Source organism: Arthrobacter bussei (genome assembly GCF_009377195.2).
Lineage (GTDB): Bacteria > Actinomycetota > Actinomycetes > Actinomycetales > Micrococcaceae > Arthrobacter_D > Arthrobacter_D bussei.
The window spans coordinates 1-57422 of the sequence record NZ_VJXX01000004.1 but is presented as its reverse complement, the minus strand read 5'-3'; the positions used below and the strand labels follow the sequence as shown (position 1 = coordinate 57422).

51 protein-coding genes and 2 pseudogenes (1 of these 53 running past the window's edge) are annotated in these 57422 nt (G+C 67.9%); 29 read left to right on the top strand and 24 right to left on the bottom strand.

The window, feature by feature from the left end:
• The 3 genes and pseudogenes from FNH21_RS12270 to FNH21_RS12260 form a co-directional block, all read right to left on the bottom strand.
• A protein-coding gene (locus FNH21_RS12270) for a sensor domain-containing protein (RefSeq protein ID WP_152816101.1) crosses the window boundary here: on the bottom strand, positions 1-1303 show its 5' portion. The gene continues 1166 nt to the left of window position 1, outside the view; 1303 of the gene's 2469 nt are visible here — the first part of the coding sequence; its start codon is at positions 1301-1303; its stop codon lies beyond the left edge, outside the window.
• A gap of 273 nt (positions 1304-1576) precedes the next feature.
• Positions 1577-2326 (bottom strand): ThuA domain-containing protein, encoded by a 750-nt coding sequence (locus FNH21_RS12265; RefSeq protein WP_152816098.1) that lies wholly within the window; start codon positions 2324-2326, stop codon positions 1577-1579.
• A pseudogene (locus tag FNH21_RS12260) lies at positions 2326-3432 on the bottom strand (Gfo/Idh/MocA family protein). Before FNH21_RS12260 ends, FNH21_RS12265 begins: the two are co-directional and overlap by 1 nt.
• Positions 3433-3602: 170 nt before the next feature.
• Between FNH21_RS12260 and FNH21_RS12255 the strand changes: the two are divergent.
• The 5 genes from FNH21_RS12255 (at position 3603) to FNH21_RS12235 (ending at position 6823) form a co-directional block, all read left to right on the top strand.
• Positions 3603-4457, top strand: a complete 855-nt coding sequence (locus tag FNH21_RS12255) for an SDR family oxidoreductase (RefSeq protein WP_152816095.1) — start codon at positions 3603-3605, stop codon at positions 4455-4457.
• A 79-nt stretch (positions 4458-4536) separates the two neighbouring features.
• Positions 4537-4977 (top strand): redox-sensitive transcriptional activator SoxR, encoded by a 441-nt coding sequence (gene soxR / locus FNH21_RS12250; RefSeq protein WP_152816092.1) that lies wholly within the window; start codon positions 4537-4539, stop codon positions 4975-4977.
• Positions 4978-5024: 47 nt separating this feature from the next.
• Positions 5025-5549, top strand: a complete 525-nt coding sequence (locus FNH21_RS12245) for a flavin reductase family protein (protein WP_152816089.1) — start codon at positions 5025-5027, stop codon at positions 5547-5549.
• 40 nt (positions 5550-5589) lie between these two features.
• A complete protein-coding gene (locus tag FNH21_RS12240; protein ID WP_191931928.1) occupies positions 5590-6219 on the top strand; it encodes a superoxide dismutase in 630 nt (209 codons plus the stop codon).
• Positions 6220-6379: 160 nt separating this feature from the next.
• The gene (locus FNH21_RS12235; RefSeq protein ID WP_191931927.1) at positions 6380-6823 is read left to right on the top strand and encodes a GtrA family protein; all 444 of its coding nucleotides are present in this window, start codon (positions 6380-6382) and stop codon (positions 6821-6823) included.
• Positions 6824-7114: 291 nt separating this feature from the next.
• On the opposite strand, the gene FNH21_RS12230 is transcribed toward FNH21_RS12235, so the two are convergent.
• Positions 7115-7498 carry a hypothetical protein gene (locus FNH21_RS12230; protein WP_152816086.1) on the bottom strand — a complete coding sequence of 128 codons (384 nt, stop codon included), beginning with the start codon at positions 7496-7498 and terminating at the stop codon, positions 7115-7117.
• 7 nt (positions 7499-7505) lie between these two features.
• Between FNH21_RS12230 and FNH21_RS12225 the strand changes: the two genes are divergently transcribed.
• Both FNH21_RS12225 and FNH21_RS12220 read left to right on the top strand, forming a co-directional pair.
• On the top strand, positions 7506-7772 hold the full coding sequence (locus tag FNH21_RS12225) for a hypothetical protein (RefSeq protein WP_152816083.1): 267 nt from the start codon (positions 7506-7508) through the stop codon (positions 7770-7772).
• Positions 7773-8143: 371 nt separating this feature from the next.
• The gene (locus tag FNH21_RS12220; protein WP_152816080.1) at positions 8144-10942 is read left to right on the top strand and encodes a glycoside hydrolase family 3 protein; all 2799 of its coding nucleotides are present in this window, start codon (positions 8144-8146) and stop codon (positions 10940-10942) included.
• Between the two features lie 84 nt (positions 10943-11026).
• On the opposite strand, the gene FNH21_RS12215 is transcribed toward FNH21_RS12220, so the two are convergent.
• The 3 genes from FNH21_RS12215 to FNH21_RS12205 form a co-directional block, all read right to left on the bottom strand.
• Positions 11027-12859: an immune inhibitor A domain-containing protein gene (locus tag FNH21_RS12215; RefSeq protein ID WP_241743242.1), complete on the bottom strand. Its 1833-nt coding sequence runs from the start codon at positions 12857-12859 to the stop codon at positions 11027-11029.
• Positions 12860-13088: 229 nt separating this feature from the next.
• Positions 13089-14222, bottom strand: a complete 1134-nt coding sequence (locus FNH21_RS12210) for an aminotransferase class V-fold PLP-dependent enzyme (protein ID WP_152816077.1) — start codon at positions 14220-14222, stop codon at positions 13089-13091.
• Between the two features lie 39 nt (positions 14223-14261).
• On the bottom strand, positions 14262-15503 hold the full coding sequence (locus FNH21_RS12205) for a DUF2382 domain-containing protein (protein ID WP_152816074.1): 1242 nt from the start codon (positions 15501-15503) through the stop codon (positions 14262-14264).
• A 325-nt stretch (positions 15504-15828) separates the two neighbouring features.
• Between FNH21_RS12205 and FNH21_RS12200 the strand changes: the two genes are divergently transcribed.
• Entirely contained in the window at positions 15829-16080 is a 252-nt protein-coding gene (locus FNH21_RS12200; RefSeq protein WP_152816071.1) for a hypothetical protein, read from the top strand.
• A 14-nt stretch (positions 16081-16094) separates the two neighbouring features.
• Here FNH21_RS12200 and FNH21_RS12195 read toward each other — a convergent pair whose 3' ends face one another.
• The gene (locus tag FNH21_RS12195; protein WP_338403270.1) at positions 16095-17084 is read right to left on the bottom strand and encodes an MsnO8 family LLM class oxidoreductase; all 990 of its coding nucleotides are present in this window, start codon (positions 17082-17084) and stop codon (positions 16095-16097) included.
• 186 nt (positions 17085-17270) lie between these two features.
• Between FNH21_RS12195 and FNH21_RS12190 the strand changes: the two genes are divergently transcribed.
• Together FNH21_RS12190 and FNH21_RS12185 are read left to right on the top strand one after the other, a co-directional pair.
• Positions 17271-18113 (top strand): metal-dependent hydrolase, encoded by an 843-nt coding sequence (locus tag FNH21_RS12190; protein WP_152816068.1) that lies wholly within the window; start codon positions 17271-17273, stop codon positions 18111-18113.
• Positions 18114-18191: 78 nt separating this feature from the next.
• Positions 18192-18476 (top strand): hypothetical protein, encoded by a 285-nt coding sequence (locus FNH21_RS12185; RefSeq protein ID WP_152816065.1) that lies wholly within the window; start codon positions 18192-18194, stop codon positions 18474-18476.
• Positions 18477-18498: 22 nt separating this feature from the next.
• Here FNH21_RS12185 and FNH21_RS12180 read toward each other — a convergent pair whose 3' ends face one another.
• From FNH21_RS12180 to hisD, 10 genes are all read right to left on the bottom strand, one after another.
• A complete protein-coding gene (locus tag FNH21_RS12180; RefSeq protein WP_152816062.1) occupies positions 18499-19194 on the bottom strand; it encodes a DsbA family oxidoreductase in 696 nt (231 codons plus the stop codon).
• A 63-nt stretch (positions 19195-19257) separates the two neighbouring features.
• The gene (locus FNH21_RS12175; protein WP_191931926.1) at positions 19258-19428 is read right to left on the bottom strand and encodes a hypothetical protein; all 171 of its coding nucleotides are present in this window, start codon (positions 19426-19428) and stop codon (positions 19258-19260) included.
• Between the two features lie 160 nt (positions 19429-19588).
• Entirely contained in the window at positions 19589-20470 is an 882-nt protein-coding gene (locus FNH21_RS12170; protein ID WP_152816059.1) for a carbohydrate ABC transporter permease, read from the bottom strand.
• Positions 20467-21339, bottom strand: a complete 873-nt coding sequence (locus tag FNH21_RS12165) for a carbohydrate ABC transporter permease (protein WP_055765629.1) — start codon at positions 21337-21339, stop codon at positions 20467-20469. Before FNH21_RS12165 ends, FNH21_RS12170 begins: the two co-directional genes overlap by 4 nt.
• 73 nt (positions 21340-21412) lie before the next feature.
• Complete coding sequence (locus tag FNH21_RS12160; RefSeq protein ID WP_191931925.1) at positions 21413-22726, bottom strand: ABC transporter substrate-binding protein; 1314 nt, start codon at positions 22724-22726, stop codon at positions 21413-21415.
• A gap of 377 nt (positions 22727-23103) precedes the next feature.
• Positions 23104-24699, bottom strand: a complete 1596-nt coding sequence (locus tag FNH21_RS12155; RefSeq protein WP_152816051.1) for an alpha-amylase family glycosyl hydrolase — start codon at positions 24697-24699, stop codon at positions 23104-23106.
• A gap of 164 nt (positions 24700-24863) precedes the next feature.
• Positions 24864-25712, bottom strand: a complete 849-nt coding sequence (locus FNH21_RS12150) for an amino acid ABC transporter ATP-binding protein (protein ID WP_277819757.1) — start codon at positions 25710-25712, stop codon at positions 24864-24866.
• The gene (locus tag FNH21_RS12145; RefSeq protein WP_152816047.1) at positions 25705-26319 is read right to left on the bottom strand and encodes an amino acid ABC transporter permease; all 615 of its coding nucleotides are present in this window, start codon (positions 26317-26319) and stop codon (positions 25705-25707) included. Before FNH21_RS12145 ends, FNH21_RS12150 begins: the two co-directional genes overlap by 8 nt.
• An 82-nt stretch (positions 26320-26401) precedes the next feature.
• On the bottom strand, positions 26402-27211 hold the full coding sequence (locus FNH21_RS12140; protein ID WP_152816044.1) for an ABC transporter substrate-binding protein: 810 nt from the start codon (positions 27209-27211) through the stop codon (positions 26402-26404).
• A complete protein-coding gene (gene hisD, locus FNH21_RS12135) occupies positions 27208-28551 on the bottom strand; it encodes a histidinol dehydrogenase (protein WP_152816041.1) in 1344 nt (447 codons plus the stop codon). Before hisD ends, FNH21_RS12140 begins: the two co-directional genes overlap by 4 nt.
• A 72-nt stretch (positions 28552-28623) precedes the next feature.
• Between hisD and FNH21_RS12130 the strand changes: the two genes are divergently transcribed.
• From FNH21_RS12130 to FNH21_RS12090, 9 genes are all read left to right on the top strand, one after another.
• Positions 28624-29538, top strand: a complete 915-nt coding sequence (locus tag FNH21_RS12130; protein ID WP_152816038.1) for a LysR family transcriptional regulator — start codon at positions 28624-28626, stop codon at positions 29536-29538.
• A 77-nt stretch (positions 29539-29615) separates the two neighbouring features.
• A complete protein-coding gene (locus FNH21_RS12125) occupies positions 29616-31079 on the top strand; it encodes a protein adenylyltransferase SelO (RefSeq protein ID WP_152816036.1) in 1464 nt (487 codons plus the stop codon).
• 43 nt (positions 31080-31122) lie between these two features.
• Entirely contained in the window at positions 31123-32103 is a 981-nt protein-coding gene (locus tag FNH21_RS12120) for an ATP-binding protein (RefSeq protein WP_152816033.1), read from the top strand.
• Positions 32103-32792, top strand: coding sequence for a response regulator transcription factor (locus tag FNH21_RS12115; protein ID WP_152816031.1), 690 nt, complete (start codon positions 32103-32105; stop codon positions 32790-32792). Before FNH21_RS12120 ends, FNH21_RS12115 begins: the two co-directional genes overlap by 1 nt.
• A 159-nt stretch (positions 32793-32951) precedes the next feature.
• Positions 32952-34010, top strand: coding sequence for an ABC transporter substrate-binding protein (locus tag FNH21_RS12110; RefSeq protein WP_152816028.1), 1059 nt, complete (start codon positions 32952-32954; stop codon positions 34008-34010).
• A gap of 50 nt (positions 34011-34060) precedes the next feature.
• Positions 34061-35800 carry an ABC transporter permease gene (locus FNH21_RS12105; protein ID WP_338403269.1) on the top strand — a complete coding sequence of 580 codons (1740 nt, stop codon included), beginning with the start codon at positions 34061-34063 and terminating at the stop codon, positions 35798-35800.
• A 35-nt stretch (positions 35801-35835) separates the two neighbouring features.
• Complete coding sequence (locus FNH21_RS12100) at positions 35836-36993, top strand: ABC transporter ATP-binding protein (protein ID WP_152816025.1); 1158 nt, start codon at positions 35836-35838, stop codon at positions 36991-36993.
• A 60-nt stretch (positions 36994-37053) separates the two neighbouring features.
• On the top strand, positions 37054-38454 hold the full coding sequence (locus FNH21_RS12095; protein ID WP_152816022.1) for an MFS transporter: 1401 nt from the start codon (positions 37054-37056) through the stop codon (positions 38452-38454).
• Positions 38455-38624: 170 nt separating this feature from the next.
• Positions 38625-39548, top strand: coding sequence for an alpha/beta hydrolase (locus tag FNH21_RS12090; protein ID WP_152816018.1), 924 nt, complete (start codon positions 38625-38627; stop codon positions 39546-39548).
• Positions 39549-39561: 13 nt separating this feature from the next.
• Here FNH21_RS12090 and FNH21_RS12085 read toward each other — a convergent pair whose 3' ends face one another.
• A complete protein-coding gene (locus FNH21_RS12085; RefSeq protein ID WP_055765682.1) occupies positions 39562-40377 on the bottom strand; it encodes a DeoR/GlpR family DNA-binding transcription regulator in 816 nt (271 codons plus the stop codon).
• Between the two features lie 215 nt (positions 40378-40592).
• Here FNH21_RS12085 and FNH21_RS12080 point away from each other — a divergent pair, with 215 nt between their 5' ends.
• The 6 genes from FNH21_RS12080 (at position 40593) to FNH21_RS12055 (ending at position 46915) form a co-directional block, all read left to right on the top strand.
• Positions 40593-41888: an ABC transporter substrate-binding protein gene (locus FNH21_RS12080; protein ID WP_152816015.1), complete on the top strand. Its 1296-nt coding sequence runs from the start codon at positions 40593-40595 to the stop codon at positions 41886-41888.
• Between the two features lie 70 nt (positions 41889-41958).
• Entirely contained in the window at positions 41959-42885 is a 927-nt protein-coding gene (locus FNH21_RS12075) for a carbohydrate ABC transporter permease (RefSeq protein ID WP_152816012.1), read from the top strand.
• A 1-nt stretch (position 42886) separates the two neighbouring features.
• A complete protein-coding gene (locus FNH21_RS12070; protein ID WP_152816009.1) occupies positions 42887-43732 on the top strand; it encodes a carbohydrate ABC transporter permease in 846 nt (281 codons plus the stop codon).
• A gap of 44 nt (positions 43733-43776) precedes the next feature.
• Positions 43777-44640 (top strand): ketose-bisphosphate aldolase, encoded by an 864-nt coding sequence (locus FNH21_RS12065; RefSeq protein ID WP_191931923.1) that lies wholly within the window; start codon positions 43777-43779, stop codon positions 44638-44640.
• A gap of 104 nt (positions 44641-44744) precedes the next feature.
• A complete protein-coding gene (locus FNH21_RS12060) occupies positions 44745-45944 on the top strand; it encodes an ADP-dependent glucokinase/phosphofructokinase (RefSeq protein WP_152816006.1) in 1200 nt (399 codons plus the stop codon).
• Positions 45941-46915: a class I mannose-6-phosphate isomerase gene (locus tag FNH21_RS12055; RefSeq protein ID WP_152816003.1), complete on the top strand. Its 975-nt coding sequence runs from the start codon at positions 45941-45943 to the stop codon at positions 46913-46915. The genes FNH21_RS12060 and FNH21_RS12055 overlap by 4 nt, the downstream gene beginning before the upstream one ends.
• A gap of 74 nt (positions 46916-46989) precedes the next feature.
• Here the strand turns inward: FNH21_RS12055 and FNH21_RS12050 are convergent, their stop codons facing one another.
• Both FNH21_RS12050 and FNH21_RS12045 read right to left on the bottom strand, forming a co-directional pair.
• On the bottom strand, positions 46990-47196 hold the full coding sequence (locus tag FNH21_RS12050) for a hypothetical protein (protein WP_152816000.1): 207 nt from the start codon (positions 47194-47196) through the stop codon (positions 46990-46992).
• A 176-nt stretch (positions 47197-47372) separates the two neighbouring features.
• Positions 47373-48284 carry a DUF4352 domain-containing protein gene (locus tag FNH21_RS12045; protein ID WP_241743241.1) on the bottom strand — a complete coding sequence of 304 codons (912 nt, stop codon included), beginning with the start codon at positions 48282-48284 and terminating at the stop codon, positions 47373-47375.
• A 444-nt stretch (positions 48285-48728) separates the two neighbouring features.
• Here FNH21_RS12045 and FNH21_RS12040 point away from each other — a divergent pair, with 444 nt between their 5' ends.
• On the top strand, positions 48729-49946 hold the full coding sequence (locus tag FNH21_RS12040; protein ID WP_152815997.1) for a thermonuclease family protein: 1218 nt from the start codon (positions 48729-48731) through the stop codon (positions 49944-49946).
• A 207-nt stretch (positions 49947-50153) separates the two neighbouring features.
• Positions 50154-51467, top strand: a complete 1314-nt coding sequence (locus FNH21_RS12035; RefSeq protein WP_152815994.1) for a S1C family serine protease — start codon at positions 50154-50156, stop codon at positions 51465-51467.
• Between the two features lie 148 nt (positions 51468-51615).
• Here the strand turns inward: FNH21_RS12035 and FNH21_RS12030 are convergent, their stop codons facing one another.
• Positions 51616-52689, bottom strand: coding sequence for a TerC/Alx family metal homeostasis membrane protein (locus FNH21_RS12030; protein ID WP_191931922.1), 1074 nt, complete (start codon positions 52687-52689; stop codon positions 51616-51618).
• Between the two features lie 205 nt (positions 52690-52894).
• Between FNH21_RS12030 and FNH21_RS12025 the strand changes: the two are divergent.
• Positions 52895-53374: pseudogene (locus FNH21_RS12025) on the top strand (DUF3090 family protein); the annotation flags it as partial.
• Positions 53374-54141, top strand: coding sequence for an SCO1664 family protein (locus FNH21_RS12020; RefSeq protein ID WP_152815988.1), 768 nt, complete (start codon positions 53374-53376; stop codon positions 54139-54141). The pseudogene FNH21_RS12025 and the gene FNH21_RS12020, both read left to right, overlap by 1 nt.
• A gap of 262 nt (positions 54142-54403) precedes the next feature.
• On the opposite strand, the gene FNH21_RS12015 is transcribed toward FNH21_RS12020, so the two are convergent.
• Together FNH21_RS12015 and FNH21_RS12010 are read right to left on the bottom strand one after the other, a co-directional pair.
• Positions 54404-55663, bottom strand: coding sequence for an AAA family ATPase (locus FNH21_RS12015; protein ID WP_241743240.1), 1260 nt, complete (start codon positions 55661-55663; stop codon positions 54404-54406).
• A 429-nt stretch (positions 55664-56092) separates the two neighbouring features.
• Positions 56093-57199 carry a DUF262 domain-containing protein gene (locus tag FNH21_RS12010; protein ID WP_152815981.1) on the bottom strand — a complete coding sequence of 369 codons (1107 nt, stop codon included), beginning with the start codon at positions 57197-57199 and terminating at the stop codon, positions 56093-56095.
• Positions 57200-57422 lie beyond the last annotated feature (223 nt).

Sequence of the window (57422 nt, the reverse complement as noted above, 5' to 3'; positions counted from 1 at the left end):
CCCGGCCGGCCCCGCTGTCGGGCTGCAGCGCGCGCTCGAGGCGGTCGGTGAACAGGGCACGGTTCGGCAGCCCGGTCAGGGGATCGTGCAGCGCCTGGTGCCGGAGCCGTTCCTCGAAGGCCTTCCGGTCGGTGATGTTCTCGATGTGGTCGATCAGGAGGGTGGGCCTGCCCTCCTGGTCCCGCACCACCGACGAGGAGTGCAGGATGCCGACCACGGACCCGTCACGGTGGAGGAAGCGTGTCTCGTGGCGATGCCGGTCGAGGGAGCCCCTGGTCAGCGCGAGCCGCTGGCGTTCGGTGTGCTGGACGTCCTCGTGGTGCGTGATGTCCCTGACGGTCGAGGCGAGCAGCGCGTCCGCGGACAACCCGAGCAGCTCGGTGAGGGCGGTGTTCACCTGGAGGAAGCGACCGGAGAGTGCGGTGATGGCCATGCCGATCGGGGCGTCGTCGAACGCGCTGCGGAATCTCCCGTTGACCTCGTCGAGCGCCGCCTGGGTCCGCCGCTGCTCGGTGACGTCCGCACAGGCGAGGACCAGTCGCCGTGCGTCACCGGCCACCTCGCTGACGGTCAGGTCGAGCCAGCGCCAGTCGCCCGTGACGTGGCGGACCCGCACGGTCACCGTCACCCGAGCGGTGGGACGCGCGCCCCGGGCCCTGGCCACCAGCTCGCGGACCGCGCGCCGGTCCGCCGGGTGGATCAGCTCCTCCGACGCCGTCCCCTGCAGGGTCTCGGGCGGGTGGCCGAGGATCCGCAGGGACGCGGCACTGACCGCGGTCACCCGCCAGTCCTCGAGGACGAGGAGCAGGTCCGTGGTGCTGTCGAGGATGGACTGCAGCGCCAGCTCGCGCCGCTTGCGTCCCGTGATCTCGCGCTGGATCGCGATCCAGTGGGTGAAGCAGCCGGTCGGGTCGGCGACCGGCGTGATGTTGAGCTGCACCCAGAACTCGCTGCCGTCCTTGCGGCGGTTCAGCAGTTCCACCTCGATCGGCTGCCAGGCGGCGAGCGCTGTGCGCAGGCGGTCCAGCTCCCTGCGGTCCGTGTCGGGTGACTGCAGGATCCTCGGTGTCCGGCCCACGATCTCGTGCGCCTCGTACCCGGTCATGCGCGTGAAGGCGGGGTTGGCGTAGATGACGCGGGGGCCGCCCGAGCCCGCGTCGATCGGCTCGGCCTCGGTCACCAGCACGACGTCGTTGGCGTGCACGACGACCGACTCGAACAGCGCTGCGGCGTCGGGAACGCCCTGCCCGCGGGCGATGCCCGACGGCTCGCCGTCGGGTGCGTCCAGACCGATACTGACCATGCTGCGACTCCGGGGACTCAGGGAACGGAACGGGGCCGCACCCTGGCGGATGGTCCCACGACGCCCTCGCCCGTCAGCAGCGGCCCGTCCGGCTCCCTGCCGTCCGCCCCGCCTGCCGCCTGCGCGATCCCCGCCCCATGTTCCGTCCCCGCCGGACTTCCGTCCCCACTGCGGAACGTTAATGGCAATCGAAGCCCCGTGGTGAGAAATTTCCACCACGGGGCTGCTGGAGGGGTCAGCGGTCCCCGGCCCGGGGGCCTCCGACGTCTCCGGCTAGCCGGAGAACCAGTCCCGCGCCGGATTCTCCACCCGGGGCATCGAGCGGTCGCGGGCGGGCTGCGCCACCCAGTCCACGCCGTTGGCGAGGACGCGCTGGATCTGCGGGTGGTGATAGACGGGGTACTCCTGGTCCCCGGGGCTGAAGTAGAAGATGCGGCCCCTCCCCCGGGAGAACGTCACGCCCGAGCGGAAGACCTCACCGCCCTCGAACGAGCTGATGAAGATCAGGTCGTCGGGCTCCGGGATGTCAAACAGCTCCCCGTACATCTCCTGCTCCGGGATGATGATGGGGCTCTCGACGCCCGCGGCGATCGGATGGGACGGCTTGACGGTCCAGACGAGCTCGCGTTCGCCGTCGTTCCGCCACTTCAGGGAGCACGTGGTGCCGAGCAGCCGCGTGAGGATCTTCGAGAAATGACCCGAGTGCAGCACCACGAGCCCCATGCCGCCGAGGACATGGTGGTGGACGCGGTCCACCACCTCGTCCGCCACCTCGGCGTGGGCGATGTGCCCCCACCACAGCAGCACGTCGGTGCGGGCGAGCCGCTCCTCGGTGAGCCCGTGCCCGGGATCCGCGAGGGTCGCCGTCGAGACCTCCGAGCCGGGGAAGTAGCCGGCGAGGGACGCCGCGATGGCGCCGTGGATGCCCTGCGGATACATCTCCCCGATGGTGGCGGGCTCGTTGCGGGCCTCGTGGACGCCCTCGTTCCAGACGACGATGCTCGGTGCGCTCGTGAATTCCATCAGAGCAGGACCTCCCGGTGCTCGGTCGCGGACAGGTAGCAGGCGTCGATGACGCGGGCGCGGGTGAGTGCCACCGAGCCGTCGTGCCGGTGCCATTCGGCCTCCCCGGCACGGACCGCGGCCAGGAAATCGTCGATCACGCCCTGGTGACCCGCCGATGGTCCGATCCCGGGTGCGTACTCCCCGTCCTCGGTGAACACGCGGAGGTCCGGTGCCGCCTCGCTCGGTACGCCGACCCGCCTCAGCTCCGCACCGCCGTCGGTCCCGTACATCCGGAGCTCGATGAGGTCCTCGGCTCGCGGTAGGCGGCCCAGCCGGCTTCGAGGAGCAGGGTCACGCCACCCTCGAGCCGGAGGAACGCGGAGGCGAAGTCCTCCACCTCGAAGGCGGAATCCGCTGCCTGCTTCCCGTAGTCACCGCCACCGCGGCCCCGGGGCCCGAGCTCCGCGTAGGTGGACGCCGAGACCGAGAGGACCCGCGGCTCCCCCAGCAGATGGAGTGCCAGGTCCAGGACGTGGACGCCGATGTCCACGAGGGGTCCACCACCTGCCAGGTCACGGCTGGTGAACCAGCTGCCGAGGGACGGGATGCCGGATCGCCTCAGCCAGGCAGCCTTCACGTAGTAGGGGCGCCCGAGTCGGCCGTCGCCGATGACGCGCTCGAGGGCCGCGACGTCCCCGCGGCGCCGGTGGTTGAACGCGACGTCGAGCACGCGCCCCGCGCGCCGTGCGGCGTGCGGCGTCGACCATCGCCTGTCCCTCGTCACCGTTCCGGGCGATCGGCTTCTCGCTCAGCACGTGGAGACCCTGCTCCAGGGCGGCGACGGCGATGGGCGCGTGGAGGAACGTGGGAACGGCGACGCTGACGGCGTCGAGCCCGTCCAGCGCCAGCAGGTCCTCCCAGCGGGCGACGGCGTGCGGGATGCCGTACTCGGCCTGCAGCTCCGCGAGGAGCGCCGGTTCCATTCCGGCCAGGCCGAGGATCTCGACGTCCTCGCTGTTCGCGTACGCCTCGAGGTGCTGGCGGCCGGCCCAGCCGATCCCCACCACCGCCACCCGCAGGCGGCGCCCGTGGGTCGTTCCGTGCTCGTGCTGCGGGTCGGTCACTGATGCTGCCCTTCGCTCGTCGGCCCGGGCGGCTCCGGCGCGCACCCCTCCAGCAGTCCTACCGGCTCGCCGTGCCGGTGTCCATCCGAGCCGCCCGGGAAGCCTTTCGGCCTGATCCCGGTTACCGCCAGTAGACGCGCCAGCCGGGCGCCCGATCGGGAGGACTTGCCATGACCATCGTCATCACCGGAGCCACGGGGCACCTGGGCCGCCAGGTCGTCGAGCAGCTGCTGGCCCGCGGGGTGGACCCGTCCACCGTCGTCGCCGGGGGCCGCAACGAGGAAGCCCTCGCCGCACTGGCCTCGCACGGCGTCCGCACCGCGCGCATCGACTACTCGGACCCCTCCACCCTGGACGACGCCTTCGCCGGCGCCGAGAAGGTGCTGCTGATCTCCGGCAGCGAGGTGGGCAAGCGGTCGGTGCAGCACAAGGCCGTGATCGACGCCGCCCGCAGGGTGGACGCATCCCTCGTCTACACGAGCGCGCCGAAGGCCTCGACGTCGGCCCTCGTCCTCGCACCCGAGCACAAGGCCACCGAGGGTCTGCTCGAGGGATCCGGCCTCACCTACACCGTGCTGCGCAACAACTGGTACACGGAGAACTACGACGACACGATCCGCCAGGCCGCTTCCACCGGCAGCATCCTGACGAGCGCGGGGCGCGGCAGGGTGGCCAGCGCGACGCGCCGCGACTACGCGGAGGCCGCCGCCGTCGTCCTGCTGTCCGACGACTACGCGGGCGAGATCCTCGAGCTCGGCGGCGACGAGCCGTGGTCCGTCGACGAGCTCGCATCGGTGGTCGCCGACGTGCAGGGGAACGACGTCACGGTGGAGCAGGTCTCCACCGACCAGCACGTCGCCGCGCTCCAGGGCTTCGGGCTGGACGAGGGGACGGCTGGCTTCGTGGCCGCGATCGACGCGAACATCGCCGACGGCCTCCTGGCCGAGAGCGACGGGACGCTGTCCCGCATCATCGGCCGCCCCACCACGCCCCTCAGGCAGTACGTCGCGGAGTTGCTCGGGTAGCCGGCAGGCCGACGCGGGGCCGGCCGCCGCTACGCTGGCACGACGCATCCACGCACGACGGCGACCGGACGGGAGACCCATGCCGAACGATCAGGACCTCTCGGTGGGGCAGCTCGCGTCCCGCAGCGGCATGACGGTCTCCGCCCTGCACTTCTACGAACGCCAGGGCCTGATCCGGAGCCGCCGCACGTCGGGCAACCAGCGTCGTTACGACCGGTCCGTCCTGCGCCGCGTCGCCGTCATCCGGGCGGCGCAGCGCGCGGGCATCCCCCTCGCAACCGTCGCCACGGCCTTCGGCGAACTGCCGACGGACGGCGTCCCGGACCAGGAGGACTGGCAGCGGTTGTCGGCGGCCTGGCGGCAGGAGATCGAGCAGCGCATCGCCCAGCTGGAGCACCTGCGTGACCGTCTGGGTGGATGCATCGGCTGCGGTTGCCTCTCGCTCGCGACGTGCGGTTTCGTCAACCCGGACGACGACGCCGGGCGCCGCGGTGTGCCGTCGACCCTCCTCGATCCGTGATCCCCCGATTTGACCTCAACCTTTGTCGAGGTTCTAGCGTGGAGGATATGACAGCCTCGACGGACCACGCGGTCCCCACCGCCGATCTCTTCAAGGATGCGTTCCGCGCCCACCCGGCGGGTATCGCGGTCATCACGGCGCAGGGCCCGGAGGGGCCGGTGGGACTGACGGCGTCGTCCGTCTCGTCCGTCTCGGCCGAGCCGCCGGTCCTCGCGTTCTCCGTCTCGACGGCGTCGCAGTCCGCCGCCGTCCTGGTGCAGGCCGGGACGCTGGTGGTGCACCTGCTCGGAGCCGATCAGCTCGGTCTCGCCCAGCTCTTCTCCACGCGTGGCGCGGACCGCTTCGGCCCGGCCACGGACTGGCGCACCCTGCCGACGGGAGAACCGCTCCTGGCCGACGCGCCCTGGGCGCTGCGCTGCAGGATCCTGCACCGCCTGCCCGTGGGCGGTTCGATGATCCTCGCCGCGGACGTGCTGGGGATCGAACAGGCAGCGGACGACGGCGGGAGCGCACCGCTCGTCTACCACAACCGTTCCTACCACCGGCTGGGCGACCAGTCGCTGCTGGACTGAACGACCGAAGGACGACCACCCCATCACCGAGGAGGACTACGTGAGCGTTTACGTACTGCCGGATCTTGACTACGACTACGCGGCCCTGGAGCCGCACATCTCGGGCCGGATCATGGAGCTGCATCATTCCAAGCACCAGGCCACCTATGTCAAGGGCGCCAATGATGCCCTGGCGCAGCTGGCCGAGGCGCGTGAGAAGGGCGAGTTCGGGACCATCCCGAAGCTCTCCAAGGATCTGGCGTTCCATGTGGGTGGTGTGATCAACCACAGCATCTTCTGGAAGAACATGTCGCCCGAGGGCGGGGACAAGCCCGAGGGTGAGCTGGCTGCGGCGCTGGATGACGCGTTCGGGTCCTTCGGCGCGTTCCGGGCGCACTTCACGGCGGCGGCGACGTCGCTGCAGGGGTCGGGGTGGGCGGTCCTGGCGTACGAGCCGCTGGGGAAGAACATCGTGATCGAGCAGCTCTACGACCAGCAGGGCAACGTGCCGGTGGGCACGGTTCCGCTGCTGATGCTGGACATGTGGGAGCACGCGTTCTACCTGGACTACGTGAACGTGAAGCCCGAGTACGTGAAGGCGTGGTGGAACCTGGTGAACTGGGCCGATGTCCAGACCCGTTTCCAGGCCGCGAGGACCGGGGCCTCGACCCTGATCACCCCCGGCCACTAGCCACCCGACAGCGCACCGCACTGCGCGCTCCGGCCACCGGAAGGGCCACCCCTCAGGGGTGGCCCTTCCGTCGCGTCGAGGACTCGGCCGGCATCAGCCCCCTTTAGTTGCTTAGGCATCCTAAGTGTAGGATAGAGCGTCGGCACCGGAGGGAGGACATGTGCGCGCAGCACTGCGTCGGCTCGGCTCCTTCACCCTCGTGGGCACGGTGGCCTTCGTCGTCGACATCTCGGTGTTCAACATCCTCGCGTCCGGGCTCGGCATCGGGCCCATCTCGTCGAAGATCGTCTCCGTGGTCCTGGCCACCGGCGTCTCCTGGGTCGGCAGCCACTACCTGACCTTCCGGATGTTCGCCGGTCGGCCGAAGCGCGAGGAAGCGCTGCTGTTCGGACTCACCAACCTCATCGGGCTCGGCATCGCAGCCGCCTGCCTCGTCGTGTCCCACTACGTCCTGGGTCTCACGAGTCCGCTCGCCGACAACATCTCCGCGAACGTGATCGGGGTCCTGCTCGGCAACGTGTTCCGCTACGGGGCCTACCGTTTCTTCGTCTTCCGCCCGGCGTCCGTCCCGGCCTCGCCGCAACCCTGCGTGACCGATCCGTAGGCAGGTCCGGCGCCGAATCACCATCGGCGATGAGCGGCACACTCCCCTGGGAAGCTCCGGCCGTCCCGCGTACGATTGACCCAGATCATCAGCATGCTTCTGAAGCTGCTGTCCGCCCGCGTCCCGAAGAGTTCCCATGCGCGTCCGTCACGCCATCACCTCCCTGACCCTCAGTTGTGGCCTCCTGATCGCCCTCCCGGGCGTTGCCGTCGCACAGACCGTATCGACCACCCCTGACTCCCCCAACCAGACCGACCCGTCGACGCGGCAGCAGGGACCGGTGCTGCCACCTCACGCCAACGCGACGCTGCCGCCGATTCCGTTGCCGGCCCTCGAACCCGGGCCTCCGACGGGCCCTGGCGGAGCGCCGATCGAGACTCCGGGCCCTGTCCAGCCGCCGCCGCCGGGAACCGGCCCCACCGACCCGGCAGCGCCCGCTCCCCCGACCACCGATCCGTCGGTGGTCCCGACTCCAGTCCCCTCGATGCCGACCGCGGATCCCGCTCCGACCGTCGATCCTTCGAGCAGTCCGAGCACACCGGCCGGGACCACGCCCGATGAGAGCGCGAGTCCGTCCGCCACTGCCTCGGAGGATGCGGCGACGGCGCCCGCGACGGATTCCGCCGAGGCAGCCGCCGGGGCCGGGGCGCCTGCGAGGAACGTCGGCAATGACACCCGAGGCTTGGGCGCTCCTGCTCCCGGAGCTCGAACCGCACGCACCACGGCGGCCGCCCCGGCCACCTCGTCCGCATCGGCTGCATCGGCTGCATCGGCAGAGACGGCGGCCGAGGAGCAGCCGGCCGATGATGTCGTCGCCGAGGCCGCCACCCCGCTCGGCGCGGACCCCGTCCGGTACATCGCTGCGGGCGTCCTCAGCATCGTCGCCGTCGCCCTGGCCCTGGCGATCGCCGTCGTCTCCCAGCCTCGCCGCCCGCGCCGCACGCACTAGACCACGCACACGGAAGGAGCCGGGACACGCGTCCCGGCTCCTTCTGCGTTCGGGCGACGGACCGCGGCGGGCCGGCGGACCCGGCGCGCACACACCGGAAGAGCGCCGCACGAGGTGACCTCGACGGAGCGCTGCACTCTGAACCGGTTCACCGCGTAGCGCTGCTCGCGGACTAGAGTGCCGGCGGCACATTTCAGGTAGATGAGCGTCATTTCCGAGAAGTCCCTGTGAACCAGACTCGAAGGAGACTTGGTCTTCTTTCTGCCCGCCGTGGTGCAGGGACACCCGTGGTGCATGGCGGCTCAGGAGCCTCCGCCCGTGGTGCGTTTCTCCGCCAGGTCCTCCCATCCGCACCATGCAAGAGGAACACCTTGATCACGAAGACACTCACGCGCCGCAACCGGACGGCCCTCGCCGTCACGTCCGGCGCCCTGGCCCTCGCCGTCACCGCAGGCGTCGGGCTCCCCGCCGTAGCCGCACCACCCGCAGACTCCCCCTCGCGGTCCGAGAACAACAACGGCGCCGGCCGCGGCGCCCAGCAGGACGCCCGCGAGAAGGCCCTGGGCAACGGGTCGGGCCGCAAGACCACCGTCGCACCGGTCAACGGGGCCTGGATGAACACCCGGCTCTCCTCGGACAGGCGCGCAGACCTCCTCCTCGCCCAGATGACCCTCGAGGAGAAGGTGTCGCGCCTGCACGGCGAGTTCAGTGGCGAGACCGCGTTCTACATCGCGCCGCTCGAGCGGCTCGGCATCCCCGCCCTGCTCCTGACCGACGCCGGAGCGGGTGTCCGCGTCACGAACCAGGACACCAATGACGGCAGGGCCACGGCCCTCCCTGCACCGCTCGCCCTCGGTGCGACCTGGGACACCTCACTGGCTGCCAAGTACGGGGACATCCTCGGCGCGGAGACGCGTGCATCCGGCCAGAACGGACTGCTCGGTCCTACCGGAGACCTCGTGCGCGATGCCCGCTGGGGGCGCGCCTTCGAGAGCCTGGGCGAGGATCCCCGCCTGACCTCGCGTCTCCTCGAGGCCCAGGTCCAGGCCGTACAGAAACACGACGTCGTCGCAACCGTCAAGCACCCTGCCGCCTACTCGCAGGAGGAGTCACGTCTGGCCGGTGGCAACGTCGCCATCAGTGAGCGGGCCCTCCGCGAGGTGTACCTGGCGCCCATCGAGGCAGCCATCAAGGCCGGCGTCGGCTCCGCCATGTGCTCCTTCAACAAGGTCAACGACGTCTACGCCTGCGAAAGCTCCGAGGTCTTCGACATCCTCAAGGAGGACTACGGCTTCGCGGGCTTCATCCAGACGGACTACGGAGCAACCCACAGCACGGTCGACGCCGCCAACACCGGGCTCGACGTCGAATTCCCGGCCGCCGTGTACTTCGGGCAACCGCTGATCGACGCCGTGAACCGGGGTGAGGTGAGCACCGCCACGATCGACGACAAGGTGCACCGCATCCTCCGCACCATGTTCGAGTTCGGCAGCTTCGACACCCCGGTCGCGGTCACGCCGATCGACGTCGCGGCCGGCAATGCCGTGGCACGCGAGGTGGCCGAGAGCTCCGCCGTCCTGCTGAAGAACGACGCCCCGGCCGGTTCGCCGTCGGCCGCCCTCCCGATCGACGCCGCCTCGATCTCCTCCCTGGCAGTCATCGGCGCGGACGCGGACGCCCTCGCCACCGGGGGCGGCAGCTCCGTGGTGAAGCCGACCAGCACCTCCACCCCCCTCGATGCGCTCACGGCCCGTGCCGGTGCCGGCGTCGAGGTCACCTACGCCGAGGGCACCGACCCGGTCGGACCGGCGCACTCGCTCAGCGGTGCGGCGGTCCCGTCCTCCGTCCTCGCCCCTGCAGGTCAGCCGACGGCGACCGGCATCACCGCGGAGTACTGGTTCAACGGCGCCGACACGGCGGGCACTCCGACGGTGACACGCGTCGAGGACCAGGTCGCCATGAGCGCCGGTTTCCTCGCCCTCGACGGACTGTACGGCTCGTCGGTCCCGAAGATCCCGGGCTACCCGTTCGGCGGTCCGCTGACCGCACGCTGGTCCGGCACCATCACGGCTCCCGCCACCGGCGAGTACACCCTCTCGCTGACCGGCTTCGGCAGCGCGCGGCTGTTCCTGGACGGCGAAGAGGTCATCGATGCCTCCGATCCCCACGCCGTCCGCACTGACTCCAGCCTCGCGCTGCAGCTCGAGGCGGGCGAAACCCGCGACCTGCGCGTCGAGTACTCCAACAACGCGAGTGATCCCGACCAGGAATCCGCCGCCGACCTCGTCATGACCTGGGAGCACCCGGAGGACGTGGTGACCCCGGCGGTCGCGGAGGCCGTCGCCGCCGCCAAGGCATCGGACGTCGCCGTCGTCTTCGCCCGGGACTACGTGGGCGAGGGTCGCGACAAGAACACGCTGACGCTGGCCAACGAGCAGGATTCCCTGATCGAAGCCGTCTCCGCCGCGAATCCGCGCACCGTCGTCGTCCTGACGACCGCAGGTTCGGTCACCATGCCGTGGCTCGACCGCGTGCCGTCCGTGCTCGAGGCCTGGTACGGCGGCCAGGAGCAGGGCGCGGCGATCGCGCGCGTCCTCTTCGGCGACGTCAACCCGTCCGGCAAGCTGCCGGTCACCTTCGCCACCGGAGATGCCGCGACACCGACGGCCGCGCCGGCCCTCTTCCCGGGCATCGGCAGGACGGCCTCCTTCGCCGACGACGTGAACATCGGCTACCGCGGCTATCTCGCCGCAGGCATCGCCCCGCAGTTCTCCTTCGGTCACGGCCTGAGCTACACCGACTTCGGGTACTCGAAGCTCAAGCTGAACTCCTCGGGCAAACCCGTGAAGAACGGCGGCACGGCGAACGTCAAGGTGACCGTCGACGTCGCCAACACCGGCGCCCGCGCCGGCAGGGAGACCGTGCAGGTCTACGTCGGCTCGCTCCCGACGACGGCGGTCGCCACGCCGGCACGTCAGCTCGCCGGCTTCGCGAAGGTGGACATTCCGGCCGGGCGGACGTCCAAGGTCACGATCGATCTCGACCCGCGCGCGTTCTCCTACTGGGATTCGGCGACCGACGCCTGGGTGACGCCGACCGGCAACGTCCCGGTCTACGTCGGCACGTCCTCCGCGGACGCCACCCTGCAGGGCACCGTCAGCATCCGCTGACGACGCGGCACCACGTCCGCACAGAAGGAGCCGGGACGCGTGTCCCGGCTCCTTCTGTGCCTGCGGGCGAGTGCCCGCGGCGGACTAGCGGACCTGCAGGGTCAGCATGCCTGTCGGGTTGGACTGCACGACCTCGATCGTCGTCCCCGTCCCGGCGACGACGACGGACCCCTGCGGGTTCGTGACGTCGTAGTAGGCGTTCGGGTCGGTGTCGTCGAAGACGGCGACACCGGGCTGCGACGGAGCCGTGACCGTGCTCGAGCCCGCTGCGGTCTCGCGGTGCAGGCTCAGCGCGTCCGTGGCCTGCTTGCCGAAGGTGGCGTCGAAGCTCTGGATGCGGTTGCGGACCACGGTGCCGTCCGACCAGGTGAGCGCCCTGGGATGCGCATCGACCGGGAGTGCCAGGCCGGCCCCGGGGTGCTGGCGCGTGTTGTTGTTGCTCTGCGCGGTGTTCCAGTAGGTGATGCTCAGGCCGTCCTGGTACGCGTAGTGCTCCACGGTGTCCGGCGCGGTGACGCCCCAGCCGAAGTTGTACGGACCGGTGGCGAGCGTCGCGTCGTAGCCGGCGTAGACCCGGTTCTCGGCGATGTAGAAGCGGTCCTTGCCGGCCGCGTCCTTCGGCAGGTTCACGACGACGGCCTGCGGGGCCTTCGTGGCGTGGAAGGACGGCCCGATCTTGTGGGTCGACTTCACACCGGCCGTGGCCACGTCGTAGTCCAGCCAGCCGAGCTGCAGCTTCTCCCAGGCGCCCATGTGGTTCGGGGTGGTGCCGATGGAGCCGTCACCGTGGCCGAGCCAGGAGCCGGAGCTCATGAGGGTCCAGAAGCCCGTGCCGTTCTCGCCGCCACTCGTGTCGTACAGATCGGGCAGGCCGAGGTCGTGTCCGTACTCGTGCGCGAAGACGCCGAGGCCGCCGTTCTCGGGCTCGGTGGTGTAGTCACGGATCCAGACGTCCGAATCACCGATCTTGATGCCGCCGAAGGGGTTGGCTGCCGGGCCGGCCGTGCCGCGTCCCGCCTGGCCCACGGACCAGCGGTGCGACCAGATGGCCGACGACGCCGCGCCGGCCTCCTCGCCCTCTCCGGCGTGGATGGCCTGGAAGTGGTCGATGTAGCCGTCGGCCTCGTCGAAGTCGCCGTCCTTGTCGAAGTCGTAGCGGTCCCACTGGTCGAAGGTCGCGAGGTAGGCGTCGATCTCGGCTGCTGTCTTGCCTCCCGCGACCTGTGAGTCGTACCAGGCGTCCGCGGTGTCCTGCACGAAGCGCGTCATGTCGGCCTGGCTCTCGGTCTCGCCGTAGCTGGCCGAGGTGTAGGGGACGGTCACCCAGTCGCTGACGTCGCCGTCGACGGTGTAGCGGCCGCTCGACATCTCCTCGTAGACGCCCTTGAGCGATTCGCCCTCCTCGCTGAAGAACATGTCGAGGTAGTGCTCGCGGTCGAAGGTGTCGGACCAGTAGGTGGAGTTGTCCACCGCGCGGTCGGGCTCCTTGATGGCGCCGCTGACGGGGCCGGCGGTCGAGGCGGGGAAGCGGGGGTCCACCGTGTCGCCGAACTGGACGAGGAAGGAGAGGATCTGGTCGCTGTCCTGCAGTCCGTACTGCGCCCACTGGCCGGGGGCCACCTTGACCGCCCTGGACCCTCCTCGGTCCTCGATCTTCGCTGCACCGGAGATGACCTTCGCCACGCCCTGCTGGTTGCGGTCGCTGCGCTCCTCGGCCGCGGGGTCGGAACGATCATGGAGCTTTTCGGCAGCGCCGTCGGCGGTGGGCGAGGAGGTGAAGGACGACGACGTCACGGTCGGTGCGTCCGCCGTGGCACCGGCGGTGGCCTGCGCGCTCACCGGAGCGAGGACGACGGCGCTGGTCACGGCGAGCGCCATCGCGCACCGCAGCCTCCGGGTACGAGGAATGGAATTCAAGGGTTCTCCTTCATGAAATGTCCCAGCTGGTGTGTTGCATCTGCAGGCTGAGTACCTGGCGTGGCAGAACATGTTGCCTAGGTCACACGTTCTGCTGGGCACGCTAGCACCGCGCCAGGACACTTCGGAAGATCGTTGCCCTTTGTGAACCATCGGCGTGTCCGCCTCTGGTGGAGGAGGGCGGAGCGACGTATAGTGCCACGCCGACAGGGTGCCGGACGGCGTCCGCCTACCTGAAGGACGCGAGCACTCCGGCCGCCTCGCCGAACACCTCGGAACGGGTGGTCGCGTGCACGGAGAGGCGGATCCGGTCCGCGCCGTGGACCGTCGTCGAGATGCCCGCGGCCCTGAGGGCGGCCTGCGCCTCGGCAGCGCGGCCGATGACCTGCGCCACCACGATCCCCGCCCGCTCCGCACGGTCGCGCGGGGAGAGGACCGGAACACCGGCGTCGTCGAGCTGCGCGATGAGCGCCTGCGCGTGCGTCGACACGATGCCCTCGATCGCGGGAACCCCCACCGACTCGATCAGCTCGAGGGCTTCCGCGAAGGCGCCGCTCGCGTAGGGCGAGAGGTTCGAGATCGAGAACCGCCCGGCACCCGGCAGCGGCGGGTGCTCCTCACCGTCGTACCGTCGGGACTCGGTGACGCCCGTCCAGCCGGTGAGCAGCGGTTCGATCCGCTCCACGCCCCGCTGCGACACGGCGATCCCGGCCACGCCCCAGGCGCCGCGGACCCACTTCTGGGCGCCGGTGATCAGGACGTCGGCGAGCGTCCAGTCGTTGTCCACGACGCCGAATCCCTGGATTCCGTCGACGACGAGGAGCCGCTCAGGGCCGATCACGTCCCGGATGCCGGGAAGATCAGCGCGGTAGCCGGTCCGGAAGTCGACGGCGCTGACGCTCACCGCCACGGTGTCGTCGGTCAGTCCGCGCGCGACGACGTCCGGTGTCATGTGCGTCCCGGGTTCGCCGATGAGCTCGACGCGGGCCCGCCCGGCATCGCTGGTGCGCAGCCAGGGGTACATGTTGGACGGGAACTCGCCGGCGCCGACCAGCACCGTGCCGCCGGTCAGGCCGAAAGCCACCTGGAACAGCCCGAGCGACGTGCTCCCCGTCAGCCCCACCTGCTCGAAGGGGAAACCGGCGAGCCTCGCGAACGCGGACCGGGCCCGCAGGTCCTCGCCGTGCAGCTGGTCCGATGCGGCCGCGTCGCCGTCACCGGCGGTCTGCAGCAGGTGAGACACCCGGTCCGTGACCCGGGCCGACGTCGGACCGTAGCTGGCGAAGTTCAGGTAACCGGGCGCCTCGGAGAAGGCGGCCTGATAGTCGGCGAAGACTGCGGCGTCGTTCCCGGTGGCTCCCATGCTGCCAACCCTACGGTCGCCGAGGTGTCCGCGCTCCTGTCAGCGCCGCCTCTTCCCGCCCTTCATGAGCGGGTTCGCCCTCGATCCGGTGGTCGAAGGTCTCCCTGAACCCGTCCGGGTGCGGTCGCGGGCGGAGGACGTGCGGCCGCGGGTCGAGGAGGTGCGCCCTCGGCTGGTCGGCGCGTCGTCGACGTCGGCGGCATCGACGACACCGGCGCTGCCCTCGGCGCGGCCCTCGACGCTGCCTGGAACAGTGCCCGAGCCAGTGCCTGAGACAGTGCCTGAGACAGAGCTGGTGATCCGCTCCTTGCGGACCTCCTCACGGACCGTCGCCCGGCCGTCCACCTCGACCTTTCTCAACCGCACGCGTTCGAGGGCCACCGTCTCCTGGCCCACGACGGCGACTTCCTCCCGCGCCACGAGTTCCACGGACTGCTCCTGGAACGGCGCGCCGTCATCGTCGAGGTTCGATGCCGACGTGACGGGTTCCACGTCGATCCGCAACTTCTCGCGCTTCAGGGGAACGGCCAGCGTGGCCTCTTCGGTGACGACGTACTTCCGCAGGCGCACGCGGGCAGCTTCGACCCGCTCGGTGCCCACGCGGAGCCGCTCCTCGGACCGGACGACCCACGGGGTGCCGCCCTCGTCGTGGGTCTGCGGGGCGCCCCCGTCGGGGGTGCGTGTGCCGACCGCGTCCTCTGAGCCTGTTCCTGCAGCGCCGAGCGTGCGCGTGCGGCCGTCGTCGTGGGTCTGCGGTGCGCCCTCGTCGGGGGTGCGTGTGCCGACCGCGTCCTCTGAGCCTGTTCCTGCAGCGCCGAGCGCGTGCGTGCGGCCGTCGTCGAGCGGTCGCGTATCGCCGTCGTCGGGCATGCGCATTCCGCCGTCGCCGGGAACAGCCGGGCCCTCCGGCTGCAGCATCACCGCCGGGGTGGCCGGGGCCGACGACGTCGCGGGGGGCGCGACCCGATCCAGACCGTAGTGCCGATACAGCTCGGCCTCCTCCTCGGGACCGAGGTGGCCGTCCCGATCGATCGACGGAGCATGCTTGATGAGATCGCGCGGGTAGGCGACCACGAGCTTCTGGCCCTGCACCGACGCCCCCTCCAGCGGCACGAAGGACTCCCGCGTGCCGAAGAGACCCGTGTGCACGGTCACCCAGGTGGGCCGTTCGTCGGCGTCGTCGAGGTAGACGACACCGATCGAGCCCACCCTGTCGCCGTCACCCGACTGCACTGCGCTGCGGCGTCGGATCAACGGATCGAGGTCGGTCATCGAGAGCATGCGGAGTCCTGTCGTCGGGAGCGGCCACCGAAGGGGCGGCTGAACCTCAGGGTAGGGCCGTCCGGCAGGATATAGCAAGCATGCTTACTAATCACCCGGGCAGTCAGCGCACCCTGAGCGGCACCGCCGGGCGGCACTGCCTGCCACGTGTGATGCATCGTACGCCCGGTTTATTTTGAGCAACTCATAATAAGAACTAGCCTGAGAGAACGGCCGCAGCCAGGACGGCGCGGGTCCTCCCCGATGCACTCCCCGTGCTGTGCCGTGCCCTGAATCATCCTGCCCGACACCCCCGGGCGGCCCCCACCGACGTGAGGATGCACCCATGACGATCATCGACCGCCCCCGCTACGCCCGCCACTCCGCCGCAACCATCCACCAGCCGGCAGCAGGTGCCTCGGACCTGCCGGGTGGTTCCTACGTCACCGGCTCGATGCCGCGGCCCGGCACGGAGGGCACCTACGTCTCCACCGCAGCACGAGCCAGCGGCCAGGCCCGTCCCCTGCAGCGGGGTACCTACGTGTCCTCCGCCCTCCCGTCGGTACAGCGCGGGGGCACCTACACCTACGCGGGCTGAACCGGCCCGGCACTTCAGCGGAACAGGTCCGCCAGGAGTTCGTCCGAGCGCGCCCGGCCCTCGAGGTCGTAGGCGCCGCCACTGACCAGCAGCTCGTCCGCCCCGGTACGCGCCTGCAGATCGACGAGGGCACGGTCCACCTCGGGTGGCGTCCCGTGGACGGCCGAGCGGAGCGACTCCTCGACGTACCCGGATTCACGTTCCGTCAGGCCCTCCCCCGTCTCGGCCCGAAGCGGCGGGAACGAGCCCCTCGTCCGCGAGGAGGCCAGGGCCCGCGCCTCCGGCAGCAGGAGCCGCCGTGCCGCCGCCGTCGTCTCCGCGACGGCGACGTTCAGGGACGCGAGGACGTACGGCCGGTCCCACCAGCGGGAAGGCCGGAAGGACTCGCGGTACAGCTCCAGGGCGCCACCGCCCTCGTGGGCGAGCGCGGGGCCACCGACGACGACGGCCAGACCGGCCCGCGCGGCGACCTCCACGCCGTGCCCGGTCGCGAGAACGAACACCGGTGTCCGCGCACCGTCCACGGGCCTGGCCGTGACCGGTGCCGAACCGTCGAGGAAGGCGAGCAGATCGTCGACGTCCTCGCCGAACCGGGCGGCCTCGTCCTTGCCCGTCCGCAGCGCCGATCGCACGGCCTGCGTGAATCCGAGCGATCGCCCGATCCCCAGGTCGAAGCGGCCCTCGAAGAGCGCGCCCAGCGTGGCGGCCTGCTCGGCGACGACCAGCGGCTGGTGATTGGGCAGCATGATGCCGCCGCTCCCCACGCGGATCGTCGAGGTCCTCGATGCGACTGCTGCCGCGAGCACGGCGGGCGCCGATCCGGCGATCCCCGGCACGCCGTGGTGCTCCGCCACCCAGAACCGCCGGTATCCCAGTTCCTCCGCGCGTTGCGCACGCGCGATCACCTGGTGCAGGGTCTCCGCCTCGGGCGAGCCCTGGCGTGACTGCGCTCGGTCGAGGATGGACACGGCAGCGAAGGGGAGGGGCATACCGGTGGGAACCACGGGCGTCCCGGCCCCATTCCGCGCGTGAAGCGCCGCGTGACGTCTCCTGACGGCAGGAGGGTGGTATGTCCGGGAAGTGCTCCCTGGCAACCGCTGCGGATAATGACCGTGCCACCGGGCAGGATGGGAGATCGCCGCCGGCCGTCATCCCGCGCCGGCGTGGTCTATCCCGAAAGGACTCCCGCCATGATGGGCGCCCACCATGCTGCCTGCGGCGCTGCCGCATGGGTCGCTGCCACTACCCGGATCGAGGTCCACCCGGCCCTGATCGTCCCGGTCCTCCCCGAATCGATGACCCTCGGCCTCGGGCTGCTGGACGTCAGCGCGGTCGGCGTGGTCACCGGAGCGCTCGTCACGGCGGGCGCGGCCCTCCTGCCGGACGCCGACCACCACAGCGCCACGATCGCCCACTCACTCCCTCCGCTGTCCAATCTCTTCTGCGCCGGCGTCGGCATGATCTCGGGCGGCCACCGCCGCGGCACCCACTCGCTGCTCGGTGTGGCCGCCTTCGTCGCCGTCGCCTTCCTCGCCGGCCTCTGGACGGTGGAGACCGCCCGGTTCGGTACCGTCTACCCGGGCGCGGGGCTGCTCACCGTGCTGCTCGTCTCCTTCGCGGCGAAGGCACTGAAGATCATCCCGGACGGCATGCGGAGATCGCCCTGGGCCGTCGGGCTGACGGCCGGGGCCTTCGTCACGGCCTTCGCCCCGGAGGAGCAGTTCTGGTTCCCGCTGGCCGTGGGCATCGGGGTCGTGGTGCACATCCTCGGTGACATGCTGACGACCGGCGGCTGCAATCCGGTCTACCCCCTGCGGCTGCGGAGACCGCGACGCCTCACCGGCGTTCCGGTGATCGCGCAGGTGTGGCGGCCGAACGGCAACATCGCCGTGCCCCTGCTCGGCAACGCGGGTTCGATCCGCGAGTGGTGCCTGCTGGTTCCGGTCTCGCTCTACGCCGTCGGCGGCATCGGGTGGGCCGTGACGCGGATCGGCGACGGCGGCGTGATCACCCGCGCGTCGGGCCTCGGCTGACAGCTGCCGGGCGTACGAAAACAGCTGGAAACACGACCGGGATACCGTCGGGTCCGAGCAGAGAGCGCAAGGAGGACCATGGAGCGCAACAGATTGTTCTTCGATCCCCTGCAGGGCGAGGGCCGACGGCCGGAGGAGAACCTGCTGGAGCAGGACGACGACGGACAGGAGTCACCCGCCGCTCCGCGACGCCGCCGGCTGGACCCGGAAGAGGTGCAGGTCCAGCGGCGGCGCGAGATGGACCGCGTGCAGGAGGAGCTGAGGAAGATGGCGAGTGGGCTACCCGTCGTCATCTCGCCGTCCCGGCGTGATCGCGCCGGGGGCCGATTCGGTCAGGCGTCCGACGAGGGCCGATCGATGTGATGTGGCCGGTCGCGCCGGCTGCTCAGCACCCGTCGGGGCCGCAGGCCGGGCCGTCGCCCGACGGCGTCAGGGACACCAGCGGATGCGCCTCCTGCCAGGCCTGATCCAGGGCCTGCCGGAACAGCCCGGTGGGCTGGGCTCCGGAGATACCGTACTTCCGGTCGATGACGAAGAACGGGACGCCCTGGACGCCGATGGTGCGCGCTTCCTCGATGTCGCGGCGGACGTCGTCGGCGAATCGGTCCCCGGCGACGGTGGACCGGACCTCGTCCTCCGCAAGCCCGATCCCCACGCCGAGCCGGACCAGGACATCGACGTCGGACGTGTCGAGACCCTGTTCGAAGTGCGCGGACATGACGGCTTCCTTGGCGGCATCGCCCCGGCCGTGGGCTTTGGCGAGATGCAGGAAGCGGTGGGCGGTGAAGCTGTTCCCCACCACGATCCGGTCGACGTCGAAGGCGAGACCCTCGCCCTCCGCCTGCTGGGCGAGGTGCTGCCACATCTGCCGGACCTGGTCCGGAGCGATCCCCTTGCGCTCCGCGAGGTACTGCTGCTCCGTGCCCTCGTAGTGATCGGGGAGGTCCGGATCCAGCTGGTAGCTCTTCCAGGTGACCTCCACGCCGTCCCGGTGCGGGAAGTCGGCGAGGGCCTTCTCGAAACGGCGCTTGCCCACGAAGCACCACGGACACTTGACGTCGGACCAGATCTCGATCTTCATATCGGGGACAACCGCGATGGGCTCGGGCCCTATTCCCCGGGGGTCGGGGCCCGAGCGCCGGTGCTACCTCCGGTTGAGGAGGTTGCGGAGGATTCCGCCGGCCTTGCCGGACGGCACCGGTGTTCCGCGCCGTCCGCCGGACACGCCGCCGGCGGAGCGGCCCGACGTCGTGCCGGTGCCGGACCTGCCGAGGTAGCGGCTCGCTGCATTCTTGACCATATTGCTGATACCCATGGGATCTCCTTCGGTCGTGCGCCTCACACCCGAAATACTCAGGTGGCTTAGCAGTTTACCCGTCCGGCACCGCAGCGGCCAGCAACGGCCAAGAGCGCGGATCGCCGAAGTGATGGGGCAGAACCGGCCGCCGCCTGCACCACGTCCGGGGCCGGTCCGCCTAGCCCTTCACGGAGCCGTCACTCAGCCCCGCGACGAGGTACTTCTGGGCGATGAAGGAGATGGCGATCACCGGAAGGGTCAGCAGCATGGCCGCCGCACCTGCCTGCTGGAGCATGGGAAGGGTCTGGCCCAGCTGGGTGGTGATGAAGACCGGCACCGTCTTGGAGGCCGTGTCGGTGAGCACCAGCGCGGTGAGGTACTCCTGGAAGGCGAAGAGGAAGACGAAGACACCGGCGGTGAGGATGCCGGGCCGCATCAGCGGAATCATGATGCGGCGCAGCGTGCCCCACCGGGTGCAGCCGTCGATCATCGCCGCCTCGTCCAGTTCCTTGGGGATCTCGGCGAAGAAGTTGCGGAGCAGCCAGATGCTGAAGGGCTGGTTGATGGCCACGAGCGCTGCGGCCAGCGCGAAATTGGTGTCGTAGATGCCGAGCGCCCGGCTGATGTCGTACATGGGCAGCACCACTGCGAAGCGGGGCAGGGACCTGAAGACCAGGGCGAGGAGCAGCAGGATCGCCGAGACGTACCCGGGGAAGCGGGAGAGCGCGTAGGCGGCGGGGATGCCCAGCACCAGGGCGACGACCGTGGAGATGACCGCCACCACGGCGGTGTTGACCAGGTATTCCGCGAAGTACGTGGTCTCCCACAGGTTCTTGAACGCCTCGAGGGTGGGCGTGTAGCCGCTGAGTACCGGCGGGTTCGCGAAGGCGACGTCGGTGGGCTTGGTGACCGACAGCGCCGTCCAGATGAAGGGCGCCAGCATGAGGACGGCCAGCAGGATCAGCAGGATGGCGGCGGTCGGGTTCGCCCGTCGGCGGCGGCGCTTCGGGGCCGGCACCACGACCCTCGTGGCCGGTGCAGTGGCGGTACTGGGCATCATGCTTTGGCCTTCGCTTCCTTGAGGAGGTCCCGGATGAAGGGGAAGAGGCAGATCAGGATGAGGAGGATCGAGAGCACGTTAACTGCGCTGCCGAGTCCCAGCTGCTGCGAGCCGTCCCGGAACGCATTGTCGAAGACGTAGAACATGATGGACTCGTTGCCGATCGCATCCGCCTGGGGCGAGAGCGGGATCAGGCTGTCGAAGGTGCGGAGCACGTCCATGATGGTGATCAGGCAGACGAAGCCGATGATGCCGCGCATGGTCGGGATGATCACCCAGAGGTGCATCTTCAGCGCGTTGGCGCCGTCGATCCTGGCTGCCTCCCGCAGTTCCTTCGGCACGCCCTGGAGGCCGGCGAGGATCATGAGCACCGAGAACGGCAGCAGGTGCCAGACGGTGTGCGCGATGATCATGACGCGGTTGGGCCAGGTGTCGGTGAACCACAGGAGTTCCTGCCCGGTCAGCCGCTCGATCACGAGGTTCAGCACCCCGCCGAAGTTCGAGTTGAAGAGCCACGAGAAGCTCACCGCCCCGACGACGCCGGGAAGCACATAGGCCACGAGCATGGAACCGAGGATGTAGGGGCGGAGCTTCCCCAGACCGTTGACGCCGATGGCCACGAGGTAGCCGACGACCAGGATGAGCGCCGTGACGATGGCGGTGAGCAGGAGGGTGAAGAAGACGGCGCGGCCGAACCGGGGGTCGCCGAGGGCCTGCGTGTAGTTGGACAGGCCGATGAAGGTGCCCGCCTGTCCGTAGTTGACCTCCTGGAAGCTCCACTGGACGGTGCGGATCAGGGGGAGGACGAGCAGGCCCACCATGACGAGCAGGCTGGGGCCGATGAAGCTGGCGAATTCACGACGACGCACAAGGTACTCCTGGCTTCGGAAGAGACAAGGAACGAGGGAGTGAGCGCCGGTGGGGCGCTCACTCCCGGAGGCGTCAGCTTCCCGAGACGGTCTCCTCGGCGAGGCGCTGCATCTCCTGCATGCCGTCCTCGACCTCGGTCTGGCCGAGGAGCACCTCGACGAGGACCGGGCGGATCGCGTTGGTCACGGGCGCGCTGAACGGGTCGTTCGGGGCGGGCATCGTGGCCGCGATCGTCTCGTTGGCGGCGACCGCGTACGCGGAGCTCTCGTCGGTGACGATCCCCTCACGCGCCGGGTAGGCGGCGGGCACGGACGCGTTCGAGGCGTCCTCCCCCACGGAGGAGGCGATCATCTGGAAGAGCATGTCCTTGTCGAGCTGCGTGTTCTCGGGGATCGCCCACCCGTCCACCGACAGGCGGCTGAACAGGTACGGGGCATCGGCGGCGAGTGACGGCGGAGCGGCGAATCCGAACTTGTCGAAGTTGGGCGAGTTCGATTCCAGTGTGAGGTCGTTCATGCGCCCCGAGAACATGATGGCCATGGCCGCATTCCCGTTGAACATCTGCTGCTGGACCGACGGCTGGTCGAAGGTGGTGACCTCCGGGTCCATGTACGGCAGGAGCGACTTCAGGCCTTCGAGCGCCTCGCGCGAGCCGTCCGAGGTGAACTGCGGCTCCCCCGCGTCGAGGAAGTCCGTGCCCGTCGAGTTCATGGCGGCCTGGTAGATCGTGGAGACGTCCGCGGTGGCGCTCATGGGGAGGGCGATCGGGTACTCGATGTCGCCCTGCTCGCGGATGGCCTCGGCCGCCGCGATCATGTCCTCGAAGCTCTCGGGGGCGGTGAGGTCCAGCTCGTCGAAGATGTCCTGGCGGTAGGCCATGACGTACATCTGCGCCTGCATCGGCAGTGCGTACAGCTTGCCGTCGTAGGACAGCGCGGAGCGCATGCCCTCGTTCAGGGCGTCCAGTTCGTACTTCTCCCCGTACTCGGCCACGAAGTCGTCCAGCGGGACGATGCTGCCGGCGGAGGCGATCTCGGGGACGGCGAAGCCGTATGTCTCGAGGATGTCGTAGCTGCCGGTATCGCCGGAGAGCGTCGCCGTGGTCTTGGTGACCTGTCCGCTGAAGTCGATCGGGTCGTGCTTGAGCGTCACGTTCTCGCGGGTGCAGCTCTTGACCATGGTGTTCGTGAACGGATCGATCGCCGACGAGTTGTAGGCGAGCACGTTCACGGTGGTCTCGCCCTCGGGCATCGTGTAGTCGCACTCGACGGCGGTCGCGTCCTCGGCCCCGGTCCGCGAACCGGCACCACAGGCGGTGAGGGACGTGAGGCTGGCGGCGATGACCATCGCGGTGATGCCGGTACGGATCTGTGTGCGGTTTCGCATCATGGGTCCTCTTCTGGTGTCGGGAGGGGAAGCGCATCGTGCATCCCGTGGGGTCGCGGAAGTGGCCCGGGCAACGGCAGGCCGTTGTGCCAGGACGTGATCTGTCCGCGCTGCGTACACTCGCCGTGGGCGGGTCACCAGGTGAACCCGAAGTGGCCATGGAGCCATGGCCTGGCGCGGTGGATCCCCGGTCCCGTCCCTAACATCAGTCGCTCCCCAACGGTTGCGACACCTGCGGTTCCGAACGGATCTCCACCTGATTCAGAGTGTAGGCGGCAGCACCGACGCCCGAACAGCGTTTGCCCCACCCTCACTCCTGCTGTAGGGGGGACCCGAGGACTCCGGTCCCGGACACGTCGGTGGATGACGCCGGCGTGTCAGGGCGCGCGCACCAGCCAGGCGCCGGCGTCAGGAGGGAGCAGCCCATCGCCGGTCAGGGGCGCCGTGGCGAGGAGGAGGTCACCGGCGGGCAGCCGGGCGGGCTGGTCCCCCATCGCCATGACCGCGAGGAACCGGCCCCCTCGCGCGCACACCAGCAGGCCGCCGTCCTCCACCCGGAAGCCGGCCTCCCCCGCGGGGACCAGCGTCCCGTCGGCGACCAGGGAGGTCCGCAGTGCGAGCGCCGTCGTCACGAAGGTCAGCATCGAGTCCCGGTCCTTCCGTTGGTCCTCGATCGAGTACCTCCCCCAGAACGACGGCGTGGGCAGCCAGGGTGCGTCCGTCCCCGCCGGCGAGAAGCCGAAGGACCCCTCCTCCGCCGTCGTCCAGGGCAGCGGGATGCGGGCGCCGTCGCGGGAGATGCCGCCGCGCAGCCACATCGGGTCGACGCGGTCCCCGACGGGCACGTCGACCTCCGGCAGGCCCAGTTCCTGTCCCTGGTAGAGGTACGCTCCACCGGGCAGGGCGAGCACGGTGAGCAGGGCCGCCCGCGCCCGGGCCTGCCCCCTCGCCCCGCCGCCGTAGCGGGTCACGGCCCGGACCACGTCGTGGTTCTCCACGGACCACGCCGGAGCCGCGCCGTGGGCGGCGTGTGCCGCGGTGAGCGCGCCGGCGGCCGAGCCCCAGGTGGCGGCATCCCAGGGCACCTTGACGAAGGGGTAGGCGAACGCCTGGTGCATCTCGTCCGGCCGGACGAGCCGGGCCGCCCGGTCGGCGTCGAGGTTCACCTCGCCCACCAGGACGCGCGCGGGCGAGTATCCGTCCGCGATCACACGCCACCGCCGGTAGACCCCGTGCAGCTCCTCCTGGTCCGTGAGGTGCGGATTGAAGCGCAGGCCCCGCGCGACGGCGGCCGGGTCCTCGGCGTGCGGCAGGCCCTCGCTCTTGAAGAGCCCGTGCGCGACGTCCACCCGCAAGCCGTCCACCCCGCGGTCGAACCAGAAGCGGATGACGTCCTCGAAGAAGTCGCCGACGGCCGGGTTCCGCCAGTTCCAGTCCGGCTGGGCGGAGGAGAAGATGTGCAGGTACCACTGCTGGTCGGTGTCCGAGCCGGGGTGCGCACGCGTCCAGGACCGGTCGCCGAAGGAGGAGATCCAGTTGTTCGGCGGGGTGTCGCCGTCGGGCCCGTCCGCGAAGTGGAAGAGATCCCGTTCGGGTGAGCCGGGTCCGGCGGCGAGGGCGGCCTGGAACAGCGGGTGCTCCGACGAGCAGTGGTTCGGGGCGATGTCCATGAGGACGCGCAGGCCCAGGCCGTGGGCGGCGTCGAGCACGTCGTCGAAGTCCGCCAGGGTCCCGAACAGGGGGTCCACGCCGCAGTAGTCGCTCACGTCGTACCCCTGGTCGACGTGCGGCGACGGCTGGAAGGGGGTGATCCAGAGGCCGTCGACGCCGAGGTCCGCGATGTACGGCAGGCGCGCGGTGAGGCCGGGGAGATCGCCGACGCCGTCGCCGTCGTGGTCCGCGAAGGAGCGAGGATAGACCTGGTAGACGACGGCGTCCCGCCACCACTCCGCCTGCGGGTCGGTCCCCGTCATGGGGCACCGTCCGACGGATGTGGGACAGGACAGAAGCGATCACGGCACATGATGCGAGCCTACGACGCCCTCGGCCGTCAGGTCATCGACCTCGACACTCATACCATGCTGGTACCGACATCGCCCGCCGCACCCGTTTCATCCGGGGGTCACTCATCCGGGGGTCACGCAGCGGGCGGTTCGACTGCCAGACCGGACCGCTTGAGGAGTGCGTAGGTCTTGGCATGCTTCGGCTTGAAGAACACCTCGTTCGGCGTCCCCTTCTCCACGATGACGCCCTGGTCCATCACCACGATGATGTCGGCGATGTCCCTCGCGAACTGCATCTCGTGGGTGACGATCACCATGGTGGTGCCCTGCGCGGCAATCGCCTTGATGACTGCGAGCACTTCCTCGACGAGTTCCGGGTCCAGGGCCGAGGTGGGCTCGTCGAAGAGCATCACACTGGGATCCATGGCCAGCGCCCTGGCGATCGCGACGCGCTGCTTCTGGCCGCCGGAGAGCTTGGACGGGTAGTTGTCCTTCCGGTCCAGCAGCCCGACCCTCCGGAGGTTCTCGAGCGCGTGCTGCTCGGCATCCGGACGGGACATCTTCTTCACGTCCTGCAGCGGTGCCATCACATTGCCCAGTGCCGTCTTGTTCAGGAACAGGTTGAACTGCTGGAACACCATGCCGAGGTCGGTGCGCTTCTGCGCTGTGACGGACGCCTTCTCATCGACCAGCTTCCCGCCGCGCTCCTCGTACCCCACCATGTGGCCGTTCACGAGGATGCGCCCGCTGTCGATGGTCTCGAGCTTGTTCATGCAGCGCAGCAGTGTACTTTTACCGGATCCGCTGGAGCCGAGGATCACGACCGTCTGCCCTTTGTGGACGTCCAGGTCCACGCCTTTGAGGACCTCGATCCGGTTGACCTCCTTCCGCGTACCCCGGAGCCGTCCCACCATCCCCGGGGTCTTGGTCACGGTGAACGTCTTGTGGACGTCCCGGACACTCACGATCACTTCGTCAGACATGGATCCTCGCCCTCTTCTCCAGTGCGCTGACGATACGTGACAGCGGGAGGCTGATCAGCAGGTACAGCAGGGCCGCGGCCGTGTAGACCTGCGTGGTCTCGAAGGTCTGGGCATTGATGATGTTCGCAGTCTTCAGTATCTCGGTCACCGCGATGACCGAGGTCAGGGCCGTGTCCTTGACCATGGCGATGAAGTAGTTCCCGATCGGTCCCAGCGAGACGATGAAGGACTGCGGGAGGACGACCTTCCACAGCGCCTTACCGGGGGTGTAGCCGAGGGACAGGGCGGCCTCGGTCTGACCCGCTTCGACGGACAGGATGGCCGAGCGGAACACCTCGGACAGGTAGGCCGCGTAGTTCAGGCCCAGTCCGAGGATGCCGGCGGGCACAGGATCGATGTTGACCCCGATAGCGGGAAGCACGAAGAAGATGTAGACGAGCTGCACGAGGAGGGGCGTGCCGCGCATGACCTCCACGTACACCAGGGCGATGCCCCGAAGGATCCTCGACTTCGAGATCCGGGCGAGGGCCACCAGCAGACCGAGGACGAGGGCCAGAGCCATCGCCCCCAGCGCGAGCTGGATGACGATCGGCGCGGCAGCGAGCAATCGGGGGAAGTAGCTGAGCGTGCTCTCGATGAATTCGATGACCGGACGTCCTCTCGACCTCGGTGGTTCGGTGAAAGGGCGGTCAGTCGACGGCGTTGCTCTCGGTCAGTCCGTACTTGGCGAGGATCTCCATGTAGTCGGGTGAAGCCTTGAGCTCGGCGAGCCCGGAATTGAGTTCCTCGAGCAGTTGCGTGTTCTCCTTCGGGACGGCTGCGCCGATGAGGCCCGGGAAGAAGGGTTCGTACGGGTCCACGATCTTGATCTTGTCGTTCGGGTTCTGCACCAGGCTGTAGGCGACGACGGCGGCGTCGGTGAAGACGACGTCCACCTGCTTGTTCTCGACCGCCGTGAGCAACGCCGCCTGCGAGTCGAAGTACTTGATCTCCTTCGGCTCGAGGGATTCGGCGAGTTCGATGAAGGTGGTGCCGGTCTGGACGCCGATCACCGTGCCCTTGGCGTCGTCGCGATCGGTCATGTCCGAGTCACCCGGAACCACCATGCCCTCGCCCTGCTGATACCAGGTGTCCGTGAAGTTCACTTCTTCCTTACGGACGTCGGTGATGTACATGGCATCCACGACGGCGTCCGCCTTGCCGGCCTTGATGGCCGGGATCAGGGTGGCGAACTCGGAGACGAAGACCTCCACCTCCCAGCCCTTCTTGTCGGCGATCCAGTTGATCATCTCCCCGTCGATACCCTGCAGGGCGCCGGCGTCGTCGGTGAAGGAGAACGGGGCATCGTTCGAGGTGGCGATCGTGAGGGTCGTGATCTCACCGTCTCCTCCGCCACCACCGGCCTCTGCACCGGCGTCGCCGCCGCCGCATGCCGTGAGCGCCAGGGCGATACCCATAGCCCCGGCTGCCATTGAGAGTGCTGCTCGCCTGCTGTTCATGGTTGCTCCTCGGTAGGTGCTCGGTGCCCGAAGCGGGCGATGCGGTAGTCGGCGGTGCGCTGGTGGGCTTCCATGCCCTCGTACGCGGAGATCTCGGAGACGAGCGGAGCCAGGTTCATGGTTGCCGAGCGGTCGATGCGCTGGAAGGTCAGCGGCTTGAGGAACCGCGAGACCGAGAGGCCCGCGGAAGATCGCGCTCCCCCTCCGGTCGGCAGGACGTGATTGGTGCCGGTGATGCCCTTGTCCGAATAGGCGACCGTGGACCAGGGACCGAGGAAGAGGGACCCGTAGTTCGTCAGATTCTTCTGGTAGTAGGCATCGTCGGCCGTGATGACCTCCAGATGCTCGGGCGCGAGCACGTCCATGAGTTCGACGGCAGTGGCGCGGTCCTCCGCCACATACACCGTCCCGTAATCCCGCCAGGCAGGTCCGGCGATGTCCCTGGTGGGAAGGTCTTCGAGCTGGCGGTCCACTTCCGCGATGACGGCGACCGCGAGGTCGCGCGACGTGGTGACGAGAGCAGCAGGAGATTGCGGGCCGTGCTCGGCCTGCCCGAGGAGATCCGCAGCAACGATCACGGGGTCCGCGGTGTCGTCGGCGATGACTGCCACTTCCGATGGGCCGGCGAGGAGATCCATGCCCACCGTGCCGAAGAGCTGGCGTTTGGCCTCGGTGACGTAAGCGTTGCCCGCGCCGACCAGCATGTCCATCGGCTGCTCACCGAGGTGCCCGAAAGCCATGGCAGCGAGCGCCTGCACTCCGCCGACGACGAACGCGCGGTCGACGCCCGAGAGGTACGCGGAGTAGAAGACGGCCGGGTTGCCCGCTGTCGGCGTCGTGGGAGGGGAGCAGGCGACGACGGTCGGTACACCTGCCGTCTTGGCCACGCCCACCGTCATGAAGGCGCTCGCGAGGATCGGGAAGCGCCCGGCGGGGAGGTACGCCCCCACACGCTGGACCGGGATGTATCGCTGTCCGACGACCACACCGGGCATCAACTCGGTCTCGAAATCCTGGAGGTGCTGCAACTGGAGACCGGCGAACGCCTTGGTTCGCTCCGCACCTGCCTCGAGGGCCGCCCGCAGCGCCGGTTCAAGCACGTCACCCGTGCGGCGAAGGTCCTCGGCGCTCATTTCGACGTCTCCTCCGCCCCAGCCGTCGAGGACCCTGGAGTACTCGGCGACGGCGTCCCTGCCGCCCTTCTGAATGACGGACAGCATCTCGGAGACGGTTTCAACGACTTTCGGGAGACGTTGCGCCGGTACTCCACCGATCGCGGCGTCCTTCACGCATTCGTATGAACCGCTGATGAAGGAAGCGTAGTGGTCGTTCAGTTCCATGCCGGAAGCGTAGGTCTCCGGTCGATCATAGGGGAACCTACCTCTTCCCAGTACGAGCTATAGCATTGTCCTATGACCCTCAACCAGCTCCGCGCCTTTCTCGCCGCCTACTCCTGTGGGTCGTCGAGCGCGGCTGCAAAGGAGCTCGGTATCAGCCAGGCGTCGGCGTCGCAACTGATCTCCCGGTTGGAGGACGAACTCGGATGCTCCCTGTTCACGCGGACGTCCAGGGGGCTCTCCCCGTCACCCGCAGCAGAGGAGCTGCATACGCATGCGCTCGACTGCGTCAATTCGGCCCGAAGGGGCGTGGAAGCCGTGCAGGCACTTCATCGGGTGACAGGTGGCGTGTCGACCTTCGGAGTACTGCGCTACGCGGCCAATTACGACCTTGCGGACCTCGTGGTGCAATTCCACCGGAAGTACCCGGACGTCCGGGTCCGCATGATCGGCCTCAATTCCCATGTGGTCGCCGCTTCCGTGGCCACTGGGGAGATCGAGTGCGGACTCGTCGTCCTGCCCGTCGACAGCGAGGAACTCGACGTGCGGAAGCTGGCCAGGGACGAGGTGCGCTTCATCTCCTCCACACGCGACCCGGATGCCGGTCCCGTCACCATCGAAGAGCTGGCAGAAGCGAAGCTCGTCCTCTATGACGCGCACGCCGGGTGGATGGACCCCACCCGGCGCCAACTGCAGGACCGGGCGAATCTCGCCGGCCTGTCGATCGAGGGCCAGATGGAAGTGGAGCACGCCGAGACGGCCTACGACCTCGTGGCTGCAGGTGCTGGGGAGTCATTCATGGCCAAGGGGATCCTCGCTTCCCTGCGCACCGAGGACCGCGTCAGGAGCTTCCCCTTCGCCGAACCGCTGTACGACACCATCGCGCTCGTTCAGCGCAAGCACGGCTACCTCTCCCCCGCCACGCGGCGCTTCTCCGCCCTGGCGCAACAGGCGGTCGCCGCGCAGGAGGGCCTGACAAGCCTCGTGTAGACGGACGGCGCGTTCACTGTCAGTGCAACCCGGACCTGCGCGCCGCAACGACGGAAGGCGCGGCGTACCGTGGACGGATGAGCGTACCTCTCCGGTCCAGAGTCACCCTCGACGGTCGCTTCGCGCGGGAGCTCCCCGAGATGGCGGCCGCCTGGCAGGCGGATCCCACACCCGATCCCCGCCTCCTCGCCCTCAACGAGGGCCTCGCCGGGGAACTGGGTCTCGACGCCGCCTTCCTCCGCTCCCCCGAGGGGCTGGCCCTCCTGACGGGGACCGCCGTCCCCGAGGGTGCGACGCCCGTAGCGCAGGCCTACTCCGGTCACCAGTTCGGGAGCTTCAACCCCCGCCTCGGTGACGGCCGCGCACTGCTCCTCGGAGAGCTCACCGACCGCACCGGCGCCCTGCGGGACATGCACCTCAAGGGCTCCGGCCGCACGCCCTTCGCGCGCGGCGGCGACGGGCTCGCCGCCGTCGGGCCCATGCTGCGCGAGTACATCGTCAGCGAAGCCATGCACGCCCTCGGGGTGCCGACCACCCGGTCCCTCGCCGTCGTCGCGACAGGCCGTGACGTCCGGCGGGAGACGATGCTGCCGGGGGCCCTGCTCACCCGCGTGGCGAGCAGCCACCTGCGCGTCGGCAGCTTCCAGTACGCCGCAGCCAGTGGGAACCAGGACCTGCTGCGTCGCCTCGCCGACCACGCGATCGGGCGGCACCACCCGTCGGCGGCGGATGCCGCGAACCCCTACCTCGCCCTGTTCGAGCACGTGGTCAGCGCCCAGGCACGGCTCGTGGCGCAGTGGATGCTCGCGGGCTTCATCCACGGGGTCATGAACACCGACAACATGACCATCTCCGGGGAGACCATCGACTACGGGCCCTGTGCCTTCATGGACGTCTTCGACTACGCCACGGTCTACAGTTCCATCGACCACGCGGGCCGGTACGCCTACGCCAACCAGCCGCTGATCGCCGAGTGGAACCTCGCCCGGCTCGCCGAGGCCCTGCTGCCGCTCATCGGGGAGGACCAGGAGGAGGCCGTCACGACGGCCGTCGCAGCGCTCGAGGCGTTCCGTGCCCAGTACAGCGCGGCGTGGCTCGCCGGGATGCGGGCGAAGCTCGGACTGCCCGACGGCGTCCCCGACGACGTCGCCTCACCGCTCGCCAACGATGCCCTCAGCCTCCTGCAGGAGAACCACGTGGACTACACGTCGTTCTTCCGGGGGCTCTCCTCGGTGGTGCGCGGGGACCCGCGGCCCGCCCGGGACAGGGTGCTCGACGTCGCCGCCTTCGACGCCTGGGCGGAGCGGTGGCTGGCGCTCGGGCCCGACGCCGACGCCATGGATGCCGTGAATCCCGTGTACATCCCGCGGAACCACCTCGTCGAGGAGGCGCTGGAGGCCGCGACCGCCGGCGACCCCGGACCGCTGGACCGGCTCGTCGACGTCGTCCGCCGTCCGTTCGAGGAGCGCCCCGGGCTGGAGCGCTACGCTGCCGGACCGCCGGAGGACTTCGGGAAGTACACCACCTACTGCGGGACCTGAGGGAGCGGACCGGCCCGACGCACGTCCCCCCTACACTGCTAACGTGACCTGGCTCTACTACTGCTCCGCCGCAGGGGCCGCACTCGGCCTCCTCCTGGTGTGGCGGATGCCGCTGCCCGTGGTGGTCCGGAGTGCGGCCGCGGCGTTCTTCGTCCTCCTCGCAGGCCTCTTCCTCGCGAGCGCCGTCCTGCCGTCCGGTGACACCCTCGCCGCCCTCACCTTCGACACCCTGGCCATCGGGTCCATGATCGCGCTGTTCCTGATCGTGCGCTCCTGGCTCTCGGACCGCGCCGAGATCAGCCGCCTGCGCAGCATCGCGCAGCGCAACGCGGACCAGATCTCCGTGGTGAGCCACGAGATCCGCACCCCCCTCGCGCTGATCCGCGGCGCGGCGGACCTCCTCGGCGAGCGCTCGCCGGGTCCGCTGACCGACAGCCAGGCCCGCTTCGTCACGACCATCAGCGGCAACTGCCACGCGGTGATCGCCCTCGCCGAGGACCTGCTGACCCAGGCGCGCATCGACGCCGGGATGTTCGAACTCCACCTCCACCGGGTCAACCTGCGCACGCTGGCCTCCACCGTGATCGCCGAGCTGCGCCAGCTCCATCCGATCCAGTTCGCACTGGACTGCCCGGGCGCCCCACCGAGGGCATGGGCCGACGACGCCCTGATCCGGCAGGCCATGACCAATCTGATCAACAACGCGGTGGCCCACGCCGCCAACGCCAGCCTGATCACCGTGCGGATCGTCCGGGCCGACGACCAGGTGCTCATCTCCGTCAGTGACGACGGCGAAGGCATGGCGGAGGCCCAGCGACGGGAGCTGTTCACCCGCTTCGCCAGCGGCCGCCCCCTCCAGGACGGCACGGGACTCGGGCTGGTGATCACGCGGCAGATCGTCCAGATGCACGGGGGCGACGTCTTCGTCGACAGCACGCCGGGGCGCGGGACCACCATGCTGTTCAGTCTGCCGGAGCGGACGCCGGGCACGGCACTCCCCCGGCCGGTGGCGGCCGCCCGGTGATGGAGCACCCACACCTCGCCCTGGTGGTCGACGACGAACCGCAGATGCTGGACATCGTCACCTTCGCCCTCGAGACCCAGGGCTTCGCGAGCGTCTCCGCGAAGGACGCCGAGTCCGCGTGGAGCCTCTTCCGGAACCGCCAGTTCGATCTCGTGGTGCTGGACGTCATGCTCCCGCAGTCCTCCGGCCTCTCGCTGTGCCGCCGCATCCGGGAGGTGAGCGCGGTGCCCGTCCTCCTGCTCACGGCGAAGAGCGGTGTGCAGGACCGGATCGCCGGGCTCGAGGCCGGGGCGGACGACTACGTGACCAAGCCCTTCCACCCGCGCGAGCTCGCCCTGCGCGCCGAGGCGATCGTCCGCCGCACCGCCGTCGCGCCCGCGCCGGTGGAACTGGTGCACGGGCCGCTGCGCGTGGGGCAGGACGCCGCGACCGTCCACGGACGCTACCTGCACCTCTCCGCCCTGGAGCTCAGGCTCCTGCGGCGGCTCGCGAGCGCCCAGGGCCAACCCGTCTCCTTCCGCGACCTCCTCCTGTCCGGGTGGCAGATCGACGAGGGCCCGGGAGGCCGCGAGATGCTGAAGACGGCGCTGTACCGCGTGCGCAAGGCGCTGCACGGCGAGGGGATGCCGCGGGCCATCCGGGCCGTCCGGGGTGTCGGTTACGAGCTTCCCCGCCCCGGGCGCGACTGAGGCGTAGCCGGGGAGTGAAGGTCACAGGGCTGTGACCGAGCGTGACCGTCGTCACCGTTGCGGCCCCTGGCCGGTCGATACGGTGAACGTGCATCCTCCACCCGGCTTCCGGGTGGCCGACGGGCAGCGACGACGCTTCCCCCCACGAAAGGCAAGCCCATGAAGCGCACCGCAGCGCTCACCGCGGCCCTCCTCGGTTCCGCCACCCTCGGACTCTCCGGCTGCGTGGTCGACGACACCCAGCAGGCATCGTCGGACGGCGAACTCGGCGGCACGCTCACCGTGGCCTGTGGGGCCATGGAGGACTGGTGCCAGGCCATGACCACCGCCTTCACCGAGAAGACGGGCGTCCAGACGGACTTCGTCCGGCTCTCCTCCGGCGAGACGGTGGCCCGCCTCGAGGCGGCCAAGGACTCACCCGAGTTCGACGTGTGGCACGGCGGTCCCGCCGACGGCTACGGCACGGCTGCCGCCGCCGGGCTGCTGGAGCAGTACGAGTCCCCGAACGCGGCCCAGATCCCCGAGAAGTACCGGGACGAGGACGCCTACTGGACAGGCGTCTATGTCGGAGCCCTCGGCTTCTGCTCCAACCAGGCGAAGCTCGACGCCCTCGGCGTCGACGTGCCGACGGCGTGGTCGGACCTGCTGGTCCCCGAGCTCAAGGGCCAGGTGTCGACGGCACACCCCTCGACCTCGGGCACCGCGTTCACCACCCTGTGGACGCAGGTCACCCTGGCCGGAGGCGACGAGGACGCCGCGTTCGACTACATGCGCGGACTCCACAACAACGTCCTGCAGTACTCCAAGAGCGGCACCGCGCCCGGCCAGGCGGCGGGACGCGGTGAGGTGGCGGTGGGCCTGGTGTTCACGCACGACTGCGTCAAGTACAAGGAAGCGGGCATGAACGACCTCGAGGTCTCCCTGCCCGAGGAGGGCACCGGCTACGAGGTGGGCGGCGTGGGGATCGTGAAGGGCACCGACAACCTCGCGGCGGCGAAGGCCTACATCGACTGGTCGCTCACCCCCGAGGCCCAGGACATCGGCCCCACGGTGGGCTCCTACCAGGTGCTCACCAATCCCGGGTCGGTGCAGGACGACCGCATGATCGATCTCGAGACCACCAACCTCGTGGACTACGACTTCGAGGCCGCTGCCGCCGCCAAGAAGGAACTCACCACGCGCTTCGACGAGGAGATCGCGGCCCAGCCGCGCGAGTAGCCGGCACCCTCCCGCCGACCGCAGCCCTCCCCCGCCCGAAGGAGTTCCCCGTGAGCCTCGACACGCTCCCCGCCGCCGCCCTGCCGGCCGCCCCGCCACCCCGCAGAGGGTCCCGCCAGGGCGGGGCGAGGATGGACACCGTCACCAAGCTGGTGATCACCGTCGTCGTCCTCATCCTCGCGATCCTCATCGGCTATCCGCTGGTGCGGATCCTGACCCAGGCGTTCGGCGCGGAGGGCCTCGAGACGCTGCGGAACATCGCCACCTCATCGGCCAACCGGGCGGTGCTGCTGAACACCGTGGTGCTGGGCGTGCTCGTGGGCGCGGTCGGCACGGCGATCGGCTTCGCCTTCGCCTACGCGCAGGCCAGGCTCGACTTCCGGGGAAAGAAGCTGCTCCATCTGATCGCGCTCCTGCCCATCGTCTCGCCGCCCTTCGCGGTCGCCACCGCCGTCATCACCCTCTTCGGGCGGAGCGGGCTCGTCACCAAAAAGATGCTGGGCCTGGACTACAACATCTACGGGCTCACCGGTCTGACCCTGGTGCTGTCCCTGTCCTTCTTCCCCGTGGCATACATGAACCTCCTCGGCATGCTGCGCAGCCTGGACCCCGCCACGGACGAGGCCGCGTCCAGCCTCGGCGCCAACCGCTGGAAGATCTTCCGCAGTGTCACCATCCCCATGCTCATCCCGGGATTCGCGAGCTGCTTCCTGCTGCTCTTCGTCGAGGCGATCGCCGACCTGGCGAACCCCCTCGTGATCGGCGGCGACTTCACGGTCCTGTCCTCCCGCGCCTACATCGCCATCACGGGCGAGTACGACGTCGCGAGCGGCGCGGCGTACTCCCTGGTCCTCCTGCTGCCGGGGCTCCTCGTCTTCCTCGTGCAGCGCTACTGGGCCGAGCGGCGCAGCGTGGTGTCAGTGACCGGCAAGCCGTCCGGCAACATCACCCTCCTGCGCTCGCCCCTGGCCCGGATCCCGCTGCTCACGGTGGTCCTCGCGATCGCGGCCCTGATCGTGGCCATCTACGTCACCGTCTTCGTGGGGGCCTTCACCGCGATCCTCGGGGTCAACAACACGTTCACGCTCGCGAACTACCGGTACGTGCTCTCGGGCATCGGGTCGGACGCCATGTTCACCACCACCATCCTCGCGCTGATCGCCACCCCGGTGGCCGGTGTCCTCGGGATGATCCTGGCCTGGCTCGTGGTCCGGAAGGTCCGGCGGGGCCGCGGCGCCCTGGACTTCCTGGGCATGCTGGGCCTGGCCGTGCCCGGCACCGTGCTCGGCATCGGGTACGCGCTGGCCTTCAACAAGCCCTTCATCATCGGCAACATCCAGCTGCTGCCGGCACTGGCCGGGGGCGGCGCCATCTTCGGCGGCGCCCTGGCCATCGTGATGGTCTACGTCATCCGCTCCATGCCGTCCGGGCAGCGCTCGGGGATCGCCGCGCTGCAGCAGATCGATCCCGCGATCGACGAGGCGTCCACCTCCCTGGGGGCCTCCGGGCTGCGGACCTTCCGCAGCATCACCTTGCCGCTGATCCGCCCCGCGCTGCTCTCCGGGCTGACCTACGCCTTCGCCCGGGCCATGACCACCCTCTCCCCGATCATCTTCATCACCACGCCGCAGACGAAGATCATGACCTCGCAGATCCTGTCCGAGGTGGATTCCGGCCGGTTCGGCAACGCCTTCGCCTACTGCACCATCCTCATCGCGATCGTGCTCGGGGTGATCGGGCTGATGAACCTCCTGATCCGGGACCGCCGCTCTCCAGCGCGCGTCAACTGACTCCTCCCACCTGCCGTAGAACACGGAGAACCCCCATGGCAACCACCACCAGCACCAGTACCAGCACCAGTACCCCCGTGCAGACGCGTCCCTCGGGCAGCCTGCACCTCGACAACCTCGTGAAGCAGTACCCCGGCGGCGTCAGCGCCGAGCCGGCGGTCGCCGGCATCGACCTCGACATCCGGCCGGGCGAGTTCCTCACCCTGCTCGGCCCGTCCGGGTGCGGCAAGACCACCACCCTGCGCATGATCGCGGGCTTCGAGACGCCCTCCCACGGATCGCTGACCCTCGACGGCGAGGACATGGTGTCGCTCACCCCGGACAAGCGGCCCATGGCGATGGTGTTCCAGTCCTACGCCCTGTTCCCGCACATGAGCGTCTTCGACAACGTGGCCTACGGCCTGCGCCTGCAGAAGCTGCCGAGGAAGCGGGTCCAGGAGGAGGTGGAGTTCGCGCTGGCTTCCATGAGCCTGACCAAACTCGCGGACCGGGCTCCCAACCAGCTCTCCGGCGGCCAGCAGCAGCGGGTGGCCCTCGCCCGCGCCATGGTGATGAAGCCCAAGGTCCTGCTGTTCGACGAACCGCTGTCCAACCTCGACGCCAAGCTCCGCGTCCAGATGCGCACCGAGATCCGGGCGCTCCAGCACAAGCTCGGGATCACCAGCGTCTACGTCACGCACGACCAGGACGAGGCGATGAGCCTCTCGGACCGGATCGTCGTGATGCGCCAGGGCCGGATCGAGCAGGTGGCCACGCCGGAGACCGTGTACCGGAAGCCGGCGTCGGTGTTCGTCGCCGACTTCATCGGCCGCGCGAACTTCCTCGACACGTCGATCGAGCAGCTGACCAGGGAGGCCGACGGCGCCCGCGCCACGGTCCGGGCCCTCGGTGCCACGTACACGGTCCCCGCCCATGACGGGATCGGACCCGGCAGCCCCGTCTGCCTGATGGTCCGGCCCGAGTCCGTCGTCCTGGCCCCGGCACCGGACGCCCGCGAGGTGTCCGGCAACGACGGACGCGTCCTCAAGTCCGTCTTCTACGGGGCCTGGGTCGAGTACGAGATCGAGACCGTCGGCGGCAATGTCACGGCCGTGATCTACGACCCCGCACCGGGGGACATTTTGGACCCCGGCACCTTCGTCCGCGTGTCCTTCGAACAGGACCGGGCCTGGCTGCTCCCGGCCGAGGACTGACCACCCCCGCACCGCCCCACGCCTGCACCACTCGCGCAGCATCACCGAAAGACAGGAACCATGACGCGATCCACGACCAGTGGCACCTGGGCCGACAAGGGACTCATGAGGTTCCTCGCCGCGCCCCCACTCGCCGAACGCCTCGACGACACCACCGTCGCGAAGCGCTACCCGAAGCTCCGCCTCCAGGTGTTCCTGGGCATCTTCATCGGGTACGCCGGCTACTACCTCGTCCGCAACAACGTCCCGCTCGTCGCGACGATCCTGCGCGACGAGGAGGGCTTCACCACCCTGGGCCTCGGCATCATCACCAACGCGGTCCTCGTGGCCTACGGCCTGAGCAAGTTCCTGAGCGCGATCGTCAGCGACCGCAGCAGCGCGCGGCTCTTCCTGCCCATCGGTCTGGCCCTCTCCGCGGTCGCCAACCTCTTCATCGGGTTCATGCCGGGGATCGGCGCGAGCGTCGCGTTCTTCGCCGTCGTCATGATCTTCAACGGCTTCGTGCAGGGGATGGGGTGGCCTCCCTCCGGGCGCACCCTCGTCCACTGGTTCTCGACGTCTGAGCGCGGTTCCAAGACGGCGCTCTGGAACGTCGCCCACAACATCGGCGGTGCCGGCTCCGGCGCCCTCGCAGGCCTGGCGCTGGCCACCTTCGGCAACTGGCAGGCCGCCTTCTGGTTCCCCGGCATCGTCTGCCTCGTGATCGCGGCCGTCGCCTTCGTCCTCCTGCGCGACACCCCGGAGTCCGAGGGCCTGCCGCCCATCGAGGAGTTCAGGAACGATCCCGCGCCGGTGGAGTCAGACGCCGCCGACGAGAGTGCCTCGACCTGGGAGACCGTCAACCGCTACGTCATCCGGAACGCCACCATGGTGAAGCTCGCGCTGGCCAACGTCTTCGTCTACACGCTGCGGTACGGCGTACTCGTGTGGGCCCCGGTGTATCTCGCGGACGAGCGCGGCGCGAGCCTCGGCGAGGGGATCGCCGGTTTCTCCCTCTTCGAACTCGCGGGCATCCCGGGTACCCTCCTGTGCGGCTACATCAGTGACCGGGTGTTCCGCGGCCGCCGCTCCCCCGCGGGCATCACCTTCCTGATCGGCGTCTTCCTGGCCGTCCTGGTGTACTGGCTGTCACCGGTCGAGTGGCCCATCGGGGTCTCCTACGCCGCACTGGTGGTCATCGGTGGGCTCATCTACGGACCGGTGATGCTCATCGGCCTGCAGGCCCTCGACCTCAGCCCGCGCAAGGTGGCCGGAACGGCCGCAGGCTTCACGGGTCTCTTCGGCTACGTCCTCGGGGCCACGCTGGCCTCCACGGGCATCGGCCTGTCGGTGCACAACTTCGGGTGGGACACCACGTTCGTCCTCATCCTCGCGTGCGTCCTGCTCGCCATCGCCTTCATGTACTCGGTGGGGCGCGACGAGAAGGCCATGCGCGAGCGGAAGCTCGCCGAACGGGTCTGACCCTCGCACGGAGGCCCCGATCCGCCGGTCGTCACCGGCGGGTCGGGGCTTTCGCGTGTCGGCCCGAGGACGGGCACGACGACGCCGGCCGGGCTAGGCTCGGGGAGCGCGGGGGCCGGCTTCGCCGTCGGGCGCCCACCCTCCGCAGCCGACCCTCCCAAGGAGCCACCATGCCGGTCCACCCCGATGCGCAGCGATTCCTCGATCTGCTCGTCGACGCCCCTCCCCTCGACACGCAGACCGCCGAGCAGAATCGGGCCGATCTCGTCATCGCCCTCCCCCTGACCGGGGAGAAGGCGGAACTGGCCTCCGTCGTCGATGCGACGCTCGCGGGCGTACCGGTGCGTGTCTACACGCCGTCCGACGGTGAGGGCGGACAGCCGGCGGTCGTGTACCTCCACGGCGGCGGGTGGGTCCTCGGCGACGTCGAGATCGCGGACAGCACGTGCCGGGCCCTTGCCGTCCACGCCCAGGCGGTGGTCGTCAGCGTCGACTACCGCCGGGCCCCGGAGGTCCCCTTCCCCGGCGCCCTCGAGGACACGCTGGCCGTGACCCGGGCCCTGCTCACCGGGGAATCGCCCTGGGCCATCGACCCGCGGCGGGTGGCCGTCGCGGGCGACAGCGCAGGCGGCAACCTCGCCGCGGTGACCGCCCAGCAGCTCCGCGACCACACACCGCGCCTGGTGCACCAGGTGCTCATCTACCCCGTGACCGACCTCCTCGCCGGAGATTCGGGCAGCTACCGGGAGTTCGCCGACGGCCACTTCCTCACCACGCGCGATCTCGGGTACTTCTACAGCCAGTACGCCGGTACCGCCGACCGCACCGATCCGCGGCTCTCACCGGCACACGCCACGGACCTGGCCGGCCTGCCGTCCGCCACCGTGGTCACCGCCGAGTGCGACCCGCTGCGCGATCAGGGCGAGGAGTACGCACGGGCCATGGCGGCGGCCGGCACCAGCGTGACGACGGTCCGCTTCGTGGGCCAGGTGCACCCCTTCGTGTTCATGGGCGGGATCATCGAGGACGCGCACGCCGCCCGGCGCTTCATCGGGGCGCAACTGCGCGCGGCCTTCTCGGCAGGGAAGGCCTGATCCGCCCGGCGGTTCACTCCCCCTCGGGCACCAGGACCGTCACGCCCGCGGCGTCCAGCGCCGCGGCCAGTCCGGACGACGGCGCCCGGTCGGTCACCAGGTAGTCGGCCCCCTCGAGCGGGACGATCTGCGCGAAGAGCCGCCGGTCGAGCTTCGTGGAGTCGGCGAGGATGGCCGTTCGCTCGGCCCGGCTGATCATCTCGGCCATCATGGCGGCGTCGCCGAGGTTCGACGTCGAGCAGCCCGATCCGTCCACCGCGCCGACGGCGATCAGCGCCATGTCGCAGCGGATGTCCACCTCGGGCGTGCTGCCGCTCATCCCGAGGGTGACCGGCCCGGTCGTCGCCTGGGTGAGCGTGCGCACGGCTCCGCCGAACATGTAGAGGTCACGGAACACCGTCGGTGAAATCTCCGCGGGGATGCGCAGGTTGTTGGTGGCGATCGTCAGGTTGCGGTGGTTCCGGAGCGCCCGGGCCACGGCGAGGCTCGTGGTCCCCGCATTGATCATGAGGACGGACCCGTCCGTCACCAGGTCGACCGCCAGCTGCGCGATCGCCTCCTTCTCGGCCGCCTGCATGCTCAGGCGCACATCGATCTCCCGGTCCCGCCCCGCCCGCTCCGATGTGCTGACCGCACCGCCGTGGGTCCGGATGAGGATGTTCTCGCGGTCCAGCTGGTCGAGGTCCCGGCGGATGGTGTCGATGGAGACGTTGAAGTGGGCTGCGAGGTCGGCGACGGTCACGCGGCCCACCTCGTCCACGTAGGACGCAAGATCGGCCTTCCGCCCAGCAGGGAGCTGGCGGACGCGCTGCAGTTCTTGCGATGTCATGCCTTCATCTGTAACACATCGGAACCCTGACGGCACGAGAAACAGCACATAACTGCACATCGTTGCGGCAAACTTGCGCGCCCGTCTGCCGTCTAACGCGTCTTTCTCCCAGAAACTCTTGACGGCGCCGTTTGACAGCGCGCACACTCAAGAAGGAAACAGCAAGAAACGGCAGAATCAAGCGAAATATCGCACCATCTCAACGAGGAGACCTGATGTCCACCCATCGGCGCACGCGTTCCCGCGCAACACTGCTCACCGGCATTGCCACCACCGCCGCCTCGATCATCGCACTCACGGCCTGCGGTTCGGGCGGATCGGGGTCCGAGGAGGCCGGCGGCGACGTCACCATCGAGTTCGCCCAGTGGTGGGAGCCCGAGCTTCCCGACGGCGAGTTCCGCTCCCTGATCGACACGTTCGAGGAGGAGAACCCCGGGATCACCGTGGACCTCGTCAGCGGCCCCTACGCCTCCACGAAGGAGCAGCTCTTCGCCGGTGCGGCCTCGGGCACCATGCCCGACGTCGTCGGCCTGGACGGAGCGTGGGTCAGCGACTTCGCCGAGCAGGGCGTCATCGCCGATCTCACCCCCCTCCTCGAGGACGCCGGATTCGACGACAGCCAGCTCGTGAGCCAGGTGAAGGTCGACGACAGCACCTACATGGTCCCGGTGGTCAACTTCGTCTACCCGATGTTCACCAATGACGACCTCCTGTCCCAGGCGGGCGTCAGCGCACCCCCGGAGACCCGCACGGAGTTCTCCGATGCCGCCAAGAGCATCTCCGACCTCGACGGCGATGCCTCCGGCTGGGTCCTCCCCCTCTCCCTGGAGGCACCCAACGGCGTCCAGAACGACGTCATGTCCTGGGCCTGGGCCTCGGGCGGCACCATGCTGAAGGACGGCCAGCCGGACCTCACCAATGACGACGTCACCTCCGCGGTCGATTTCATCGGCGGCATGTGGGATGACGGCGTGATCGCCCCGGGCAGCTTCACCATGAAGGAACAGGACAAGGTGGAGGAGTTCACCAACGGCCGCGTCGGCATGATGATCGACTCCCTCGCCCACATCAACCTGATCCGCGAGACCAACCCGGACCTGAAGTTCTCCATCTCCGCGGTCCCCGCCGCCGACGACTACACCGGCGAGCGCGGCATCCCCTACGCCTCGTGGGGCATCGGCGTCGCCGAGAATTCCGAGAACAAGGACGCCGCCGCCAAGCTGGTCTCCTTCCTCATGAGCGAGGACACGAACTCCGAGCTCTCCACCATGGCGAACGCCTTCCCCGGCAACACCGGCTCCGTCCCCGAGTTCGTCGAGGACGACCAGCTGTTCAAGACCGCCTTCGACATCTACCAGGCGGGCTACCCCGCCAACGAGTTCGTCGGGCTCCCCGTGGCAGAGGAGCTGATGCGCCAGCTCGGCGCCCAGCTGCAGTCCGCCTTCGACGGCCAGCAGTCCCTCTCCGAAGCGCTCGAGAAGGCGCAGACGGAATGGGAAGGCGAGTTCTAGGTCCTCCCCCGAACCGGATCGGGCACCGCTGCCCCCGCGCGGTGCCCGATCCCCCACAAAGGTCACTCCCATGAGCCTCCGCACCGTCACCCCACCCGATCCCCAGACGCTCCTCCAGGGAGCTCCTCCCCGCAAGCGCCGCCAGCTGCGCCGCGCCGGTGAGTCCTACGGCTTCCTCGCCCCCACCCTGATCCTGTTGTTCGTCCTCATGATCGTCCCGATCGTGATGGTGATCGGCTACTCCTTCCAGGACAACGTGATCCTGAAGTCGTCCTCCGAGTTCGCCGGCGCGGACAACTACGTCACGGTGCTGACGGATCCGGCCTTCTGGAAGGCCACCGGCAACACCGTCTTCTTCTCCACCGTCAGCGTCGCCGTGCACCTGGTGCTCGGCCTCACCTTCGCGATGCTGCTGAACAGCCCGCTGATCAGCGTCACCTCCCGCGCCATCTTCCGGGCCCTGTACGTGCTGCCCTGGCTGTTCACCGCGGCCGTCATCGCCGTCCTGTGGCGCATGCTCCTGTCCCCCAACGGGATCGTGAACTTCCTGCTGAACACGGACGTGGAGTGGCTCGCCGATCCGCAACTCGCCCTCGGCACGGTGACCTTCATCAACATCTGGGCCGGCTACCCGTTCTTCATGGTCAGCCTCCTCGCGGGCCTGCAGGGCATCCCCCAGGACCTCCACGAAGCGGCGAGCATCGACGGCGCCAGCCAGGTGCAGCGCTTCTGGAACGTGACCATCCCGCAGCTCCGCCCCATCATCATCAGCCTCCTGCTCCTGGACCTGATCTGGACCTCCCAGCAGTTCGCGCTGATCTGGCTGACCACCGGCGGCGGTCCCATCGACGTCACCGAGATGCTCAGCACCTACACCTACAAGCTCGCCTTCGCCAACTACGACTTCTCCCTCGCCGCGACCGCCGCGGTGCTGATCCTGCTGATGTCGCTGGTCCTGGCCGTCCTCTACGTCCGCCACCAGAAAGCAAGGGATTGACATGGCGATCACCACGCAACGCCGCACCCTCCTGGCGAAGTCCGGGGTCCTGGCGGGACTCGTCCTCGGAGCCGTCTTCGCCGCGGGTCCCGTGCTCTGGATGCTGTCCAGCTCGTTCAAGTCCAACACCGAGATCTTCGAGCTGCCACCCAGGCTCATCACGGACACGTTCTCGTTCGACGCCTACGCCGCGATCCTCACCAACTCGGAGACGCTCCGGTTCTTCTTCAACAGCTACCTCGTGGCCGGCGCCGTCACCATCCTGACGCTGCTGGTGGCCATCCACGCCGCCTACGCGTTCAGCCGCTTCGAGTTCCGCGGCAAGCGCGTGCTGAACGTGGTGATCATCAGCGTGCAGGCCGTCCCGCCCATCACCCTGCTCATCCCGTACTTCGGCCTGGTGGTGGCCCTCTGTCTCTACAACACCTACCCGGGGCTGATCTTCACCTACATGGTGTTCACACTGCCCTACGCGATCATCATGATGACCGGCTACATGAACACGCTGCCCCGCGAGCTGGACGAGGCCGTCCGGGTGGACGGCGCCGGGTCGCTCACCGCCCTGTGGCGCGTGCTGGTCCCCATCTCGATCCCCGGGATCGTCTCGGTCGGCATCTACACGTTCATGATCGCCTGGAACGAGTACCTCTTCGCCCTCACGCTCACCCGCACCACGGAGATGCGCACCGTCCCGATCGGCATCCAGCTGCTCATGGGCCAGCACTCGTACGAGTGGAACCAGATCATGGCGATGAGCATCCTCGGGTCCATCCCGGTGCTGATCCTCTTCCTGGTCCTGCAGCGCTTCTTCATCAGCGGCCTGACCGCCGGCTCCGTCAAGAGCTGACCCCACACCACCCCTCGCACGTCATCTAAACAAGGAGAATCACAGTGCTGTACACCGGTAGGTCCATCCTCGACATCGCCAACGAACACACCTTCGCCATCCCCGCGTTCAACATCAGCGACTGGGCCATGTTCAACGGCGTCATGGACATCAGCGAGGAGAAGGAGGCGCCGGTCATCATCGCCATCCACCCGGACGAGGTCTCCCACATCCGCACCGACCTCGTGGCCGCCATGCGCAGCCGCGCCCACCGCTCCAGCGTTCCCGTGGCCATCCACTGGGACCACGGTGGAACCTACGAGCAGATGATCACGGCCATCCAGGCCGGCTTCACCTCCGTGATGATCGACGCCTCCCTGCTCCCCTTCGACGAGAACGTGGCCCTGACCCGCAAGGTCGTCGAGGCCGCGCACGCCGTGGGCATCCAGGTGGAGGGCGAGCTCGGCACCATCGGCGCCAATGACAGCTACGGCGAGTCCGGTGCGGCGGAGATCATCTACACGAACACCGACGACGCCGTCCGCTTCGTCAGGGAGACCGGTGTGGACAGCCTGGCGATCGCCATCGGCACCTCCCACGGCCTGTACCCGGCGGAGAAGAACCCGGAGCTGCGGCACGACCTCCTCGAGGAGATCAAGGCCGCCGTGGGCATCCCCCTCGTGCTGCACGGTGGGTCGGCGAACCCGGACAGCGAGCTGGCGCGTGCGGTGAGCCTCGGTATCAACAAGATCAACATCTCCAGCGACATCAAGGTCTCCTACCACAACGCCATGCGGCGCATCCTGGGCACGGACGAGCGCCTCCGCGAGCCGAACGCCATCCAGCCCGAGGCCATCGCCGCCCTGAAGGTCACGGCAGCCGAGAAGATCGACCTCTTCGGCGCGGACGGCAAGGCCAAGCTGTACTGAGGCCTGCCCGCGGGACCATGCTGGCAGGGGGCTGACAGAGGTCAGACAGAGGGTCGACAGAGGTGACGGACGCCGGCGCAGGTCGGCAGGAAAGGATCGGTGCCATGGGAACCACGCTCGTCCTCGGACTCGGCGGAACCGTCGACTACGAGGTGCGCTGGGACGCGGAGGTCATCGGCGCGCTGGCCGTGCAGTACGGCATCCGGCGCGCGGAGCTCACCACCATGGCACCGATCGTGGACGAACGCTCCCTGGTGGTCACCATCCTCGCCTTCGTGCTCGACGGCGCCGGTGGCGAGCGCTTCGTGGAGTCCTCCGAGGTGGTCAAGCAGTTCGCGGACCGCTTCACCACGGAGATCACGCTGGGCGGCACGGGGGTCCGGGCCGGGATCGCCCTGGACCGGCTCGGCATCCCCAGTGTCCAGCACCTCGTCAGCATCGACGACCACGTGCGCCGGCTCATGCCGGCGTCCATCTCCTGGGTCAGCTCAGCCACCGGGGACACCCTGGATCCGCATCTGATCGTGCAGTACCCACCCGGCACCGTCATCCGGTTCGACGACGGCGAGATCGTCTCGCCGTCGTCGAACCGCCTGATCTTCGCCAATGATCCGCCGAACCGCAGCATGGCCATCGCCCCCGAACTGGGGGACGCCCTCACCGAGGCGAGGGCCTTCCTGGTCTCGGGGTTCAACACCATGCAGGACGAGGCCCTGCTCGAACGCCGGCTCACCGACCTCGACGCCGCCCTGGAGCACCTGCCGGCCGACGCCCTCGTGTACTACGAGGACGCGGGTTTCTACGTGAGGCGGTTCGCCGAACGCATCTGGGCGCACCTGCTTCGGCGCATCGACGTGTACGGGATGAACGAGGACGAACTGCAGGAGTACGTGGACCGGCCCGTGGACCTGCTGGACCCGGCCGATGTCGCCGCCGCGCTCCTCGCGGCGCATCGCCTCATCCCGGTCCCTGCCCTGCTGGTGCACACGCAGCACTGGGCCATCGCCGTGGGCCCGGCCGCCGCCGGGCACCGCGACGCGGTGGCCAGCGCCGTGCAGATGGCGGCCACCCGCTTCCGTCTGGGCGACGGCTTCACGGCGTCCGACTTCGAGGCGACGGCGCTCCTCTCCCGCAGCGCGCGCGGCGAGGACGTGGTGGAGGGCGTGGAGCGGATGATCACCGGAGCGGCGGGGGTGCCCGCCTTCCGCATCGACACCGCGACACCCACCACCATCGGGCTCGGTGACAGCTTCGTGGGTGGCTTCCTGGTGGTCCACGCGCCCGTGCCGGAACCGCAACCATGATCGAACGCCTTCCGTCCAACCGCCCGCCCGAGCGCTTCTACCGCGGCGGGGCGCAGATCTCGTCCTTCCGCGGCGAGGCGTCGGACGCAGCATTCGAGCCGGAGGACTGGATCGGGTCCACCACCACGATCTTCGGTGAGCAGGGCCTCGGACTGACGCGCCTCGCCGACGGCCGGCTCCTGCGGGACGCCGTCACGGCCGATCCCGGATATTGGCTTGGATCGGATCACGCGGCGCGCTGGGGCGCGGACGTGCGGCTCCTGGTCAAACTGCTCGACGCCGGTCAGCGGCTCCCGGTCCACGCGCATCCCGACGATGCCTTCGCGGCGGAGCACCTCGGTCACCGCCACGGCAAGGCCGAGGCCTGGTACATCCTCACGGGCGGCACCGTGCACCTCGGACTGGCGCGGAGCGTCGGCGACGAGGAACTGGCGGCCGTCGTGGAGGCGCAGGACGTCGATGCGCTCCTCGGCCTGCTGCACCAGGTGGACGTGGCCCCCGGCGATGTGGTGTTCGTCCCGCCGGGGGTGCTGCATGCCATCGGCGAGGGCGTGCTGCTGCTCGAACTGCAGCAGCCGGAGGACCTCTCGATCCTGCTGGAATGGCGGGACTTCGCCCTCGACGGTTTGGCGGACGGGCATCTGGGGCTCGGCTTCGGCGTGGCCCTGACGGCGGTCGACCGGACGGCGCTGCCCCGCGAAGCGCTCGGAGGGCTGGTGCGCCCGTCACCGCCGTCGGGCTCCGCCTTCCCGTCCGGCGCGGACGCGTTCTTCCGGCTGGAGCGCCGGCCCGTGGACGGCCCGGCGCGGCTCGATCCGGGCTTCGCGGTGCTGGTGGTCAGTGACGGACCTGTGACCCTGTCCGGACGGGAAGCCTCGCGCGGCAGCACGTGGCTGGTACCGGCTGGGGAGGGTTCGATCGACCTCGACGGCACGGGCGAGCTCCTGGTCGCGCGGCCTCCGGCCCCCTGACCTCGGCGCGAGCGGGGGCGGCCCTGACGTGAGGAAGGGGCCCTGCAGGAAGTGCGCAGGGCCCCTTCGGCGATCTAGTGGTTCACGCCGCGTCTCGGTGGACGCATCAGGATCACGGCGACCGCGAGGACCGCGGTCACGCCTCCCAGGATCATGGCCAACCAGGCCTGGTAGGGCTCATGCGGCCCGAAGACCGCAGGGAGCGAGAGCACCAGCGCGGCGCCCGCGATGGACAGGCAGATCACCAGGCCGAGCAGCATCCGGTTCGTCGTGTTCCGCATAGTCTCCTCCGTCGATTCGTGCACGAGTGCGGTGCAGAGAGCTTCTGGTCCGTGGCTAGGTCAACGGGACGCAGCCTACCCAGCTGCCCTAGCGAGCTCAACCGTCGACGCATCGTCGGCACGGCCGACGAAAAAGCCCCCGACGACATTCCGGGGGCTTTTCCAATCGGCAGGCATTACTGGACTGCTATGAAGACCTTGTCTGCGAGCATGCCAGGATTCACGGCGAGGACACCCTGAGCCGCCGATGCGCTAGGAACAACAAACGCCACATTTCCTGAGGCCGTAGCGTCCGTGTAGAGCGTGCTCGAGCTATCAATCGGCTCCGGAATCATGGCGAAGTTGTCGAAGCTGTTGATCGTAGTGCCGTCGGCAGTCACATACTCCAGGGAGACAAAGGCTGGCAGCTGACCGTTCGGGTCGTCTCCCAAGTAGGTTGTCGAATAGTTAACGAGGATGTACTCGGAGCCCTCCGCGGGCGGCTCATTGAACTCACTCTCACCGAGCACTGCGTCGGTGGAGGCCAGGGTTACCGAATTGACGACTATTCGCCAGTCGTCGGACTCGATGGTCGACCCAATCGGGTACGGGTTCGCTCGCGTTCCTTCGTCGCTCGCAGGAGCTTCTTCATCAGCCTCCGCGCTGGGAGCGGAGCCGTCAGCAACAGCCTCGTCGGAAGGCGCGACCACAGTCGTATCCCCGCTACCGAACGACTCTTCAAAGGATGTCGTCACAACGGTGAGGAACACGATCACGCCAACGATGGTCCCTACGACCGACAGAATCAGCGCGGTGATTCCCATCCACTTCGACCTGTCCTTGAGGAACAGCGATACGAGGCCCAGGATGAAGGCGATTGGCAGAAGTATCCAGCCCACAATCAAAGCGCCGGGAATGCAAGCGAAGATGAAGCCTAGAACACCGGCGATCAGGGCAATTAGTCCCACGACATTGGACTGCTTCTTTGGCTTCTCTCGATCAGGAGACAGGGTCTGGGTCGGCGCCCCAGGGCCGGAATTAGAAGGAAAGGGTTGTTGATGCTGGGGCTGGAAACGCTGCGAGTCCTCCCCAGGGATCTCTGAAGTCATGAACCAATGATGACAGATCTAGACGAGTACGATTGACGTCCATATTTGTGCGATATCGGGCAGTCCGAGAATCCGTGGGGGGCTCGAGCATGCTGGCCAACTCCCGTTGCTCGAAGTGATGAGATTCAGACCACCACAACCACTGAGCGGTTCTGCGACTGCCTCGTTCAACCGAACCGCAAGTACGTCGAAGGCGTTCGAAACGCCCTGATGACGCACGGCGGAGGAGTCGGGTTGTCCGATCTTCTCGGCAATGTACCGTCTCAGGATTATTCGTCGTCACATTCCGTGAAGCATGGACGGCCGCAAGATACAGGGTTGTCGGGGAGATGGACCCGGCAGGGCGGACCCACAATCCTTGGTGAATCTGTCGGATACCTTGACCGATTCGTCGGTTACCGGGCGATACGCTCGAGCGAACCTCCGCACTGCCAGAAATGATCGATGACCTCCCCTCGCCTCCGCGCCCTCCTCCCTGCCGCCTTCCTAACTGCGGCGATCGCGTCGTCGACGCTGACCGGCTGCACCTCGCCCACCGACGCTGCGGCGACCACCGCTGACGGAGCCGGGGAGGGCACCGCCTACACGCCGGGGACCGTGGTCCGCGTGATCGACGGCGACACGCTCGTCATCGCCTTCGACGGCGACGACCAGACCGTCCGCCTGCTCAACGTCGACACCCCCGAGACCAAGCACCCGGACAAGCCCGTCGAATGCCTCGGGCTGGAGGCGACCGAGGAGCTGGAATCGTTGACGCCGCCCGGTACGGAAGTAGGCCTGGACTTCGACGTCGAACGCACGGACCGGTACGACCGCGTCCTCGCCGCCGTCTTCATCGAGGACACGACCCTCGTCAATGCGGAGCTAGCCCGCGTGGGACTCGGCGTGCCGGTCCTGATCGAGCCGAACCGGAAGTACTACGACGACGTCCAGGCCGCGTACGCCGAGGCGACGGCGCAGGGGGTGGGCCTCATGGACCCGGCTGCCGCCTGCACCCTCCCCGCCGAGGCGGAGGACGCCCTGCAGGCCCTGGCGGCAGCGACCGCGGCGTCGGTGGGCGATTCGGCGGACTCCGCGTCGGCCACGGCGGCAGGGATCGTCGCTGCCCTCGCAGCGGCGAAGGCCGTCCGCGAGAGCGTGAACGCCGGAAAGGACACCGTCCGCGTGCTTGCGCTGGGCACCGCGGGCTCGGCGTCCCTGCTGGCCGATCTCGACCGGAGGATCACCGAGGGCGAGCGGGCCCTGACGACAGCCACCGGCAAGGCCGAGTCCTTCCGCGCGGCCGACGCTGCCGCCCAGCGGACGGCGGAGAAGGAAGCCGCGGCGAAGGCCGCCGCCGAAGCGGAGGCGGCCCGGGTCGCGGAAGCCGCCCGGGTCGAGGCAGAACGGGTCGCCGCAGAGGCTGCCGCCCGCGCGGAAGCCGACCGGATTGCCGCGGAGGCCGAGCGGGTTGCCGCCGAGGCGACTGCCCGCGCGGAAGCGGACCGTCTCGCGGCCGAAGCAGCGGAACGTGACCGGATCGCCAACCTCCCGCCCGCTCCTGCCCCGTACATCCCTCCGGCGCCTGCCCCGCCGGCTCCTCCGGCGGCGGACAACCCCTACCCGGGCTGCACCGGGCCCCGGTGCTACGCGCCGGGCGGGAAGACCTGGCGCCCCTGCTGATCCCGGCGGCGACGCTCGTCGGAACGGCACCTCTGCAGCCACCGCCCGTACTCGCTACGGACGGGTGTTCCCACCTCCATCGGCGCGAACGGGAAGACAGGTAGTACTCGAGTCCTCGGATTCCGTGGACTCGGCCGTCCCGAACTCCTACCTTTGCCTTCCGGGCCCGCGACGGTTGTCAGTGGGCGCAGCTCCAGGAGGCGCACGATGACGGCGACATCCACTCCGAGGACCTTCCTCCTGATCGGCCCCACGGCTCTGGCAGTTCTCGGACTGACCGGGTGCATCGTGGTCGGTCCTACCGCCGCTGACGATCCTCCTCCCGCGTCGCCCGTCGCTGGAGATCCCGGGACCGGCCCGTCGACCTCGCCGCCTCCTCCGCCACCGCCTCCCACGACCGAACCGGCCGCCGAGGTACCTGCTCCCTCCGGCCCGACGACCCTGCCCGCTCCGGCTGCAGGACCGACGACGGCGCCTTCCTCGCCGGCACCAGCAACCTGGCCGCAGACCATCGAGGAGGTGCAGTCGGGCGTCGTGCAGTTCAGCGTGACCACCTGCGAGAGCAGCAGTACAGGATCCGGCTTCCTGATCGCCCCCGACCTCGTGGTGACGGCGGCGCACGTGGTCGCCGACGCCTCGGTGATCGGCATCTCCACCGCACAGGGCAACACCCCGGCGTCGGTCCTCGGCATCAACGAACTCGCGGACCTGGCGCTCGTGCAGACGAGCAGGCCGCTCGACGGGCACCTTTTCGGCTTCGAACCGGTAGATCCCCCGTTGGGGACGGACGTGGCGGCACTCGGGTTCCCGCTGGGAGAACCGTTGGGATTCACGCGCGGAACGGTGAGCGGGCTGGACAGGGAGATCAATCTGGGCGCCGGTTCGGTGCAGAACATCATCCAGACGGATGCGGCCGTCAATCCCGGGAACAGTGGCGGGCCCCTGCTGACGCAGGACGGCCTGGTAGCCGGTGTCGTCAGCGCCGTTGGACTGAACGGGGACGAACGCGCCGAGGGGATGGCCTACGCGGTATCGGGTTTCCGGGCGGAAGCGGCCGCGATCGAATGGCAGGAAAGACCCGTGCCCCTTGATCCCGTCGACTGCGGGAACGCTCCCGCGCCGGACGAAGGATTTTTCCCCCTGAGCATCGCCTCCGATCATGATCAGGCGCGCAATATCGGCCAGGCCCTGCTTCTTCACGGTCAGGGCATCAACGTCGGCGCCTACGGTGCTGCGTACAACCAGTTCACGCCGGAACTCCAACGGTCCTTCGGCAGCAGGGAGAGATGGAGCGCGCAGCTCGGCAGCTCCTACTGGCGGGCACTCGACGTGACGAGCGTCGAGGGAACAGGTGATGCCCTCTCGGCGGACGTCCGTCTCCTGACCGAGCAGGATTCCGACGACGGCAGGCTGGGCCAGACGTGTTCGGACTGGTTGCTCCGCTACTCCTTCGCCTGGAACGGAGAGGCCTGGCTGATCAGCGGATCGACTCTCCCCTCCGGGGACCCTGTGGCCTGCTGACGAGCGCTCCCGCCCCTGATCGACACCGGCCGGGAAAGCAACGGTGATTCTCCTGCTTCGACCTCTCAAAGTCCCGCAGCCCGGGGTGATTACGCGAAACATCCCGGCCCCCTGCGTCAGGGACCGGGACGTTCGTCATAGAGCGGGGTTACTTACGGCTGGTCGCGCTGCTCTTGTCATCGTCGAGCCCGGACTCGATGCCCGTTCCCTCAGCGGTGGCGACGGGCTCGCCCTCAACCTCGTCGCGGTCCTTCTTCGCCGCGTCGCCCCGGGTCTTGATGAGGCTCGCGATGGTGGCCACGGTGATGGTCGCCAGGATGAAGAGAAGCGACACGGAGATGGGGATCTCGGGGACCCAGAGGAGCGGCTCGCCGCCGTTGATGAAGGGCAGTTCGTTGACGTGCAGGGCGTGGAACACGAGCTTCACACCGATGAAGGCGAGGATCACGGCGAGGCCCTGCGCCAGGTAGACGAGGCGTTCCAGCAGGCCGCCGATGAGGAAGTACAGCTGGCGGAGGCCCATGAGGGCGAAGGCGTTGGCCGTGAACACGATGTACGCCTGCTCGGTGAGGCCGTAGATCGCGGGGATGGAGTCGACGGCGAAGATCAGGTCCACGAAGCCGATCGCGATGATGGTGAGCAGCATCGGGGTGACCCAGCGCTTGCCGTCCTTCTTCACGGTGAGCTTGTCCTCGTGGTACTCGTCCGTGACGGGGAGCACGCGGCGGACCAGCTGCATGAACTTGCCGTCGGCCGGGTTGGAGTCGTGGCTGCCGAAGGCCTGCTTGTAGGCGAGGAAGAGGAGCAGCGCGCCGAAGATGTAGAAGATCCAGGAGAAGTTCTCGATCAGGCCGGCGCCGATGGCGATGAACGCTCCGCGGAGGATCAGCGCGATGATGATGCCGATCATCAGCACCTTCTGCTGGTACTTCTTGGGTACTGCGAAGCCGGTCATGACGATCAGGAACACGAAGAGGTTGTCGATCGAGAGTGCCTTCTCGGTCAGGTACCCGGCGTAGTACTCACCGCCGAAGTCCCAGCCCCACACTTGGCCGATCACCACGCCGAAGAGAAGGGCGAGGCCTATGTAGAAGGCGGACCAGCGGGCTGATTCACCGATGGTCGGTTCGTGGGGCGTGCGCACGTGCGCGAAGAATTCATAGACGAAGAAGGCGATGGTCACCGCGATGGTGATCAGCCAGATTGTGGGAGAGATGTCCACGGAGGTACTCCAAAGGAGGTCGGCGTCGGATGGGCGCCAAGGTCTCCTCCGCCCGGACGAACCGGAACCGACGGGCCCGGGATGCTTCAGTGCATCCGTATTGACGGGCCGATCACAGACGGGAGTACTCCCCTTGATACATCGATGCTAACGCATCAGTGGCGTGCTTGTTCCCCCAGCCGGCTGAGCCGACCGCACGCACGTTTACCTCCAGATGCGCACGGAGAAGCAGATCGTGAGCATCGCCTTCGAGAAGCAGCAGTTGCCGCAGCTCACCGAGAAGGTCGACTAGATCCTCGACTAGCTCATCGCCCTCGACGGCAACCCCTTCCACGTCCCGAGCACCACGCCGATCGAGCTCGTCGACAACGACCAGCTGGACCCGGTGGAGGAGCAGTTCCGCACCGGTGCGATGAGCCTGGGCTGGGACCCGACAACGGCGCAGATCGTGGTAGAGGCCTACCCCATCACCGAGGTGGACACAGACGACATCAACGCGATGCTCTCAGCGGATGACGAGGACGCCGAGGCGGCCGAGATGCTCGTGGTGCGGATGCCCGTGGGCACCGCCCGCGCTTTCTCGAAGCGGACCCGCGAGGTGGTGGGCGCAGGCCGCCCCATCTGCGTGATCTGCGGCCAGCCGATCGACGCCGACGGCCACACCTGCACCCTCCCCGAGGCCTGATGGCCGGCACCGACCTGATGACCGACGAGCTCACGCTCACCGGCCGCATCAGGACGGCGTCCAACGCCACGCTCGTCGGCAGCGTCGGCGACCAGACCGTCGTGTACAAACCGATCCGCAGCGAGAAGCCGCTGTGGGACTTCCCCGACGGCTGCCTGGCGCACCGCGAGGTGGCGGCCTATCTCGTGTCCGAGGCGATGGGCTGGAACATCGTGCCCAAGACCTGGCTGCGCGACGGCCCGCTGGGCGAGGGCATGGTGCAGCTCTGGCAGGAGCCCGACCCCGAGCAGGACGCCGTGGACCTCATGCCGGCGGACGAGGTGCCGGAGACCGGGTGGAAGCACGTGCTCGAGGGGCAGGACGACGCCGGACGGACCGTCGCGCTGGTTCACGAGGACACCGCAGCGCTGCGCCGCATGGCGGTGTTCGACGTGATCGTCAACAACGCGGACCGCAAGGGCGACCACATCCTCGCCATGAAGGACGGCCACCGCTACGGCGTGGACCACGGCCTGACTTTCCACAGCGAGCACAAGCTGCGGACGGTGCTCTGGGGCTGGGTCGGCGAACAGCTGACCGCTGAGGAGCTCGAGGGTATCGACCGCGTCCGAAGCGGCCTGAAGGAAACGCTGGGCCGAGACCTGGCAGGTCTGCTCACCGCCGAGGAGATCTCCGCGCTGACCGGTCGATGCTCGGCCTTACGCGCAACCAAGCGGGCGCCGGGCCCTCAAGGCCACTCGTCGGCAGTGCCTTGGCCTCTATCCTAAGGGCGCGCACATCCCCCTAAGCGACCAATTGGAGCGTAATTACTCAACACCGTGGACTAAAACTAAGATCAACCCATTCCAGTAGTCTGTGGCGGCTCACGCGATGCTCGCTGTCGAGGGGATTATCCAAACTTCTCGACATGCAGTCATTTTTAACCACACAGGAAAAATGACATAATGTCATTCGATTGACATCATAAGGCAGGCAGAAATTGTCTTGCTGCAGTCCGAACTCGTTGAATATAATCCTACGGCAGCTACACTAACCGAAAATGTCCCGCTTGAGCTCATCATAAACTTTCGTACCGGGTTGAATGAGCGGAGCCAAGCTAACCTCAGCAAAAGATCGAGCAGACGAACCTCTAGCGGTCAGCTTCAGGTGCTTCCTGATAGATGAGTAAATGCTTCCGGATGCGGACTTCAAATCGTCAGGATCATTTCCGCGATCCTGCACAGAGTGCTCTAATTCGACACGTCTGATCTCGAGCACAGCCAACTTCTCCTCAGGCAAGCCAACGGCATCACAGAACGCTTCCAAAGTCTCCGGGTCATAGAGGTAGCATTCGATATGGCGTCTTGTAAGAACTTTCGTTCCTTGCGAGCGCCACTGCGACAGTTCTTCATCATTTGCTAGATCACGATCCCGCAGACGGATCATGTGTGTGCCTTCCGATACTGCCTGCATCGCGGAAGTGAGACCCAGCGTGTCAGCCTGGGCGTCACGACTATTACCCACGGACAAAAAATCCGTATCCGGAAACTCTCCTGCGAATATAGTCCGGTAGCACTTCGCATCAAAACCGTCCGCGCCGCCCTCGCAGATCACTAGGACAGATGGTGCGACGAGGGTTGCAACATCGTCTAGCGCAACCAACAAGGCCTTTTTCCAAAATTCCCGACTTGGGATCACGGGCTTCATTACTACCGGTTCATCGAAATCCCTATCTCCAAAATCAAGAAATACTACTTCCCCTTGGCTCGTCTTCGATATCCTCATGGCTTCGCTCATCAAACCGAGGCTATGAGACGCGATGAATAGTTGCGACTCACTTGGAACCAGCAACAAAAGTTCGCGAAGTAACGCGCCTTGCGCTCGAGTTCCGATGTGCACTTCAGGTTCATCTATGCACCATAAAGCATCCGAAAAGAACTCTGCTTTGACCACCGCATCCAGCAGTAAATCAAATACCGCTCGTTCTCCTGCAGATAAATTTAGATAGGGGAAGCCGATGGCGGAGCCCTTACTGAACTCGAAGGGGTTTGCTCCCGCATCAGCTCCAACACGCGTGAGAGTCAGTTCAGGAAAAATTCGCAGGAGCGCGTCCCGCAGCTGCCCTATGAGTCGGTCCCGAATTTGACCCTTTGTCGTCGCGTCAGAGGTTGTTTCGTCGAACACTGCTGAAAAGGTTTGCCATAACAGGCGTTGATAATTATGAGCTACTTGTTGATCCGCATCGATCGCGCGTTTTTCTCTGGCAGTCTGCCCTGTTGGTGACTCCGGTTGCGATATTGGCTGAACCATGAAATTAGCTTCGTGCCTATAAGCAGATCGAAAGTAGACACCTCCTTTTTGAAGCGCAGCCTGATCCCTTGGGTCACCATAAACTTCCACAACAACGCGGTCGTACCAATTCGACGCATCTATTGCGCCAACCTTGGCGCTGTAGGCGTCGTCCGCGTAAGCACTATTCCACGCTCTAAGTCGATGCCAACTTTGAAGGCCATCAAAAAACGATGACTTACCGACTCCGTTTGGGCCCGCCAAGACAATCAAGCGTGCGGACTGCGGGATGTCCTTGACCGAAAGATTCGTGAACCGTCGGAAATTCGTGAATCTAACCTCTTTGAGCTTGATCTGGCACCATTCCTAATTGTAACGAGCTATCGGGCAGTATTGACTGGGCGACGGAATGCCTAGATCGAGCTTTCTGTCTCCGCGCCTCGCGAAGAGTCAGGCGCTCATTAGAGCTCGTCCAAGTGGTATGGTCTTCGCAAAGCGATCTCCGGTGGCCAATCCGGTCGTCGTTCCAAGGGTCGTCGGGAGCGTCGACCACAACTCCTTGGCGCACTCCAGAATATCAACACGGTATGCTGAACCATTCGCTATGTGATATCCAATTCCAATTGCGATCGCTTCGAAAGAAGTGCTTGAGAATCCTCCTCTGAAGGTGCGTGTATTCGTATCCCACTTCCTGAATAGAAGGTCGGAACCTTCGCGACTAAGCACGTCGAATGTTGACTTAAAAACGCCAGCGTATTCACTCGAGTTTGTGGGAAAATTTTCGGCGAAATCGATCGACCAGTCGTTGAGCTTACTTGGGAAATCCCCGAGGCCGCCTCTTTTTCCTTTCAACTCCCGCTGATGCAGCATTAGAAATCGGAGAACCAGTTCGAGGTCAAATTGCTCATCGATAAGACGATCACCCAGCGCCAGCGTCTCGACCAATCCCGGATGCGTTGTCAGCCCATGGAGCCAAGTCAATGTTTCTCCACTGATGCCCGCGATGAGTGCTGTTCTTATCTCTTGCGGAGTAAGTGCCGAACCGTAACTATTGAGCCGCTGGAATAGGTCAAATTTCGCTTTTGGGTCCGAACTTCGTTTGATCACTCGAATGTCTAAACGAGCTAATCTCATGTCAAGCATTTGTGCTGAAGACAGACCCTGGGTCCCGTCCATGCCCCAGATCTTGCCCTCGAGCCCTTTCAAATACCGAGTGGCAGTCAGCGTCAGAGCCGGTAACGGCTGTCCGCTTGCATCGACCAAGAGGCCTTGCATTTCGAGCAGGGTACTAACGCGCTGTAGCCCATCTACAAGTTCCCATTTTCCACCTTCGTCTTGTGAAACAAAGATCGATGGAATAGGAATTCCTAACATCATACTTTCCACAAGCCGACTTTTCTGCTCAGCGCTCCAGCGAAATAGCCGCTGAAACTCTGGCCTGATTATCAGCACCCCTTCTTTGTAGAGGCTTGTCAACTCACTCACCGACATGCTGATCGTGTCCGCGGACACCTCCCTCCGAGCAGATGCAATTTCAGATTCAAGTACATCACTCATCAAATCTCCTCCGACACAATATCTTGGGAAAGCTCTGCTAGGCCAGGATAAACAGTTGAACGTGATATGCCCATCAGTCGGAGCTGGCGCCAAAGCGGCTCTTCGTAATTAGGAGTGTAGGTGGGGTCTGAAGCCGCCTGATTCGAGCAGGCTTCGGGCGATGTAGTGGGTGAGGTTCCTGAAGCCCAGAGCCGATCCACGCAGGTGCTCGAGCCGCCCATTG

What these genes read in the sequence shown, in the direction of transcription:
- FNH21_RS12265 (WP_152816098.1), bottom strand. Translation starts at nt 2,326, where the DNA reads ATGGAATTCACGAGCGCACCGAGCATCGTCGTCTGGAACGAGGGCGTC.
- FNH21_RS12255 (WP_152816095.1), top strand. Translation starts at nt 3,603, where the DNA reads ATGACCATCGTCATCACCGGAGCCACGGGGCACCTGGGCCGCCAGGTC.
- soxR (WP_152816092.1), top strand. Translation starts at nt 4,537, where the DNA reads ATGCCGAACGATCAGGACCTCTCGGTGGGGCAGCTCGCGTCCCGCAGC.
- FNH21_RS12245 (WP_152816089.1), top strand. Translation starts at nt 5,025, where the DNA reads ATGACAGCCTCGACGGACCACGCGGTCCCCACCGCCGATCTCTTCAAG.
- FNH21_RS12210 (WP_152816077.1), bottom strand. Translation starts at nt 14,222, where the DNA reads ATGGGAGCCACCGGGAACGACGCCGCAGTCTTCGCCGACTATCAGGCC.
- FNH21_RS12205 (WP_152816074.1), bottom strand. Translation starts at nt 15,503, where the DNA reads ATGCTCTCGATGACCGACCTCGATCCGTTGATCCGACGCCGCAGCGCA.
- FNH21_RS12200 (WP_152816071.1), top strand. Translation starts at nt 15,829, where the DNA reads ATGACGATCATCGACCGCCCCCGCTACGCCCGCCACTCCGCCGCAACC.
- FNH21_RS12190 (WP_152816068.1), top strand. Translation starts at nt 17,271, where the DNA reads ATGATGGGCGCCCACCATGCTGCCTGCGGCGCTGCCGCATGGGTCGCT.
- FNH21_RS12185 (WP_152816065.1), top strand. Translation starts at nt 18,192, where the DNA reads ATGGAGCGCAACAGATTGTTCTTCGATCCCCTGCAGGGCGAGGGCCGA.
- FNH21_RS12180 (WP_152816062.1), bottom strand. Translation starts at nt 19,194, where the DNA reads ATGAAGATCGAGATCTGGTCCGACGTCAAGTGTCCGTGGTGCTTCGTG.
- FNH21_RS12175 (WP_191931926.1), bottom strand. Translation starts at nt 19,428, where the DNA reads ATGGGTATCAGCAATATGGTCAAGAATGCAGCGAGCCGCTACCTCGGC.
- FNH21_RS12170 (WP_152816059.1), bottom strand. Translation starts at nt 20,470, where the DNA reads ATGATGCCCAGTACCGCCACTGCACCGGCCACGAGGGTCGTGGTGCCG.
- FNH21_RS12160 (WP_191931925.1), bottom strand. Translation starts at nt 22,726, where the DNA reads ATGCGAAACCGCACACAGATCCGTACCGGCATCACCGCGATGGTCATC.
- FNH21_RS12155 (WP_152816051.1), bottom strand. Translation starts at nt 24,699, where the DNA reads ATGACGGGGACCGACCCGCAGGCGGAGTGGTGGCGGGACGCCGTCGTC.
- FNH21_RS12150 (WP_277819757.1), bottom strand. Translation starts at nt 25,712, where the DNA reads ATGTCTGACGAAGTGATCGTGAGTGTCCGGGACGTCCACAAGACGTTC.
- FNH21_RS12140 (WP_152816044.1), bottom strand. Translation starts at nt 27,211, where the DNA reads ATGAACAGCAGGCGAGCAGCACTCTCAATGGCAGCCGGGGCTATGGGT.
- hisD (WP_152816041.1), bottom strand. Translation starts at nt 28,551, where the DNA reads ATGGAACTGAACGACCACTACGCTTCCTTCATCAGCGGTTCATACGAA.
- FNH21_RS12130 (WP_152816038.1), top strand. Translation starts at nt 28,624, where the DNA reads ATGACCCTCAACCAGCTCCGCGCCTTTCTCGCCGCCTACTCCTGTGGG.
- FNH21_RS12125 (WP_152816036.1), top strand. Translation starts at nt 29,616, where the DNA reads ATGAGCGTACCTCTCCGGTCCAGAGTCACCCTCGACGGTCGCTTCGCG.
- FNH21_RS12115 (WP_152816031.1), top strand. Translation starts at nt 32,103, where the DNA reads ATGGAGCACCCACACCTCGCCCTGGTGGTCGACGACGAACCGCAGATG.
- FNH21_RS12110 (WP_152816028.1), top strand. Translation starts at nt 32,952, where the DNA reads ATGAAGCGCACCGCAGCGCTCACCGCGGCCCTCCTCGGTTCCGCCACC.
- FNH21_RS12100 (WP_152816025.1), top strand. Translation starts at nt 35,836, where the DNA reads ATGGCAACCACCACCAGCACCAGTACCAGCACCAGTACCCCCGTGCAG.
- FNH21_RS12095 (WP_152816022.1), top strand. Translation starts at nt 37,054, where the DNA reads ATGACGCGATCCACGACCAGTGGCACCTGGGCCGACAAGGGACTCATG.
- FNH21_RS12090 (WP_152816018.1), top strand. Translation starts at nt 38,625, where the DNA reads ATGCCGGTCCACCCCGATGCGCAGCGATTCCTCGATCTGCTCGTCGAC.
- FNH21_RS12085 (WP_055765682.1), bottom strand. Translation starts at nt 40,377, where the DNA reads ATGACATCGCAAGAACTGCAGCGCGTCCGCCAGCTCCCTGCTGGGCGG.
- FNH21_RS12080 (WP_152816015.1), top strand. Translation starts at nt 40,593, where the DNA reads ATGTCCACCCATCGGCGCACGCGTTCCCGCGCAACACTGCTCACCGGC.
- FNH21_RS12075 (WP_152816012.1), top strand. Translation starts at nt 41,959, where the DNA reads ATGAGCCTCCGCACCGTCACCCCACCCGATCCCCAGACGCTCCTCCAG.
- FNH21_RS12070 (WP_152816009.1), top strand. Translation starts at nt 42,887, where the DNA reads ATGGCGATCACCACGCAACGCCGCACCCTCCTGGCGAAGTCCGGGGTC.
- FNH21_RS12060 (WP_152816006.1), top strand. Translation starts at nt 44,745, where the DNA reads ATGGGAACCACGCTCGTCCTCGGACTCGGCGGAACCGTCGACTACGAG.
- FNH21_RS12055 (WP_152816003.1), top strand. Translation starts at nt 45,941, where the DNA reads ATGATCGAACGCCTTCCGTCCAACCGCCCGCCCGAGCGCTTCTACCGC.
- FNH21_RS12050 (WP_152816000.1), bottom strand. Translation starts at nt 47,196, where the DNA reads ATGCGGAACACGACGAACCGGATGCTGCTCGGCCTGGTGATCTGCCTG.
- FNH21_RS12045 (WP_241743241.1), bottom strand. Translation starts at nt 48,284, where the DNA reads ATGACTTCAGAGATCCCTGGGGAGGACTCGCAGCGTTTCCAGCCCCAG.
- FNH21_RS12040 (WP_152815997.1), top strand. Translation starts at nt 48,729, where the DNA reads ATGACCTCCCCTCGCCTCCGCGCCCTCCTCCCTGCCGCCTTCCTAACT.
- FNH21_RS12035 (WP_152815994.1), top strand. Translation starts at nt 50,154, where the DNA reads ATGACGGCGACATCCACTCCGAGGACCTTCCTCCTGATCGGCCCCACG.
- FNH21_RS12020 (WP_152815988.1), top strand. Translation starts at nt 53,374, where the DNA reads ATGGCCGGCACCGACCTGATGACCGACGAGCTCACGCTCACCGGCCGC.
- FNH21_RS12015 (WP_241743240.1), bottom strand. Translation starts at nt 55,663, where the DNA reads ATGGTTCAGCCAATATCGCAACCGGAGTCACCAACAGGGCAGACTGCC.
- FNH21_RS12010 (WP_152815981.1), bottom strand. Translation starts at nt 57,199, where the DNA reads ATGAGTGATGTACTTGAATCTGAAATTGCATCTGCTCGGAGGGAGGTG.